The sequence below is a fragment of the Gordonia sp. (in: high G+C Gram-positive bacteria) genome, from assembly GCF_047606305.1.
Classification (GTDB): domain Bacteria; phylum Actinomycetota; class Actinomycetes; order Mycobacteriales; family Mycobacteriaceae; genus Gordonia.
Map to the genome: position 1 here is coordinate 1 of NZ_JASGER010000007.1, position 57006 is coordinate 57006.

Consider the following 57006-nt stretch of genomic DNA (forward strand, 5'->3'; position numbering starts at 1 on the left):
AGCGGTGGCACCGGATCCACAATCAGCCACGTCGCCACAAAGAACGAACAAACCACCGACACCTCCACCCCGGCCGAACAAACCGGCGGCAAGAAAGTCGCCAAGGCCGACAAGTCCAAAGAAGGCGTCGGGGAGGAAGGGTCTGGCAGCGATGAGGGGAATCCCCTCGACCAGGTTTCCTTGGCCGCTCAGGCCGCCTCGCAGGTCACCGCCGGACAGCAGGCCGCGCAGGCTCCGATGGGGGCGGCCCAAGCCGTCGCGGGCGCACTCGGCGGTCTCGGAGGCGGTGCTGCAGGCGGATCCTCCACCAAGAGGGACTCTGCATCCGATGGCGCCAGCTACGGCGCGGGCCCGGCGGCGGGTGGCGCGGGCAAGCCGAAGTCGGGCGACGACAAAGACGACGACGAGAAACGCAAGGACGAGGACAGTGGGCACCAGACTGACGAGGGCCTCGACGACGACAGGAAATCCGCGTGACCTATAGCGACGGATCCCAGCCGCCACCTTGGATGACTGCCCAGTCCGAGCGCTCTGGCGGTGACGTCACCGGCCAGCCCAAAGGTGCGGAGTCGACCCCTCCCTCACCCCATCAGCAGCCTGCACCCCCGGCCGAAGACCCGGCCGATCCGCGCAACGACTTCGACCCGTCAGTCGAGATCCAGACCGACGACGAGCCAGCGGCGCTGAATCCGTTTGCCGGGCTGCAAACCGACCAACCGGCCGCGACTCGTACACCCACCGCGCCCTCGCAACCCGCGGCACCCGAGCAAGCCGTGGCGCCAAGGCCTTCCTCAGCGTCCACCGCGCCGCAGCCGCCAGCCGCACCGGCGCCGCAGCCCTCACCTACGCCAGCGTCCCCGCAGGCCTACCCTCAGCAGGGACACCCGCCGCAGCACCTCCAACAGCAGCCGGGCCTGCTGCCGCAGATGCCGCAGGTGGGCCAGTCGGCCCTGCACCACATCGCCGGTGGGCAGGCGCCGAGACGTCGCCTGCGCGACATGATGCGCACCGCGGCGAACGGCCTCATCTCGTTCGGCGGCACGTCGAATCAGAAGTCGATCAATGAACTCGTCGAGCGTGTCCGCCAGCCCGTCCGCACCGATTTCCGCGTGGCGGTCCTCTCCCTCAAAGGCGGCGTCGGCAAGACGACGGTGACCGTGGGCCTCGGCTCTGCCCTGTCGTCGCTGCGCGGCGACCGCGTCATCGCGATCGACGCGAACCCCGACCTCGGTACGCTGGCCCGGCGCGTACCCACCCAAACGCACTCGACGGTCCGCGATCTGCTGCGCGACCCGAACATCACCCGATACTCCGACGTCCGTCGGCACACGAGCCAGGCGCCTAGCAGACTTGAGGTGTTGGCGTCATCGAGTGACCCCGAGTTGTCCGAGGCCTTCTCGGCCGAAGACTACATCCGGACGGTCGATATCCTTGAGAACCATTACAACCTGATCCTCACCGATTGCGGCACGGGTCTGGTCCACTCGGCAATGAATGGCGTCCTCAAGCTGGCCAACTCACTGGTCCTGGTGACCTCACCCGCCGTCGACGGCGCGCAGAGCGCGATGGTGACCCTCGACTGGCTGGCCGCACACGGCTACGGCCAGCTTGCGCAAGAGTGCATCGTCGTCATCGCGGCCAGCCGCGGGAAAGACACGCCCGTCGACGTCGAGAACCTGGCTGACTGGTTCCGCGGCCGGGTTCGCGCCGTGCAGATCATCCCGTACGACGACCACCTGGCGGTTGGTGGTCACATCGACCTAGACCACATGAACCCCAACACGCGTGCGGCTTACCTGGAGCTCGCGGCGATGCTCATCGACCCGTTCGCCGTACCGGCTTACCCGCAGCAACACATTCCGCCGGGAGCGCACCACTTCTCAAGCTAGGCCGGTGGTGGTTGTTTGCCCCACGCGGGCGGCTCGAGCTTCTCAGTTTCGTGGTGCGCGAACTGCGCGCGCACCGGTGCACCGCCGCGACGGATCAGACGGCCGCGGCCGGGCGGCTCAGCCTGCAGGTAGACCTTCGTGAAGATCTGCCCCTCGGCCCTGTCGCCGGACAGGAGGATCGTCGCCGAGCTATTGTCGCGCAGCGCCGAGATCACTGGGTCGAACATCGCGCGCCCCAGGCCGCCTGCCTTCCGAGCCAGGACGATGTGGAGCCCGATGTCTTTGGCATGCGGGATCAGCTTGACCAGGGGAGAAAGGGGATTCGGACTTGATGTCGATGGCACCAATAGGTCGTAGTCGTCGACCACTACGATCATCTCGGGGCCCTCCCACCACGACCGATCCCGTAGTTGCGCTGGAGTCACATCCGCCCCCGGAAGCCGCTTGGCGAGGAACACCTCCAGCCTTTCGAACATCGGCTTCGCCTGCTCAACGGTCGTAACGTAGGAAGTCAACGGCGGCGACGGTACGAAGTCCAGCATGGTCCGACGTGGATCGACAACTACGATGTTGATGCGCTGCGCAGAACGGCCGACGAGATCTGTCAACACGGTGCGGAGCAGACTGGTGCGTCCCGATTCTCCTTCACCGAAGACGAGGAGATGAGGATCCTCGCCGTACAGCTCGAGCTGCACCGGTGCCAGTCGTGTCTCGTCGACACCCACGACGACCGGGACAGACGGCGTCTCGCCGAGTTGAAGCAGCTCTTCGTAAGTGAGATCGTCCGGCAACATGCGGATAACCGGCGCGACGGGGCCCTCCCATGCCTCGGTGAACCGCTCAATCGCCTGACTGACGTTGTCCCCGCTAACATTGACCACCTGAGCCAACCTCTTCGACGGAGTGACGATCCGCCCCCGCCGGTCCACAGAAATCCGCTGCTGAAGGTCGCGTGACAGCATTGAATCAATCGCGCTGGTCAGGCGATGCTCGATCGTAGTCCCGAGATTGGTGTGCAGATTCATCCGCATGTCGGCAAGGCGGTTGGCGATGATCACAACGTGTATACCGTAGCCCAACCCCCGGATAGCGAGGTCGGTCACCACGGGGACAAGCGCCTCGAAGTCCGAGGCAAACGTCGCCCAACCGTCAACGAGGAGATAGCGGTCAGCCACGTCTATCTCGGGCAGATCGCCGTTGGCGACCATGCGTCGCATCTGGTCGGCCGATGAGATCCTCCGCTTCGTAAAGAGTTCCTCGCGCTGACTCAGCTCGAACGCGGTCTCCGCAACCGCTCGACGAATCTTGTCCGGATCGAAGCGCGTAGCGACGCCACCAACGTGTGGGAGATCCTCCATGTCGCCCAGCGAGGTCGAGGCGGCGTCGACGAGGTACCACGCAACTTCGGCCGGAGTGTGTGTCGCGGCCGAACCCATGATGAGCGCTCGAGCCGTAGTAGTCTTCCCAGTCTGCGGCGCGCCTAGCACCATCACATTCGACGTTGCAGTGTCGACATTGAATAGCCCCTGCCACTGCTCGGCGGGGTCGTCGACAATCCCAATCGGGAAACTCAGCTTAGATCGCGCCTCGATGTCGACCACCTGGAGACCCCGCTCCGGAACCACTTCGAGGTCTCCCAGTGCCTCCTCAAGGCCGAGGTCGTTCGACAGCGGCGGCAACCAGATCTGGTTTACCTTCGTACCGACCGCTTCCATCCTCTCGGCCGCAACGATCAGCGCGATTTTGTCGAAGGGGGACTCCTCCTTCTGCGGCAGACTCGCAGACATCGCTTCCTGATACGACTCCTGCTGCCGCTTCAGCCAGTCGTCCACGACGTTGGCCGACTCGAAGGGCACCGGGATCGCCGGCAGGTCGAAGCTGACCCTCTCGGATGCCGGCTCGTAGCGACCCGACACGTACGCAGCCTTGAACCGCGAATACACGTCTGGGTCGACCTTGAGGTAGCCCGACCCGGGCAGCGCGGGTAGTTCGTGCGCGTCGGTCGTGCCGATGACCGTGCGGGATTCCGCGGCGGAGAAGGTACGCAGACCCAACCGATAGGAAAGGTGCGATTCCAGGCCGCGCAGGCGCCCTTCCTCCAATCGCTGGGAGGCCAGCAACAGGTGCACGCCGATGGATCGGCCGATCCGGCCGATCTGCACGAACAGATCGAGAAACTCAGGCTTCTGGACGAGGATCTCGCCGAACTCGTCGATGATCACTGCGAGGTTTGGCAGCGGATCCATACCGCCACTAACCTCTCGCTTCTCGTTATAGTCGTAGATATTCTTCGCGCCGGCGTCTTGCAGCACTTTCTGTCGGCGCTGCATCTCGCCGTGCACCGCGTCATGCAGGCGGTCGACCAAGCCGTCCTGGTCGCCCAAGTTGTCAACCATGGCCGCGGTGTGCGGCAGAATGTCGAGGCCCGCGAAGGCCGCGCCGCCCTTGTAGTCGACCAACACGAACGCTAACCGCTCGGGCGGGTGGTTGATCGCCTGCGCCAGCACGATGGTGCGCAGCACCTCGGACTTGCCCGACCCCGTCGCACCAATGCACAGGCCGTGCGGGCCATGACCTTCGAGCGCGGACTCCTTCAGGTCGAGGTGGACCTGGCGACCGGCGTTGTCTACGCCGAAGGGCACGCGCAGGAAGTCCTCGATCTTCCGGGGGCGCCACGTCTCGAGCGGATCGAAGGTACCGATGTCCTCAATACCGAGGAGGGCTTCGATTGTGACCGTTGACTCGAGCGGGGCTTCCTGCGCCGACGTCGCCGCTAGCCGTACCGGCGCGAGGTTGTGTGCCAGACGCGCGGCCATCGGCACCGGCACGTCGTCAATCGACCCGCGCGACGCGCCAGTAGCCAGCTGCTTCGGGCGCGGGACGGCACGCTTGACCGCTTGGGGGTCCTCCGGTGGGTTAGGGTCCTCGATGGACACCTGGCCGTCTTCACCGACTGTGATGCGCAACGAGATCTCGCTGGGCTCGTTGATCCGTTCGCGCGTCTGGGTGATCACGCACACCCCGCAACTCTCCGGCGAGCTTCCTGCGGGGAACAGCGCCAATGGCTGTTGCCCGTTCGAGCCGTCGAGGTCCACCACGACTACGATAAATGGCGAGTGCGCCACCCCACTCTTGCTCTGGGCCGCGTCGGCGGCACGCTCGCTTATCACCGCCCCGAGCGTCTGCGCGAGTTCGACGTGCGTGTAGGTGATCCGACGCCGATTCATCGGACCGTCAAAATTCTCCGGGTCCAACACATGCGGAGCGAACTTTATCCAGTCATGCCGCTCGTCGTCGGGTGCCGCACAGAGGTGCACCACTGCGTCCTCCGGCGCATGCAGCGTGATGTATTGGGACAGCGCCGCACGGATCAGGTTGTTGCACTGTTCCACGGGGCCGACGACGGAGATGATACCGCTCAGCTCAACTGTCAGCGGGAGCCCGTCGATCCGTTCGATGAGTGCCCGCGTCCGGGACAGATGCGCCTGGGCGATCTCGTCGAGAACGGCAGCCGGATCGGTGCTCTTTCCGAACTTGACATCGCGGGCCAGCTCACCAGGGCCCGTCCCTATCCGGACGATGCCAAAGTCGGCGTCGCCCCTACGACGCTCATAGAGCCGCGATGGGTCGGCGACGACCGACAGCAGCTCCGTCGGGTTCGGGTGGATCCGCGCCTGGACCTGGCGCTGCAGGTCGATTTCAGGGCGCAGGTCATCCCGCAGTCGGCCGAGAAACTCGAGGAAGTTGCGGCGTTGAAGCTCGGTCCGCTTGCGGGGGCCTGTCTTCGACCGGACAAACATGGTCACGCCCATGATGACCGCCATCGACACCATGGCTAGGCCGGCGATCATGCGGATGGTGTTGCCCGACGACATCATCATCAGCAACATTCCCGAACCCGCGACAACAGGCATTGCGACGCGGAGCATCGCCCCTTCCTGTGGGGACGTCGGAGAGTCGAGCACCGGAACCGGCGGGATTTCCAGAGGTTGCTTGGGCAACGGGTCCACCCGGATCCGGGCGGGACGGTGAACAATTCGCGACGCCATGCTGCGGTGATCCCCCCTTCGAAATGCGATGCACCGCAATTCTAGGCGCATACCGGCCATGCCCGGCGAACTACCCACTGGGGGCGATGAGTCCAACTGCTGAGCAATTCGGCATTATTGATTGCTATGAGTTCGGTATTCGTACGCGTGACGATCGTCGGTCCGTCGAAGCAAGTCGACGTCAGTCTTCCAGCGGAAGAACCCGTCGTGACCTGGCTCGCCAGCCTGATGATCCTCGCCGGGATGAGCCCCGAGTCCAACACCGACATTGGGACGTGGCAACTGTCCGACTCCGCTCGCGGGGTCCTAACGCGCGAATCCACCCTCGCATCCCACGGGATTCTCGACGGCGAGACCCTGTATCTGACCGAAGCGGCGAACGCCCCGGAGGCACCCTTCGTCGACGATGTACTCGCCGCCGTCGAGCACGCCGTCGATGCCGAATATGAGGTCTGGCGCGACGAGACGCGCAACAGAATCGTCGGGTGTGTCCTGCTGGCTGCATTGGCCGCGTCAGTCGGACTGTTCGCGCTCCGCTCACTCAGCTGGTTCGCAGTCGGCGCCGGGGTGGCCATCGGAGTCGCCGCTCTAACCGGCGGCTGGTGGGCCCGTCGTCGCCACGGCGGACAGATTGCGTGGGCAGCCGTTCCGGCGTTCGCGTGGGCGGCGGGCGCCGCCGGTCATCACGCGCAGTCGGGAGCGGGCTGGGCTGCGGCGGTCGCCGGTGGAGCGCTCGGAGTCGTCCTAGCGTCGACAGCTGGCTCCTTGGCCGGCATCGTAACCCGATGGACCGCCGGCATGGTCGCTGGAGTCATGACTGTAGTCGCCCTGGGCGCGACGTTCGGGGCGAGCGAGGTCGGTATCGCGGCATGGGCACTGGCTCCCCTTCTGCTGGCGCTCGGCTACACCCCGACCGCCGCCCTCACTAGCGGGGGGCTCGTCGCACTGGTACGCAGTGCCGATGATGGCACGCTGGCCGGCCGCCAGAACATCCACCACGAGGTCCAATCGTCACGTTTCCGCGTTGACAGCGCGATCGCGACGCTCTCGTTCCTCATCGGACTGGCGATGGTTACCGTCGCACTTGGAGGCATCTGGATCCAAGGTTGCCTGGCGGCGTACGTCTCAGTGGTCCTCGTCGTCCAGAGTCGCACCTACGTCCATGCCCGCCACGTGACGCCCGTGCTCTGCGCGGCGGCCGCCGGGGCGGTTGCGTTCCTCGTGGCGGCACCGGGGTGGGCCCACATCACGACAGATGCCATGATCGCGACCAGTGCGGCGTTGGTCATCGTGGTCGGAGGCCTTGCCCTAGTCATCGGACTCAGTCGACTGGATGATGTGGCCAGCGCACGCGCCGCTCGAGTGCTCGACACACTGGCGATCCCGTTGACCTTGGGAGTCGTGCCGTTGGTCTTCCTCGCGCAGGGCGTCTACCACTACTTCTGGCCGTAATTTCTGAGTTGTGGATCACAAATCGCCCTGCAGTCGTGTTAGCCTTCTAGCGCGTGTTGAACCGAGGTATCAACCGTGAAGTCTATCCAACGGCCGTTTGGACGAACGGTCAGAGTTCGAAGGGGAAGTCGGTATGTCCGCAACACGGATTGAAGACGAGGGATTCCGGAAGCACAGTCAGCAGTTGCTGGACTCGATGTCCTCCCTCCACAGCATCGGCAGCGAGTTCAACAACACTATTGACGGCGCTAGCGGAGCCTGGGAGGGCGACGCAGCTACCAAGTGGAACGGCTTTGGCCAGAAGGTCGGCGAGTCGCACGAACAGATGAAGCGCGCCCTCGACGAGGTCATCCAGAAGATGGAAGGTGTCGCGAAGGCGTCGGCCGCAGGTCAGGCTTCGCAGGCTGACGCTGTCTCCCAAGTGGAGGCATCCGCCGACTGGGTTAGCGCGACGGACTTCGGCGGATAGCGCCGTCTCGACCATTCCAACTTCCAAGGAGTCTTAGATGTACAAGTTTGACGACAACACCGCACAGTCCATGATGGGCGACTTGCAGAACCAGGTGAGCCGTTTCGACGAGCAGCTCGAAAGCTTTCAGAGCGCTGCGGCCGAGTTGAGGGGCCACTGGGAAGGTGAAGAAGCCGACCAGTACGAAGCCCTCTTCGCACGCTTCCAGCGTGGTGCCACTGGCGTCCGCAACGTCTTCGCCGACGTTCACAACGCTCTGTCCGAAGCAGGCGAGGAGAACAACAAACTCCGCGCCGGCATGCGCCAGGCAATGGGCCACTAGCGCGAATCCGAATAGGGCCAGGGCCGGAAGTTGTGACCGAATCGGCCGCAACTTCCGGCAACTAGCCGCTATCTATGCCCGAACGGGCGACAGTCAATTATGAGCCCGAACTGGGCGGAGATGTGGGGGTGGACTGACCTTGACGTCCGGCGTGAATCAAGCACCGGTGCCGGTACCTGCACCCGCACCGGCTCCTCCGTCTGCTCCGTCTCCCGAGTACGGGTCAATTGACAAAGCTCAGCCAGGGGTCGGTTCTAAGCCACAAGAATCGTCCACTCCCACTCAACCTCAGGCGGCAGGCACCCCGACAGGGCCCGTGTCCCAGGCACCGATGATCCCGCACGATGTCCTGCCAAGCGTGCCTGGATCCGGCGGCGGGGGCTCGTGGGGTGATCCCCAACGCCCCGAGGAACCCAAGCCACAACCTGCTGATGGCGGAGGCGGCGGTTCATGGGGCGACACAAGCCCGACTACCTCTAACTCACCTTCCCTATCGGGCGAGGGCACTGTCGGCGTCAAGATCAAAGTCGCAAAGCCGACGAGCTTAGGCGAGGACGGCGGCACGCTTACGCGACAACCAGATGGCTCATGGCAGTCTGGCCCGGCACCGGAATCGGATGACTCCCCGAAAGTCAAGACGAATATCAAGATCGCCGAAGTTCCGATTCATGACCATTCTGCCTACCGCCCGCTCGACGTGCGGCGCACGCAGACGGCGGGGCCGGTAAAGCTTGAGCAAGAGGCCAACGTGGGCGTTGGTAACACCTCAGCGAAAGCAACTCTCTCGTACGAGAACGGGCTCCACGGCGAACTGTCTGCGGAAGCCAGTGCAGTTAAGATCAGCGGCAAACAGAAAACCACTATCGGCCCGGTTAAGTCGGAATCTTCTGCCGAACTCGAAGCGTTCCAAGTAGGGGTAAAGGGGAAATTGGGTGCGGAGGACGGGAATCTGAAGGGCAGCCTCGAAGCCGAGGCAAACGTGGTCAAGACCAAAGTCACTAACAGTCTTGACGTCGGCCCTGCCAATATCAAACAAGAAGTCGAAGCGAAGGTTGGCGCGAACTCTTCCGCGAAGGGGAGTATCGGAAAGGATGGCGCCGATCTCGAGCTTGAAGCATTCGCCGGAGCCGAAGTAACAGGGAAGCTTCATGCTGACGTTGGCGGTGTAGGTGCCGACGCTGGTGGTGCGCTTCGCGCAGGCATTGGTGCGAACGCCAAGGCAACTATCGGGAAGACCGACGATGGTAAGTTCCAGATTGGCGCTAAGCTAGGAGCTACCCTCGGCATCGGCGCGGAAGTCAACTTCAATGTCACGATTGACCCGAAGAAGGTCACAGACACCGCCAAGAGCGCGGCAGAGGGCGCGAAGAAGGTTGGCTCCGCCGCAGTAAACGTAACCAAGAAGGCTGTCAGTAAGCTGAAGTTCTGGTAACCATGAATGCAAAGTCACACACATACGCCCCCCTGCCTACTTTCACATTCGATTCCGTAGGAAATTGGCAAGTGGATGCACCATTGAATCGCGAGAGTGTCGAGTTACTCCACGTCGGACTGGTCAATCCGGATGCACCCCAATCGCGCATCGAAATCCGAGAGTACTACGCCGCCGACACCACGTTAGTCGAGTTAGCGGAGGCTATGCGCGCCCGATTCGTTCCCGACCAAATCTTCGACATTAGCTATAACGAAGAAGTGTCTACGGCGTCCACTTCATTTAGCGTGGGAGAATTCGGCGTCATTCAAACAGTGATGGGTTTCCAAGTTGACCAGAACCTAGTCCTGGCTCTCGAATTCCAATTCACCGCCCCAGGAGAGCAGTTTAACAAGTTCCGTGAGGACTACGTTACGATGCTCGACACTCTCGAACTGGCCAGCTAACGCCGAAGAGGCAGCCCAGAAGCGCCTTAGCACTCTAAGAAAGGGAACCTTGTGGTAGCTATGAGCATCGGAAGCCTGCAGTCTGGAATCGCCACACAGCTCGCCAAGAGCGTCGGCGTCGAACCCGACGAGGTGCGCTGCGAAGGAGGCCTGGACGGCGTCGTCGGGGCTACTCAGACTGGCGCCGTTTCAAAAGGTGGGTCCTGGCTTCCTCTTACAGTACGAGTCACTAACGTCCAGGGTACGGAGATTGATATTGCGGTCTCTGTCGGGCATACCCTCGTCCCAGAGCCACGCCGCCTAGCATGACTCAAAGCTCGAATCCAGATTTCGGCGAGGACAAGCTGGAACCTAACGAATCAGTTAATGCCGTTTTTGAGCGCCTAGTAAGCGACGGGCCCGCCAATGGGGTAACGATAAGTCGACTCTCCCCCGATCAATTCTTACTAACGTTGGGCGACGAAGTCGCCATCGTCACACTAGCCCCGGAGTATCACAGCATCCGAATCGACGGGCCTGAAGTTCTGGCACGCCGCGATATTCAGCCGGGCAGCAAAGCCGCTGGCTTCAACTACAAGGGACAGTTCGATCGGTTTGACAACATTCCGATGACCCTCTTGGCTGGGCGAAGCATAGAGTACAGCGGAACAGTGATCCGCGAGCCGGCAACCGGACGGTTCGAGCCACAACCAGTGTCAGACCTGGGAAGATTCATATACAGCCGCACGGTCACATACGGCTGGCACCAATCCCTCACCAAACAGAATTCTCGAGTCCTCCTAATTGCGGGCAGCATCGCCGCAATCGTAATACCAGCGATGTTTGTCCTGGTGATCGGATTTGTATTGGTCATCTGGTTCATGTATTCGCACTGAGCTGCAGGTTCCCCGGCCGTGGTAGATTGGCTCCGGACAATGTTGAACTACTCGAAGGGCGCACACCCATGCGAAATCTCACGAAGATCGGCGTCGTTGGCATCGCCGGCGTTGCCATGGTACTGACTTCATCCTGCACTGCAAGCACCAACGATTCTGCGACCACCTCGAAGGTCCCCTCCGCGGGGGTGGAGCAGCTCCAGACGAAGGTCAAGGAGTCGATCAGCGAGAAGGTCGGGAAGCAGCCAGATGAGGTCAAGTGCAAAGGCGGGCTTGAGTTCCTCGTCGGCGCAAAGCAGGAGTGTGCGTTGCGAGTCGGACAATCGTGGCTACCCGTTGACGTGACCGCCACTGACACCGAGGGGAACTTCGATGCCCAGGTTGGTAAGGACAAGATTCCTGCACCTACTTGGTGATTCCCTGCCTAGCAGGGGCCGACGCCAGCCCCGCTAGCTGTACCCGGGCAATTGATAGCAGCCTTGCCTGATTAATCGGAAGAGAACCTCTGAGTTGGTGTGGCCTGTCTAAAAGCCACACCAACTCAGAGGTTCTCGTATCTCACGGTGTGTGAAGACCTCGATCGATCGCTTCGCCATCGGAGGGTAAGCGCAGGTCCGGCCGAGCCAACGCCGAGCAGATCAGCTGAGCTCCGCATTTCACCGCCTTCCACAAGCACACCGAATCCGGGTTCTGAGGCAGCCAAGGACCGGTGGAGGGTGCGTTCACTACTCTCCGCGACGGGAGTATCACCTTGCGGGCGTCGCGGCGACGCTCGTGGACTGGCGGCTCAGCCCGGCTGACACCCCGGACACCAGAAGAGGTTGCGGCCCTCCATGACCTCGTGCGCGATGGGCGTGCCACAGACCCGGCACGGCTCCCCCACGCGTCGATAGACGTAGGTCCGCGGGCGGTCGGGGCGATAGGCCGGTGCGCCGTGATCGTCCTCGGGCCGCAGGACATGCATCTGACCGCGCCGCACGCCGATGGGCATGAGCAGCAACAGGTCCTGCCAGAGCGCGTCGAACTCGTCGTCGGTGATCGACGTCCCCGGCCGGTGCGGATCGATGCCCGCGCGGTAGAGCACCTCGGCGCGGTAGACGTTGCCGACGCCGGCGATGACCTTCTGATCCATGAGCAGGGCGCCGATCGGTCGCCTCGACTTCTGGATCGCCGCCTTCGCGCGCGATGGATCGGCATCGGGACGCAGCGGATCGGGACCCAGGCGGGCGATCAGGTCGTCCAGCTCTTCGGGCGTGTACAGCTCGCACGCATTCGGACCCCGCAGGTCGACCGCGGCGGCCGGCCCGACGATCCGCAGCCGCACCTGCCCGACGGGCGGTCCGGGCGGCACCGGCAACTCGTGGAAGGCGCCGTAGATGCCCAGGTGCACGTGCACCAACTGTCGGGGGCCCGAGCGGGGCGTCGAACCGGGCGGCCGGTACTCCTGGACCAGGTGTTTGCCCCACGCCTGCGCGCGGTGGAAGGTCCAGCCGTCGAGCAGGGCGGCTTCGTCGGCGAACCGCCCCTGCGGGCTGCTCAGCGCGACCGGGTGCCCGCCGAACTGCCGTTGTTGGCGCCGGGCGAGTCGGTGGAGGGTGTGGCCCTCAGGCACCGGGCACGGCGGGCGGCACGCCGGTGCGCTCGTACTCGGCGAGGATGTCGATGCGGCGCTGGTGGCGCGGCTCCTCCGACCACGGCGTGGCGATGAAGGCGTCCACGATCGCCAGTGCCTCGGCCTCGGTGTGCATGCGGCCGCCGATACCGATGAGCTGGGCGTTGTTGTGCTGGCGGGCCAGCTCGGCGGTCTCCACGCTCCACGCCAGGGCACACCGTGCGCCCTTGACCTTGTTGGCGGCGATCTGCTCACCGTTGCCGCTGCCGCCCAGGACGATGCCCAGACTGCCGGGGTCGGCGACGGTGCGCGTCGCGGCGGCGATGCAGAACGCCGGATAGTCGTCCTGCGCGTCGTACTCGTGGGCCCCGCAGTCGATGACTTCGTGGCCTCCCGCCGTCAAATGTTCGGCGATTCGGTTCTTCAATTCGAAGCCGGCATGGTCGGCACCAAGGTAGACGCGCATGGCGTCACTATAGTTTGGAGTCGTGGCGCAATCAGAAACGACCCCCGGCCTGTCCTCGCCGATCCCGTCGGTCCCCGGAATCCCGGCCGGACCGGCCCCCGAGACGCAGCAGATCCCGCCCGACGCGCGTTGGCTGCCGCCCGCACGTTTCGCGGGTCCGCCACAGCGACACCCGTGGGAGATCCCCATGCTGGTCCTCGTCATCGCGGTGACCGTGCTCATCTACCTCGGCTTCGTGTTGGCCGTCGCGCTGAGCAACCTGAGCTGGCAGTTCCTGTCGGTACTCCTGGTGCCGCTGCTGCTGGCCTTCGGCCGTGGCCTGAACTACGCCAAGCAGCGCGTGGGCGCGGTGCAGCTGACCCCCACGCAGTTCCCCGAGGTCTACGAGATGGTCGCCGACGCGGCCGCCCGCTACGGACTCGAGTACATCCCCGACGCCTACGTGATGAACGGCAACGGCACGATCAACGCCTTCGCCTCGGGCCACGGGTTCCGCCGCTTCGTCGTCGTGACCAGCGACCTGTTCGAGATCGGCGGCCAGGCCCGTGATCCGGAGGCGCTGCGCTTCGTCATCGGCCACGAGGTCGGCCACATCGCCGCCGGGCACGTGTCCTATTGGCGGCAGCTGGCGTCGTCGATCGCGTTCGCGATCCCGGTACTGGGCACGACCCTCTCGCGCGCCCAGGAGTACACCGCCGACAACTACGGCTACTACACGCGGCCGTCGGGGGTCCCGGGCGTCATCGGGGCGCTGTCGTCGGGCAAGTACCTGCTCTCGGCGATCGACTTCGACCAGTTCGCCGACCGTGCGACGCAGGAGCGCGGACCGTTCGTCCACATCGTCAACCTGCTGTCGACGCACCCCGTGCTGACGTGGCGGGCCGCCGCACTGCGCGACCGCACGCGACCGGGCGCGATCCTGGTCCGGCCGAACACCGTCGTGCGCGGCACCGGCAGCGGCAACGCGGCACCGGTCGTCCCGCCGCCGCCCCATCCGGCCGCGGTGCCCGAGGGTTACCTGCCCAACGGCATGGTCTCGCAGACCAAGCCGTAGTCAGTCGAACTCGGGCTCTTCGGTGCGGGTCCGCTTGAGTTCGAAGAAGTGCGGGTTCGACGCGACGGCGACGACGCCGTCCCACAGCGTGCCGGCGTCCTCGCCGCGCGGGATGCGCGAGAGGACCGGTCCGAAGAACGCCGTGTCGTTGACGTGGATCGTCGGCGTTCCGACGTCGTCCCCGACCTTGTCCATGCCCTCGTGGTGGCTGGTGCGGATGGCCTCGTCGAACTCGGTCGAGTCGGCGGCCTGTGCCAACTCGGCCGGCAGCCCGACGTCGGCGAGCGCGCCCGCGATGATCGCCGCGGGGTCCTTCTCGGCGTTGTCGTGGATGCGGGTGCCCATCGCCGTGTAGAGCGGTGACAGGATCGCCTCCCCCTTCTCGGCCTGCGCCGCCGCCAGCACGCGCACCGGCTTCCACGCGTGCTTGAGGCCCTCACGGTAGGCCTCGGGGATGTCCTTGCCCTCGTTGAGCACGGCCAGGCTCATGATGTGGAAGTTGACGTCGATCGGACGCACCTTCTCCGCCTCGAGGATCCACCGGGAGGTGATCCAGCACCACGGGCACAACGGGTCGAACCAGAAATCAACGCGATTGGTCATGCCATCCGTTGTACTCCCCCGTCCGGCACTCTGCGCCCGCGACCCGACCGTCGTTAGGGTGGTACCCGTGACTGAGCCGAACCTGACCCGCGACCAAGCAGCTGCCCGACGAAGGGTCCTCACCGACGTCGCCTACCGCATCGACCTGGACCTGACCGACGGTGCGGGCAAACCCGGCGAGACGACGTTCCACTCCACCTCGACGATCACCTTCGGCGCACAGCCGGGCACTGAGACCTTCGTCGACCTGGTCGCCCCGAAACTGGTCTCTGCGACCCTCAACGGCAAGGTGCTGTCCGTCGACGGCTACGACGAGGAAGTCGGCCTGGCGCTGCCCGACCTCGCCGAGCGCAACGAACTGGTCGTCGTCGCCGAATGCGCCTACTCCAACACCGGCGAAGGGTTGCACCGCTTCGTCGACCCGACCGACGACGCGGTGTACCTGTACTCACAGTTCGAGACCGCCGACGCCAAGCGCATGTTCGCCTGCTTCGACCAACCCGACGTCAAAGCCGTCTTCGACGTCACGGTGAAAGCCGCCGGCGATTGGGAGGTCGTCTCCAACGGGGCCACCGCGTCGACGACGAAGGGCGACGACGGCAGCGTCACGCACACCTTCGCGACCACGCCGCTGCTCAGCACCTATCTGGTCGCCCTCATCGCCGGACCGTACCGCCGCTGGACCGACAGCTACAGCGACGAACACGGCACGATCGACCTCGGCCTGTTCTGCCGCGCCTCGCTCGCCGAGTTCATGGACGCCGACCGCCTGTTCGCCGAGACCAAGCAGGGGTTTGACTTCTACCACCGCAACTTCGGCATCCCCTACGCCTTCGGCAAGTACGACCAGCTGTTCGTGCCCGAGTTCAACGCGGGCGCGATGGAGAACGCCGGCGCCGTGACCTTCCTGGAGGACTACGTCTTCCGCTCGCGCGTCACCAACTACCTGTACGAGCGCCGCGCCGAGACCGTGCTGCACGAGATGGCCCACATGTGGTTCGGCGACCTGGTGACCATGCGCTGGTGGGACGACCTGTGGCTCAACGAGTCCTTCGCCACCTTCGCGTCGGTGCTGTGCCAGGCCGAGGCCACCGAGTACACGTCCGCCTGGACGACCTTCGCGAACGTCGAGAAGTCGTGGGCCTACCGGCAGGACCAGCTGCCCTCGACGCACCCCGTCGCCGCCGACATCCCCGACATCGCCGCGGTCGAGGTCAACTTCGACGGCATCACCTACGCCAAGGGCGCGTCGGTGCTCAAGCAGCTCGTCGCCTACGTCGGCCTCGAACCCTTCCTGGCCGGCCTGCGCGACTACTTCGCCGCCCACAAGTTCGACAACGCCACCTTCGACGACCTGCTCGCCGCGCTGGAGAAGGCCTCCGGGCGCGACCTGTCCGACTGGGGCGCCCAATGGCTCAAGACCACCGGGATCAACGTCATGCGGCCCGACTTCGAGGTCGACGACGAGGGGCGGTTCACCCGGTTCACCATCGTCCAGGAGGGCGCCGCACCCGGCGCCGGCGAGACCCGCGTGCACCGCATGAAGGTCGGCGTCTACGGCACGGAAGGCGGGAAACTGGTCCGCACGAGCGTCGTCGAGCTCGACGTCGAGGGTGAGCGCACCGACGTCGCCGACCTGGTCGGCGTCGACCGCGGCGACCTCGTGCTGCTCAACGACGATGACCTGACCTACGCGTCGATCCGCCTCGACCCGGCGTCGCTGAAGGTCGCCACCGAGCGGATCGCCGACATCGCCGACTCCATGCCGCGCACCCTGATCTGGTCGGCGGCCTGGGAGATGACCCGCCAGGCCGAGATGACGGCCCGCGACTTCGTCGACCTGGTTTCGCGCGGGATCGCCACCGAGACCGAGATCGGCGTCGTGCAGCGCGTGCTGCTGCAGGCCACCACGGCACTGGACTCCTACGGCGACCCCCAGTGGGCCCGGGACACCGGCTGGCCGGCCTTCGCCGCCCGCCTGCTCGAGCTGGCCCGGGGCGCCGAGCCGGGCTCGGACCACCAACTCGCCTTCCTCAACACACTGCTGGCCGGGGTGACCTTCCCCGACCAGCACACGGTGCTGCAGGGCCTGCTCGCCGGCGACGACCCCGCCTCGCACGGCCTCGCCGGGTTGTCGGTCGACACCGACCTGCGCTGGCGCGTCCTGCGCGCGCTGGCGACGGCCGGCGTCGTCGACACCCCGGAGATCGACGCCGAGCTGCAGCGCGACCCGACGGCCGCCGGCAACCGCAACGCCGAGGCCGCGAAGGCCGCGCGGCCCACCGCACAGGCCAAGGCGGCGGCGTGGCAGGCGGCCATGGTCGACGACTCGCTGCCGAACATCACCGTCCGGTCCATCACCGAGGGCTTCGTGCGCCCCGGTCAGGGCGATCTCCTGGCCCCCTATGCCGAGAAGTACTTCGACACGGTCGCCGACGTGTGGGCGCGGCGCTCGAGCGAGGTCGCCCAGACGGTCGTCATCGGCCTGTACCCGGGGTGGGACATCAGCGACGAGGGGCTGGCGCGCGCCGACGACTTCCTCGCCGGCGACCATCCGCCGGCGTTGCGACGCCTCGTGCTCGAAGGACGCGATTCCGCGGCGCGCGCCCTACGGGCCCAGCGTTTCGACCGCGGCGACTAGGGCGCGCGCATAGACTCCCCCGGTGATGAGCACCGACATCGAGCACCTGCCGCCACCGCCGGACAAACCGACACCGAGCCGCACCCACTGGCTCTACATCCTGGTCATCGTCGGGGTGGTCGCCGGGGTCGTGGTCGGCCTGGTCGCCCCGGGGGTCGGCAAGGACGTCGCCTTCCTGGGGACGATGTTCGTCAACCTGATCAAGATGATGATCGCCCCAGTCATCTTCTGCACGATCGTGCTGGGCATCGGATCGGTGCGCAAAGCCGCCACCGTCGGCAAGGTCGGCGGCCTGGCGTTCGTCTACTTCCTGGTGATGTCGACGGTCGCGCTGGGGTTCGGACTGCTCGTCGGCAACCTCCTGAAGCCGGGCACCGGCCTCGACTTCAAACCCGATCCGAGCAAGGGCGCCGAGCTCGCCGAGAAGGCGCACGAGTCCGGCGGCACCGTCGACTTCCTGCAGGGCATCATCCCGGACACGCTGGTCTCGGCGCTCACCTCCGGCAAGGTGCTGCAGGCGCTGTTCGTGGCGCTGCTCGTCGGGTTCGCGATCCAGGCGCTCGGCAAGGACGGCGAACCGATCCTGAACGCGGTGGGCCACTTCCAGAAGCTCGTCTTCAAAGTGCTGTCGATGGTGCTGTGGACGGCGCCGATCGGCGCATTCGGCGCCATGGCCGGTGTCGTGTCGCAGACGGGGTGGGCGGCCGTCCGCGAGCTGTTCGTCTTCGTCCTGGCCTTCTACGCGACCTGCCTCGTGTTCGTCTTCGTCGTCCTGGGCCTGCTGCTCAGGGCCGTGACGGGGTTCTCCATCTTCCGGCTGGTCCGCTACCTCGCCCGCGAGTACCTGCTGATCCTCGCGACATCCTCGTCCGAACCGGCCCTGCCCTCGCTGATCGCGAAGATGGAGCACATGGGGGTCAGCACCTCGACGGTCGGGATCGTCGTGCCGACCGGCTACTCGTTCAACCTCGACGGCACCGCGATCTACCTGACGATGGCCTCGCTGTTCATCGCCGACGCGGCCGGCGACCCGATGTCGATCGGCGAGCAGCTCGGCCTGCTGCTGTTCATGATCATCGCGTCGAAGGGCGCGGCGGGGGTCACCGGCGCGGGCCTGGCGACACTGGCCGCCGGCCTGCAGGCCCATCGGCCCGACCTGCTCGACGGGGTGGCCGTCGTGGTGGGCGTCGACCGCTTCATGTCCGAGGCGCGGGCGCTGACCAACTTCTCGGGCAACGCCGTCGGCACGCTGCTCGTGGGGACGTGGACGCAGACGATCGACAAGAACCGGGCCACCCGCGTGCTCGACGGGCAGCTGCCCTTCGACCTGGCGAGCGCCGGGTCGACAGCACCCACGGCGCACTGAAAAAGCCCCCCGGCAGGTGGCCGACGTGATTATCACCTCGGCCCCTCACCAGGGGGCGTTTTTCAGTCGAGAATCAGGGTGCGACGGCGGCGGTGGCCATCACGCGGATCGCCGACACGAGGCCGTCGATCAGGTCACCCCGGCGGAACGACGCCGCCGCGGCGGTCACGCCGAGCGCGGCAACCCGGTCGTTGACGCGGCCGGCAACGTCCTTGCCGGACACGATCGCGATGTCCTTCGAGTTCGGCGACACGGCGATGAGGGTGCCGTGGGCGGGCTCGGGGGCCTTCAGCAGGGCCTCGCGCGCGCCGGCGACCGGATCGGAGCCGAGGTCGCCGATGTACACCGAGAAGCGCACGCGCGCCTGCTCGGAGCAATCCTTGAGCGCCTCGTCGAGGCGGAGCAGCTCGTCGGGCGCGAACGGGAGTCCGGGCACCTGCGAGTCGGGGAAACGGACGCCCGAGACGCGGCCGCTGTTGGTGACGACAGTCCCCATCGGCAGGTCGCCGACCGGGGTCGTCGCGACGACATCACCACTTGCCATTTGCGGCACCGCCTTCAGTGTCGGACTTCTCCGCGTGGGCCGGGAGCGCCAGGTTCGGCAGCTCGGTGGCGGAGAAGAGGATCGGAGCGTGGTCCCACTGCTCGTCGAGCGAGTAGCGCTGCGCCGGCTTGTACTTCGTCGACCCGTAGAAGGTCTGGTACGCCAGGGCGAGCACACACAGGATCACCGACGCACACACCAAGATCACCACCGGCAAACCGATGGGGACGATGAGGTCTTCAACCACGTCTGGTCCTCTCTAGATTCGATTAGGGCTGTACCGCTGAATTTATCAGTCGGCGGGCGCGATCCGTAGCGCGGGGAGAACATAGCGGCGGAAATGTCGCCGGAGCGCCCGCGGGTCGTCGGCGTCGATCGTGTTGCCGGGCACGCTGCCCAGGCTGATGAGCACGCGCGCCACCCATTCGGCGGCCTCGTCGACGTCGGTGTCGGGGTGGATCTCGCCGTCGGCGACGGCCGCGACGAGGTATCGGTGCCAGAAGGCGGCCAGGTCCGGGACCAGGCCCGCGACGCCGACGCCGATGGCCGCGGCGAACTCTTCGGGTTCACCGCTGCGCAGCCGCATCAGCGTCGCACCGGGGTCGTCGTAGGCGCGCCGGCCGATCTGGACGCCGGCGACCAGCCTGCTCTCGAAGCCCTCGATCTCTTCGAGCTCGGCGTGGTTGCGCTCCCAGGTCGTCTCGACGAGGCGGATCAGCGCGGCCCCGACCAGTGCGTTCTTGTCCGGGAACAGGCGGTAGAGCCAGGCGCGCGACACCCCGGCCCGCTCGGCGACGGCGCTCATGGTCGTGGCGCGGATCCCCTTCTCTGCCAGCATCTCGTCGGCGACGGTGAGCAGTCGCTCCCTCGTCGTCGTCACGTCGGTGCGGGTCATGTGGCGGAGTCTAGCCACCCGCCGGCGCAATTCGCGCAAAGTTGGTAGACACATTCAACAATCTGTGTACTCTCGCCGCATGAGCAAACCCACCGTGGCGGTGATCGGTGCCGGGATCAGCGGCCTGACCGCGTCGAAAATGCTGACCGACTACGACGTTGCGCACACCGTCTTCGAGGCGTCGGACCGGATCGGCGGCAACTGGGCCTTCGAGAATCCGAACGGCCACTCCAGCGCGTACCGGTCGCTGCACATCGACACCTCCAAGCACCAGCTGTCCTTCAAGGACTTCCCGATGCCCGAGGAGTACCCCGACTTCCCGCACCACACGCAGGTGAAGCAGTACCTCGAGGACTACTGCGACGCCTTCGACCTCAAGCACAACATCGAGTTTCAGAACCGTGTCCTGCACGCGCGGCGACTGCCCGGCGGCGGCTGGGAACTCGACACCGAGAAGACCGGCAAGCGGCGCTTCGACCTGCTCGTCGTCGCCAACGGCCACCACTGGGACCCCCGGTACCCGGACTTCCCCGGGTCGTTCAACGGCATCGAGATGCACGCGCACCACTACGTCGACATCAAGACACCGCACGACTTCACCGGCAAGCGGATCCTGGTCGTCGGGCTGGGCAACAGCGCGGCCGACATCGCCGTCGAACTGTCGTCGAAGTCGCTGCAGAACAAGCTGACGCTCTCGACGCGCTCGGGCGCCTGGATCGTGCCGAAGTACTACGGCTCGACGCCGGCCGACAAGTTCTACCGGACCTCGCCGCACATCCCGCTCAAGTGGCAGCGCAAGGCGATCCAGATGATGATCCCGATGGTCGGGCGGCCCGAGAGCTTCGGCCTGCCCACCCCGAACCACAAGTTCTTCGAGGCGCATCCCACCCAGTCGCTGGAGCTGCCACTGCGGCTGGGATCGGGCGACGTCATCCCCAAGCCCAACATCACCAGGCTCGACGGGGACACCGTCCACTTCGACGACGGAACCTCCGACGACTTCGACATCATCATCTACGCGACCGGGTACAACATCACCTTCCCGTTCTTCGACGAGGACTTCATCAGTGCGCCCGGCAACGTGATCGACCTGTACAAGCGGATGTTCTACCCCGGGATCGACGACCTGCTGTTCCACGGTTTCGCCCAGGCGACGCCGACGCTGTTCCCCTTCGTCGAGTCGCAGGCCCGCCTCGTGGGCGCGTACGCGGTCGGCAACTACCGGCCACCGTCGATCGAGGAGATGCACCGGGTCATCAAGGAGGACATGGAGCTGTACACCGGGCACATGCTCGACCGCCCGCGGCACACCCAGCAGCTCGACTACTTCCTCTACGAGCACAACATGCGCACCAAGGAGCTCCCCGCGGGCCTGCGGCGCGCCCGGCAGCAGGGACCGGTGAGGTGGGCCGGCGTCGGCGAATCCACCGCAACGAAAGCAGAGGCGACCGCATGAGCCCGACGAAGACCGCCGCCACCGACCGCGTCGACGTCGAGTTCGTCAGCGGCGGTGTGCGCTGCGCGGCGTGGTTCTACCCCGCCCCCGGCACCGGACCCGCGCCCGTCGTCGTCATGGCGCACGGCCTGGGCGGCACCAAGGACACCGGCCTGGACCCGTATGCGCGGGCGCTGCGCGACGCCGGGTACGCGGTGTTCGCCTTCGACTACCGCGGCTTCGGCGAATCGGAGGGCCAGCCGCGCCAGCGCGTGTCGATGCGCAACCAGATCGCCGACTACCACGCGGCCTGTGACGCCGCGGCCCGCCAGCCCGGCGTCGACCCGTCACGGATCGTCCTCTGGGGCGTCTCGCAGTCGGGCGGCCACGTCTTCGAAGTCGGCGCCTCGCGCGACGACGTGGCCGCCATCATCGCCGTGGTCCCGATGGTCAGCGGACCGGCGGCGGCCAAGCACGCGCTGCCCCTGCACACCCCGAGCAGCCTGCTGCGATCGACCACCACGGGCTGGCGCAGCTCCGCGCGCCAACTCATGGGCAAGGAGCCGGCGACCATCCCCATCGTCGCCAAGCCCGGCGACTTCGGCGCGCTGACCGCGCCGGGCTACTACGAGGCGTACACCGAACTCGCCGGACCGTCCTGGCGCAACGAGGTCGACGCGACGATCGGCACCGAGATCGCCACGCACCGGCCGGGCAAGTTCGCCAAGCAGATCACCGTGCCGATCCTCGTGCAGATCGCCGACCTGGACCAGGGCGCTCCCCCGCAGGCCGCCGCCAAGGCCGCGTTCAACGCGCGCGCCGAGGTCCGCCACTATCCGTGCGACCACTTCGACGTGTTCGCCGGCGTGGCCGGCAACAACTGGTTCGACAGGTGCGTCGAGCACGAGGTCGCGTTCCTGGGGCACCACGTACAGGTGTGAGGCCTCAGGCGGCCAGGTACTGCTCCCACACCGGGTCGATGTCGGTGACGGTCGCCAGCAGCCGCCAGTGGCGCCCCTTGGGCGCGACCGGCTCGCGGTGCAGCGTCCAGCCGAGCTCGTGCAGCAACCGGTCGGCCTTCCGCCGGTTGCACGGCGCGCAGCAGGCGACACAGTTATCCCAGGTGTTCGCGCCGCCGCGGCTGCGCGGGATCACGTGGTCGATCGTCGTCGCCCGGGAGCCGCAGTACACGCACCGGTTCGCGTCGCGGCGCATCAGCGCGGCGCGGGTCATCGGGATCTGCGCCCGGTAGGGCACGCGCACGAAATGTCGCAGTCGGATCACCGACGGCACCGGTACCGCGAGCTGCTCGGAGTGCGCGATCGCGTGGGCCTCGTCCTCGTGGACGGTTTCGGCCCGGCCGGTGATCGTGAGCACGATGGCCCGCCGCGTCGACACGACGGTGAGCGGCTCATAGGTGGCGTTGAGCAGCAGGACGCGCTGCCGCTGCCATGAGATTCCGATCACGTTCTCCAGAAAACCACGGACCGGGCCGTCGCGCACTCCAATTGTGGCGTGTCGTCGCTGGTACGGCCGGTGAACAACGCCCGACCCCGACGTGGCGCGCCGCGATGTGGACAATGGAGGCGTGCCCAGTTTCTACGACGAGGTCGGTGGCCACGCCACCTTCGAGGCGATCACCAAACGGTTCTACGAGGAGGTCGCGCGCGACGAGGTCCTCCGCCCGATGTACCCCGAAGAGGACCTGGGCCCCGCCGAGCGGCGACTGCGCATGTTCCTCGAGCAGTACTGGGGCGGACCGCACACCTACTCCGACGAGCGCGGCCACCCGCGGCTGCGGATGCGTCACGTGCCGTACCACATCGGCCCCATCGAGCGGGACGCGTGGCTGCGCTGCATGCGGACGGCCATCGCGGAGATCCCCGTCGACGTGCTCGACGACGAGCACCGCTCGGCGATGCTCGACTACATGGACATGGCGGCCAACTCTCTCGTCAACGCGGCCTACTGAAGCGAAGGGATCCCTGCGTCGATGAGCCAGACCCCGAACATCGTGCGGTCCGCGAGGCCGAACGTCGTGCGCCGCGGCGCACCGGCCCCGCGGACCAACACCCAGCTCGACCCGGGTGACGACCGCTGGTGGCGCAACGCCGTCGTCTACCAGATCTATCCGCGCTCCTTCGCCGACTCCGACGGCGACGGCGTGGGCGACCTGGGCGGCATCATCGACAAGATCGGGCACCTGGAGCTGCTCGGCGTCGACGCCATCTGGCTCTCCCCCGTCATGCGCTCGCCGATGGCCGACCACGGCTACGACGTGTCCGACCCGCGCGACATCGACCCGCTGTTCGGCGACCTGGCCGCCCTCGACGAGCTGATCGGCCAGGCGCACGCCCGCGAGATTCGCGTGGCGATGGATCTGGTGCCCAACCACACCAGCGATCGGCACCCGTGGTTCGCCGACGCGCTGGCCGCCGCCCCGGGCGACCCGCAACGGTCGCGCTACTACTTCCGCGACGGTCGCGGACCCGACGGTTCACTGCCGCCCAACAACTGGGTCAGCGTCTTCGGCGGCCCCGCATGGACGCGGGTGACCGAGGCCGACGGGCGCCCCGGTCAGTGGTATCTGCACCTGTTCGCGCCGGAGCAGCCCGATCTGAACTTCGAGAACCCGGAGGTCGTCGCCGACCTCGAGCGGACGCTGCGGTTCTGGCTCGACCGCGGCATCGACGGCTTTCGGATCGACGTCGCGCACGGCCTGGCCAAGGCGCCGGGGCTGCCCGACATGGACCTCGCCTCAGCCCGGGTGCTGCGCCACACCGACTCCGATCCGCGGTTCAACAACCCCCAGGTCCACCCGATCCACCGTCGGATCCGAGCCGTCGTCGACGAGTACCCGGGCGCCTTCACCGTCGGCGAGATCTGGGTCGACGACAACAGCCAGTTCGCCGCCTACCTGCGCCCGGACGAGCTGCACCTCGGCTTCAACTTCCGGCTGGCCATGGCCGCCTTCACCGTCGAGGAGATCCGCGGCGCGATCGACAACTCGCTGGCCGCCGTCGCGGCCGTCGGGGCACCGCCGACGTGGGCACTGTCGAACCACGACGTCTACCGGGAGGCGACGCGGTATGCCCCTGACGACTCGGCGGCCGGCCGCGCGATCGGTGTCGACCGGGCGCGCGCCATGCTGCTCGTCGAGCTGGCCCTGCCCGGCACCGCCTTCATCTACAACGGCGCCGAGCTCGGACTGCCGAACGTCGAGCTGCCCGACGAGGCACTGCAGGACCCGGTGTGGGAGCGCTCGGGCCGTACCGCGCGCGGCCGCGACGGCTGTCGGATCCCGATTCCCTGGGAGGGCGTCGCTCCCCCATTCGGATTCAGCACCAACCCGCACACATGGCTGCCCATGCCGGCCGACTGGTCGGCGCTGACCGTCGAGAAGCAGATGGAGGACGTGTACTCGACGCTGGCGCTCTACCGCGCCGCGATCGACCTGCGCTTTCGCCGCGACGAGTTCTCCGGCGAGACGATCGAGTGGTACGGCGCCCCCGCCGGCTGCCTGGCCTTCCGCCGCTCGCCGGGCCATCTGGTGTGCGTGCTCAACACCGCCGAGGACGCGATCACCCTGCCGCCGGGCGAGGTCCTGCTGGTCAGCCAACCCCTCGTCGACGGCCGGCTGGCGGCGAATGCCGCGGCCTGGCTGGTCCCGCACCGGTAGGGATCATTGCCATTTCCACTTTATTGCTATAAAGTGGAAATAGGAGGTGGATCGTGCCAACGTATGTCGAACGCTTCTGGCACGCCGACGATGCCGGCGGCCTGGCCCGAGCCGACCGCAAGCCGGGCTCCTACCGCGCGTACATCCCCGACGAGCTCGGTGACGCCCTGCCGGGTCTGTCTGCCGAGGCCACCGATGCCGCAGCCGACGCCCTCGCCGTCCTCGCCCGGGCCGACGAGCGGATCGGAGCCGGCGCCGACTATCTCAACTACCTGCTCCTGCACTCGGAGAGCATCTCGTCGTCGTGGATCGAGGGTAAACAGATCAGCCCCAAGCGGCTTGCGGTCGCCGAGGTGCTCAACCACGGAAGCCGGGCCGCCCTCGAGGTCGTCGCAAATGTGCGCGCGACCACCGAGGCGCTCGGCTCGCTCTCGGACCGGTCGCTCCCCATCACCGTCGACGCGATCGTCCGGCTCCAACACCTGATCGAACCGCGCCTGACCGCAGGCGTCCGCACGACCCAGAACTGGGTCGGCGGCCCCGGATGGAGCCCGCTGCGGGCCGACTTCGTCCCGCCTCCGGAATCGGAACTGCCGCGCCTGCTGGCCGACCTCGCCGCCTTCGCGAGCGCGACCGCCGGCAACCCGGTGGTCCGCGCCGCCATCGCGCACGCCCAGTTCGAGACGATCCACCCGTTCATCGACGGCAACGGCCGCACCGGCCGCGCGCTCATCCACCCGATTCTGCGCCGCGCCGACGCCGTCCGCGGCACCCTCATCCCGATCAGCACCGTGTTCGCGGCCGATCCGGACACCTATATCGCCGGACTCACCGCCTTTCGCCGGGGCGACCTCGACTCGTGGGTCCTCGGCTTCTCCCGTGCCGTGGAAACAGCGGCCGGCTACGCCGTTCGCCTCGCCGCCGAGGCCGGCCGCGTCGACGAGCAATGCCTCGAAGACCTCCTCACCCATCGTCGTCGACGCGGCGTGTCCCCCGTGGTGCCCCGATCCGATTCCGTCGTCCTGCGCATTCTGGACGGGCTGGCGGCCAACCCGGTGCTGACCGCCGAACTGGTGGCGCAGCGATTCGGATGCGGATCCACCGCCGCGCACCGCGCGCTCACCGACCTGGCCGACGCGGGGGTACTCGGCCGGTCGAAAGACCCGAAGGGCCGACTGGTCTGCTGGACCGCCGACCGGCACCTCGCCCTGGCCCGACTTACAGAACGGTGACCGAGAACTGATCGCCCCGCCGCTGGTAGACGGCACCGAATCGGGCGTCGAGGCGGATCCAGGTGCCGCCGGCGCGCACGCGCACCGGTTCGTCGTCGGCGATATCGGCCAGGGTCGACGACTCACTGATCGCCTTGCCGTGACGATCCCGGGCGAACCCCATACCGGTGAGCGCGAACAGCGACCGCAGCGCGATACCGACCGAGCCGTCGCCGTCGGACACCTCGAGGACCACCTGGTCGAGCAGCGAGGTAACCGGTCCGTGCCCGCCGCCGACGGGGTCCTTGGCCAGCGCCGCGCCGCGCTGGGCGAGGTCGACGACGGTGCGCAGCGGCACGTCGTCGATCTGCCGGTAGCCGGTCTGCGGCGGCAGCGCCCCGCGCCACGCGCTCTCCAGGCCGAAGCCCGGGTCGATGCTCAGCGTCCCGGTCCCGGCCGCGTCGCCGAGCACGTGGGCGTCGCAGACGACGTCGGCCGGGGTGAGGGTGCCGAACACCGCACGTGTGGCCAACACGTCGAACCCCGTGGTGCCCCACAGCCCGACGAGGCCGTCGGCACGCTGGCGCAACCGGACGACCGCCGCCTCGTCGAGACGGAGCAGTCGACGGCTGAAGGCGGCGACATCACCGGCATCGGCGGCCGAGGCGAGGGTCAGGCGTCGATCGCCCATCTCAGGCCTCGCGGAGGAACTCGCGCAGGTAATCCTTTTCCGCGTCGGTCATGCGCCGCGGCCGTTGGGTCTCGATGTCGAAGGAGGCCAGGTGCGTCGACGCGACGACGGCGGGCTTGGAATCCGGGTCGGCACCGGCCGGGCGCACCTCGTAGCCGACGAAGAAGTCGACCGAGCGCAGCTTCTCGATGAACATGGTGACCTCGATCGGCGACTGGTCGTGGCGCAGCTGCTGCTGGTACTTCACGTTCATCTCGACCACGACGCAGCCCTCGCGCAGCGGGGCCGTGGGACGCTCGTCGTAGAACAGCCACGGGATGCGCGCCTCCTCGAGCAAGGTCACCATCCGTGCGTGGTTGATGTGCTGGAAGACGTCCATGTCCGACCAGCGCACCGGCACCTTGACCACATAGCCGTCCCCGGTCCGCAATCCCTCGTCGGGAATGTCCATCTGTCCGCACCTCTCGTCTCGACTCATCGGTTCCGCCGCCCATTGTCCACGGGCTCAGAACGCGATGCTCCGCAGGGCGCGGGCCGCGACCGACAGCGAGGCGAATCCGACGTCGTCCGATTCGCGGACCTGGGCGATCGTCGTGCGGATGCGCGCGAGCCGCGGGGCGTTGCGCAGCTCCCACTCCGAGAGCTGCGCCTCGGCGTCCTCACCCGGCTCGGCCTGGGCCAGGACGGTCTGCGTCAACGTCCGCAGCACGCCGTGCAGGTCGTCACGGATCGCCAACCGGGCCTGCACCTGCCAGCGGTCGTGTGCCTGAAGGGCCGTGACCGCGGTGAGCAGCTGCTCGACCGTCAGCCGCTCGCACAGCGCCCAGTACATGGCGCCGACCTCGTCGACGTCGCGGTCCGTGATCTCGGCGACGTCGACGATGTCGAGCAGCGCATAGCTGTGCAGGCTGAGCGCGACCCGCGCCGCCAGATCATCCTCGACGCCCTCGTCCGTCAGCCGTCGGGTCCGCTCGTCGACGTCCAGGCGCGAGGCCCGGCCCAACCAGCCGTACAGGCGCGGCTGGAGTTCGGCGACGCGGTCGCGATACCGCGCCACCTCGGCGCCCAGCGCCAACGGCTGCGGACGCACGGCGAGGAACCACCGCGAGGCGCGGAACAGCAGTCGGCGCGAGTAATAACTCATCTCGTCGATGACCGCGGTCGAGGCGCCGGAGCCGACGACCCGCTCCCACAGCGGCAGCAGGTCGTAGACCTCGGTGACCACCGCGAACGCGCGCACCGCGTCGACCGGGCCGATGCCGCTGCCCTCGCCCAACCGGAACACGTGGGAGAGGCCACCGAGGTCGACGACGTCGTTGACGACGCTGGTGACGACGATCTCGCGCCGCAGCCGGTGCCCGTCCAATTCGTCGGGGAACCGCGTCACGACCGTCGACGGGAAGTAGTCGCGCAGCCGGCGGCGGAACACGTCGCTGTCGGGGAGGTCGGAGTCGAGGAGGTCGGACTTGAGGCCGAGTTTCACCAGCGCCATCAGGGTCGCCAACTCCGGTGAGGTGAGCGCCCGCGCCCGGCCCGAGGCCCCCGTCGAGGTGAAGCGCTCGTGCAGCCGGTCGGGGGTCGGCAGGCCCTCGAGCGCGAGGTCGATCCTCCGGCGGTCGGCGAGATCGGCCAGCATCCGCATGTGCGTGTCGACATAGCGTGTCGCCTGGCTGCGCTCGAAGCCCAGTTCGTTGTTCTGCGCGGTGTTGTCGGCCAGCACGGCGGCGGCGATGTCGTCGGTCAGGGAGGCCAGCAGCGCCGCCCGGTCCGACGCGGCCAACGCGCCGGAGGCAAGGGCGTGCTGGAGCAGGATCTTGAGGTTGACCTCGTGATCGGAGCAATCGACGCCGGCCGAGTTGTCCATCGCATCGGTGTTGATCGCAACCTCGTGCAGGTCGGCCTCGATGCGGCCCAGTTCGGTGACACCGAGGTTGCCGCCCTCGCCGACGACCGTCGCGCGCAGTTGATCGGCGTCGACGCGGACGCCGTCGTTCGCCTTGTCGCCCACCTCGGCGTTGCTCTGCGTCGACGCCTTGACGTACGTGCCGATCCCGCCGTTCCACAACAGGTCGACCGGGGCCCGCAACATCGCGCGGATGAGGTCGGGCGGCGCGAGTTCCTCGACGTCCCCGTCGATGCCGAGGGCGGCTCGGACCTGTGGCGTGAGGGGGATCGACTTGCGCTCCCGGCTGTACACGCCGCCACCCGCGCTGATCAGCGAGGCGTCGTAGTCCTCCCACGACGAGTGCGGCAGGGCGAACATCCGCTTGCGCTCCCGGAAGGAGGCCGCCGCGTCGGGGTCGGGGTCGAGGAAGACGTGTCGGTGGTCGAAGGCGCCGATCAGCCGGATGTGCTCGCTGCACAGCATGCCGTTGCCGAACACGTCGCCGCTCATGTCGCCGATGCCGACGACGGTGATGTCCTGGGTCTGCGGATTGATGCCGAGCTCGGCGAAGTGTCGTTGTACGGCGATCCACGCGCCGCGGGCGGTGATGCCCATCTCCTTGTGGTCGTAGCCGACCGAACCACCGGAGGCGAAGGCGTCGCCGAGCCAAAAGCCGTAGTCGGCCGCGACGGCGTTCGCGTCGTCGGACAGCGACGCGGTGCCCTTGTCCGCGGCGACGACCAGGTAGGGGTCGTCGCCGTCGCGCCGGACCACCCCCTCCGGCGTGACGATCTCGCCGGTGGCCGCGTCGAGGTTGTCGGTGACGTCGAGCAGCGCGGCGATGAATTCCCGATAGCGCCCGACGACGGCCTCGCGCGTCGGTTCCCGCCCGTTCTTGACCACGAAGCCGCCCTTGGCGCCGAGCGGGACGATCACGGCGTTCTTGACCGACTGAGCCTTGGCGAGCCCGAGGATCTCGGTGCGGTAGTCCTCGCGCCGGTCTGACCAGCGCAGGCCGCCGCGCGCGACGGTGCCGAAGCGCAGGTGCACCCCCTCCACGCGCGGCGAGTGCACGTAGAGCTCGAAACGCGGCCGCGGGGCCGGGGCCAGGGGAATCTGCTGCGGGGCGAGCTTGAAGACCAACGCGCGGCGGACCCCCGGCGAATAGTCCCGGGTGACGTAGGCGTTGGTCCGCAGCGTGGCGCGCACGGCGGACTGCAGCGCCGAGAGCACCCGATCGGCGTCCAGCCCCAGGACCTTCGCCGCTGCGGCGTCGAGCCGTGCGGACGCGGCCACCCGATGGTCGTCGGCCGCCAGTTCCGGGTCGAAGGTCGCCTCGAACAGTCCGAGGAGGGCGGCGGTGACGTCGCGGTACTGGGCGAGGACGTCGGCGACGTAGGCGGCACGGTAGGCGAAGCCGCATTGGCGCAGATAGCGGTGATAGGCCCGAAGGATCGCGGCCTCGCGCCAGGTGAGACCGGCGCCGAGGACCAGCGCGTTGAACGGGTCGAGTTCGGCGTCGCCGCGCCAGATGGCCTCGAAGGCGTCGATCAGGCGCTCGGTGCGGTGATCGTCCGGGCGATCGGGGTCGGGCTCGTCGGGCAGCGACACGGCGAAGTCGTAAGCCCAGCAGGCCACCCCGTCGGGGCGGTCGATCTGCAGTGCCTGCTCCTCGGACACCCGCACGCCGAGACTGTCGAAGACGGGTAGCAGGTCGGTCAGGTCCGCCGAGTCGCCACACAGGTAGAGCACGACGGTGTCCTCGTCGGGGGCGGTGACCGCGACGTCGCCGGGCGCCATGGACTGCAGCCGCACCAGGTCGTCGTAGGCCCGCGCCGGGTCGCGCAGCTCCTGGTAGGTCGGCGACACCGACGACGCGAAGGCGAGCAGTCCCGCAGTGTGCTCGTCGTCGGCGTCGGCAGGGATGCGGGCGGCGAGACGCTCGTCCCACGTGGCGATCACCTCCGCCAGACGCGCGCGCAACTCCTCCTGGGCGGGCCGACCGGTCGCGTAGGCGGCACCGTCGACGTCGGTGTCGATGTGCATCAGCACGTGCAACAGGGCGCGCGGACCGTCACCGACGTGACCCGCGTATTCGACGTCGGATCCGCCGAGCTCCTCGGTGATCAGTTCCTGCAGTCGTAGACGGGTCGTGGTGCTGTAGCGCTCGCGCGGCAGATAGACCAGCGCCGCGGCGGTCCGGGCCGGTCCGTCGACTCGGATGAAAACGTCCAGCGCGGCGGCCGCCGACGAGTGCAGTAGCGCGCGCAGCCGTCGCGCGAGCTCGTCGGGCGGCGTGGCGAACAGCTCGGCCAGCGGATAGGCCTGCAGGTAGGCGACCATCTCCTCCCCGACGAACGAATCGAGATCGATCTCGGCGCCGTCGAAGACCTCGGCCGCGAGGCGGCGGACGACGGGGACGTCGAAGGCCGACTGGCTCAGTCCGGCCGTGCTGAGCAGCCCGACGAAACGATGGTCCTCGCCGGGCAGGTCGAGGACGATGGGATAGTCGGTCCGCACGACGCCCGTCGGGAGGTAGGTGCGCGCAAGCCGGGCACGCTCGGCGAGATTCTGGGCACGCTCGGCGAGATTCTGGGCACGCTCGGCGGTTCGGTAGATACCCCGCCGGGCGTCGGCACTCGACTCGCCCAGCGGTGTGAAGTTGCCGTCGGCGAGCCAACGCAGAAGCGTCGCGGTCTCGGCATCGTCGACGTCATCGGCCGACGATGCCAACGCGTCCAGCATCGCCGGGTGGTCGGCGTGGATGGCGGTCACCGCGGCCAGCGAGCGCGCGATCCGCCGCTCCAGCCCGTCGCCGGATTCGCCGCCGCCGCGGGCGCGCACGCAGATCCACGACTCGTCGGCGCCGCCGTCGCGTGCCGCCAGGGCGAGCAGTTCACCGTCGGGGCTGCGACGGGCCGACACGATGGGATGGTCGACCGATTCGACGCGCAGGCCGGCGTCGCCGACGGTGGCGAGAACGGCCTCGACGAGCATCGGCATGTCGTCGGTGACGACGTAGACCCGGGTGCGCCCGGCGGCGTGGGAGACGTGGACGACGGGGTCGCCGTCGGTGCGCACCCGGCCCGCCTCGGCGAACTCCCGCAGCTCCGGGACGTCGGGCATCGCGCCGGCGGCACGCAATTGCGCTGCGGCCTCCGAGGAATGCGCCCTCGACGTGGTCACACTGCCGATGCTAGAGCAGATCGCGGACCCGGATCCGCGTCGACACGGTCAGTCGCGGGTGAGCTTGCGGTGCGTGACCCGGTGCGGTCGCGCGGCGTCGGCACCGAGCCGCTCGACCTTGTTGGCCTCGTAGGCCTCGAAGTTCCCCTCGAACCAGAACCACTGGCCCTCGTCGACATTGCCCTCCCACGCCAGGATGTGGGTACAGGTCCGGTCGAGGAACCAACGGTCGTGCGAGATGACGACCGCGCAACCGGGGAACTGCTCGAGTGCGTTCTCCAGCGAGGACAGGGTCTCCACGTCGAGGTCGTTGGTCGGCTCGTCGAGCAGGATCAGGTTGCCGCCCTCTTTCAGGGTCAGCGCGAGGTTCAGTCGGTTGCGTTCACCGCCGGAGAGGACCTCGGCCGGCTTCTGCTGATCGGCACCCTTGAACCCGAAGGCGCTCACGTAGGCGCGCGAGGGCATTTCGTTCTGGCCGACCTCGATGTAGTCCAGGCCGTCGGAGACGACCTCCCACACGGTCTTCTTCGGGTCGATGTTGGCGCGGCCCTGGTCGACGTAGGACAGCTTGACGGTCTCGCCGACCTTCACCGTTCCCGAGTCGGGCTCTTCCAGGCCGACGATCGTCTTGAACAGCGTCGTCTTGCCGACGCCGTTGGGGCCGATGACGCCGACGATGCCGTTGCGCGGCAGGCTGAAGCTCAGATCCTTGATCAGCACGCGGCCGTCGAAACCCTTGTCGAGGTGGTCGACCTCGACGACGATGTCGCCCAGACGCGGCGGCGTCGGGATCTGGATCTCTTCGAAGTCGAGCTTGCGCTGCTTCTCGGCCTCGGCCGCCATCTCCTCGTAGCGGGCCAGGCGCGCCTTGTTCTTGGTCTGGCGGGCCTTGGCACCCGAGCGCACCCAGGCGAGCTCTTCCTTCAGCCGCTTCTGCAGCTTCTGGTCCTTCTTGCCCTGGACCTCCAGGCGCTCGGCCTTCTTCTCCAGATAGGTCGAGTAGTTGCCCTCGTACGGGTGCAGCTTGCCGCGGTCGACCTCACAGATCCACTGCGCGACGTGGTCGAGGAAGTAGCGGTCGTGGGTCACGGCCAGCACGGCGCCCGGGTAGTTCGCCAGGTACTGCTCGAGCCACAGCACCGACTCGGCGTCGAGGTGGTTGGTCGGCTCGTCGAGCAGCAGGAGGTCGGGCTTGCTCAACAGCAGCTTGCACAATGCGACCCGGCGACGCTCACCGCCGGACAGGTGGGTGACGGGCGAGTCGCCGGGCGGGCAGCGCAGCGCGTCCATCGCCTGCTCGAGCTGGCTGTCGAGGTCCCACGCGTCGGCCGCGTCGAGGTCCTCCTGCAGCTTGCCCATCTCCTCCATCAGCTCGTCGGAGTAGTCGGTGGCCATGAGCTCGGCGACCTCGTTGTAGCGCTTGAGCTTGGTCATGACATCGCCCATGCCCTCTTCGACGTTCTCCTTGACCGTCTTCTCCTCGTTGAGCGGCGGCTCCTGCAGCAGGATGCCGACGGTCGCGCCCGGGTCGAGGAAGGCCTCGCCGTTCGACGGCTGGTCGAGCCCGGCCATGATCTTGAGGATCGACGACTTGCCGGCGCCGTTCGGGCCGACGACGCCGATCTTGGCGCCCGGGTAGAACGACATCGTGACGTTGTCGAGGATCACCTTGTCGCCGTGCGCCTTGCGCACGTTCTTCATGGTGTAAATGAATTCGGCCACGGCTTGATCGCCTTTCACCTGCGGTTACGGGGGTCTACGACCGGGTTCGCGCGAAAGGGAACCCGCATTGCCGTCAATCGTATCGGCCGAGTCGCCGACTGCCACATCTGCCCGGTTCCTTCCAGCCGGGGGACGTATGTCCCCACCTGGTCACACGCGCCCCACCGTGACTGACAACGACTGTTTCCCGAATTATTCTCGACGGCATGGCCGCGACGACGATCCCCGCATCCGACCGGCGCCGCCGCCTGCCGATGCCGCTGGTCTACCGCCACCTCGGCGACCGTCGATTCGCCTACACGCTCCCGCGCGCCATCGCGCTACAGATTCTGCAGCCGGCGAACGCCGCGAGCCTGGTCCAGCACGTGCACGGCGGGCTGTGGGCGCACAAGAGCCGCGCGGTCGGCCAGATGGTCTACATGGCCTACAGCAACCGCGACCTGACCGCGGTCATCCGCAACGCCCACGCACACGTGAAGGGCATCGACTCACGCGGCGAGCGCTACCACTCCCTCAACCCGGAGCTGTTCTTCTTCCAGCACGCGACCTACGTCGACACCCTATTCACGTCCATCGACGTCTTCCACGGCGGCCTGTCCCGGGACGAGAAGGAGCAGCTCTACGCGCAATGCCGCCTCTGGTACGGCAAGTACGACATCTCCGACCGGGACCAGCCGACGACCTACGACGGGTTCGTCGAGTACTTCGACGACTACCTCGCGACCCACCTCTCGATGACCCCCGACGCCGCCGCGCTGCGCCAAGAGGTGTTGCACCCGCCGACCTGGTATCCGCGGAAGGTGCCGTCGCCGGCCATCCGCGCGCTGTTGCACCCGCGTGCGGCCGAGTTGCTCGACGTTGAGGTCACCGGCGCCGACCGGGCCGCCCTGCGCGCCTTCGCCGCCGCCGCAAATGCGCGAGCGGGACTGCGGCCACACAGGTACCAACTGATCCCGCCGGCCCGACACGATCCCGACGAGTAGTCGCACGAATCCGGTGGGCGGCGCCCTGTTCGTGGCATGCTCTCGAACATGCTCAGCGCCATCGGGACCACGATTCCCCTCGCCATCGCGATCACGTTCAGCCCGTTTCCGATCGTGGCGGTGATTCTGACGCTCCTCTCGCCGCACCCGGAGCGCTCCGGCAGCGCCTTCGCCGTCGGGTGGCTCGTGGGCTTGACCGCGGTGATGACGATCGTGCTCGTCGCCGCGCGGGTCTTCGGCGCCAGCCAGTCCGGCTCTGACGGAGGCACCGACGCCCATCCGCACCACCTGGCCAACGGCATCGTCCACCTGGTGATCGGCGCGGCCCTGCTCGTGTGGGCCTACCTGCAGTGGCGCCAGCGACCGAAGCCCGGCGAGACGCCCGAGGAACCGCGCTGGCTGACCCTGGTGAACGGGATGGGCCCGGCCAAGTGTGCCGGATTGGGCCTGGTGCTGTCGGCGTTGAACCCCAAAGAGGTGGTAGTCACGATCGCGGCGGCTTACACCCTCGCCCGCACCTCACTGAGCAGCGCGGAACTCGTCGTCCCCGCCGCCGTCTTCGTCCTACTCGCGAGTGCCCTGGTCATCGCCCCGCTGGTCGCGTTCAGCCTGCACCCCGATCGCAGCACCAAAGCGCTGGAGTCGGCCAAGCAGCGCCTGATCGCCAACAACGCACTCATCATGACGATCGTGCTCGCGATCTCCGGCGCGATCATCCTCGGCCGCGGGCTCGAACTCGTCTGACCGCTACGGCGAGAACACCACGAAGGCCAACGCCACCGCGACGATCACGAGGGTGATGATCACCGCCTCCCAGGGCCCGGGCATCTCACCACCGTCGGCGAGCACCTTCTGCACCCGGCGCCAGCGCCAGATCCCGGTGAGCGCGGCGAACCCGCCCACCAACACCAGCGCGGCCCCGATGACCAGTCGCGTGTGCGGGTTGCCGAACGGGTCGATGACGTGAAGCACGGCCACCCCGCCGCCGATCAGTCCGAGGGACGTGCGCAGCCACGCCAACATGGTCCGTTCGGCGGCGAGGGTGAAGCGCGCGTCGACCGTTTCTCGCCGACTCTGCAGATCCGAATCGTTCATACGAGAAGTGTGCAACCAAATCCGCGCGGTGTCAGAACACCGGCGCCTCTTCCCGGTCCGCGGTGCCGGCGATCTCGTCGTCGACGTCGGTGACCTCGGCCGCCGGCCGCTCAGCACTGTCCGTCGAGGCCTGGTCCTGCCCCTCCGATTCCGTGTCGGCCGCGGGCACCGGATCGTTCGGGAAGCCGCAGAACTTCACGATGCAGCGGCTCAAATCCAGTCCCACGGCCTTGGCCGTCATCTCCAGCGACGACCGCCGCTCGTCGCCGACCGTGTACTCCGACGTCCGGACGTTGCCGTGCACGATGATCGGGCGTCCCTTCGCCACCGACGCCGCCACCCCGAGGGCGAGCTTGCGCCAGCAGGACACCGAGAGATACAGCGTCTTGTCGTCCTCCCACTCGCCCGTCTCGGAGTTGAGGCGGCGCGAGTTGCTGGCGACGCGGAAGGAGACGACGTCTCCACCCGCGGTCTTGCGGACGATCGGGTCGGTGATGACCTGGCCGACGACGGTCATGGGTGTTTCGAACATGGTTGGCCTCCCCAGCCGAATTGAGTGGTGTCCTCACTCTCGCTCGACGGGCCGATACCGCCGGGCTCGCAGCGACTCCGGCGACGTCGATCTGGGGATGGCGACCGTCTGTGGACTAGTGGCGGCCGCGGTTGATCTCGGCGAGCATCTCGTTGTACTCGCGCAGCTCCGAGTCGTCGTCGCGCTCGGCGTTGCGGTCGTACCGCCGCGCCTCCTTGTCGTCCTCGCGGTTCCACTGGATGACGAGGGCGACCATCACCAGCACCAGGGGGATCTCTCCCGCGGCCCACGCGATTCCACCGCCGACGCGCTGGTCGGCCGCGAGGTCGATGTGCCACGGCAGCATCAGGCTGCGGTAGTAGGACTCGGCGATGATCCCCGAGGTCATCATCAGCGCGACGCCGAAGAAGGCGTGCAGGGGCAACGCGCCCCACACGACGCCGAGTTTGCCCAGCGGTTTGAGCCGGTACGGGGCGTGGTCGATGCCGATGACGGTCCAGTAGAAGAGGAATCCGGACAGCAGGAAGTGGAAGTTCATCAGCAGGTGGGCGCCGTGGTACTTGACGACCGCGTCGAACAGCCCGCCCAGGTACAGCACGTAGAAGCTGCCGACGAACATGACGACGGCCACCGCCGGATGCCCGAGGACGCGGGCGACCGGACTGCTGACCCCGTATTGGACCCACTCGCGCGGTCCCGGCGGATTGTCGCGGCCGGCGACCGGCAGCGCGCGCAGCGCCAGCGTGATCGGCCCGCCGAGGACCAACAGCACCGGGACCAGCATCGACAGGACCATGTGATTGATCATGTGGAGCGAGAACATCGCCGGCGCATAGCGGCCCAATCCGGACGACGTCGCGAACAGCAGCGCCGCGCACCCGAGCACCCAGGCCACCGTGCGGCCGACCGGCCACGAATCGCCGCGGCGGCGCAGACGCCACACCCCCCTCAGGTAGACGACGCACAGGAGGATCGCGGCGGTGCCGAAGATCAGGTCGAAGCGCCAGTCGACGAGGATCGGCGCAAGCGTCGGCGGCCCCTCGAGTCGGTAGCCGAGCGTCTCCTCCATCGGCGAGATGTTCGGCTTGACGACGCCGTCCGGCGGTGGCGTCTGGGCCAGTGCCACCGCGATGCCGTAGGTGATCGCGAAGACCAGGAGCTCGATGAGCCCGAAGCGCACGAACAGTGAGCGCGGCGCGTCGTCGGATCGGTCCGCCTCCGGACCGGTCCCCTCGAGCACGGCCATGGTGCGGCGCCGGTGCCAGGCCCCCAGCGCGCCGAGGACCAGCAGGGCCACGGCCTTGGCCACGATGATCCACCCGTAAGTGGTGGAGAACAGCTCGTCGAAGGAGCTGACCCGTACCGCGGCGTTGAGCACGCCCGACACCCCGACGACGAGGATCAGCCAGAAGGCGACGCGGGAGAACCGTCGCACGGCCAGCACCCGCCACCGTCCGGCCGCGACCGCGTACGTCACGACCGCGAACAGTCCGCCCATCCACAGGACGGCCGCGACGATGTGCAGGATCAGGGCGTTGGCGGCGATGTCGTGGCTGCCGCCGGCGGCCGAGTGCCCGGCCAGTGCCAGGGGCATGAGTGACAGGAGCCCGAAGGCGAGCGCGCCGAAGGTGTATCCCCAGTGCATCCCGAACCGCGCGAGGACCATCGCGACCAGGGCGAACACGGCGGTGACCGTCCAGGTCCGCGCGTCGGCGACCGTCGAGTAGGCGGTGAAGAAGTCCCCCGACGAGATCAGTTCGGCCACCGACTTGCCGACCAGGTTGGAGACCGACAGGGCGATCATCGCCACCGAGCAGACGATCCAGACGGCGTAGAACCGACCGGCCCAGCGCATCGCGCGGTACCCGCCGATGTCGAGGTGTCGGTCGGGCTGCGGCGGCACGAAGAACGCGGCGAACAGGGCCGATCCGATGGCCAGGGCCGCGACGACATAGCCGACGGCGGTGACGAGCGGGACGCCAAAGGTCGTGAGGGCACCCGGGTCGCGCAGCCCGAGCAGGGCGCGCGCGTTGGGCGCCGACGGGGCGAAGACCGCGACCGCCACTCCCCCGGCCACGGCGGCGAGCACGGCGCCCAGCACGCGGACGACCGACGAGCGGTCGTCCATCTCGTCGCGGGCTGTCATGACCCCAGCCTAGTGAGCGGCGAGAACGGTCCCCGCGCTGGATATACTCACACCGGCCCCCGGGCCGCCAGCCTCCGTAGCTCAGTTGGATAGAGCAAGGGCCTTCTAATCCCTAGGTCGCAGGTTCGATTCCTGCCGGGGGCACCGCACGACCCCTCCCGAGGGGGAACGATCCCTCCCCCGCACGAATGCTCACTGGCTGCCCCGCGCGCGGTGCCACAGAGTGGATGTCGAGCCCGAGAACGGGCCCCACCGAGGACATCCACTCGACCGTCTGGAGCAAACACCGTGAGCACCACCATCACCCCCGTCTCGATCCCCGCCGTCGCGTGGGACATCGCCGCGAACGTCTACTTCCCCGCGAACTTCGACGAGCAGCTGCAGTACCCCGTGATCATCACCGCGCACCCCACCGGCAGCGTCAAGGAGCAGACCGCCGGCAACGTGTACGCCACCGCCCTGGCCGACGAGGGCTTCGTCGCGATCGCCTTCGACGCCAGCTTCCAGGGCGAGTCCGGCGGCGAGCCGCGGTTCACCGAGGACCCCGGCTTCCGTGTCGGCGACTTCAGCTTCGTGGTCGACTACCTGGTCGCCCAGCCGTGGGTCGACGAGAACAAGATCGGCGTCCTGGCCGTCTGCGGCGGCGCGGGCTACGCCGTCGCGGCGACGATGATCGATCGTCGGATCAAGGCGGTGACCACCGTTGCCGGTTCCAACGTTGGCCGCCTGATGCGCGAGGGATTCTCGAACTACGACCCGATCGCCATGCTCGAGGCGGTCGCCGCGCAGCGCACCGCGCAGGCGCGCGGCAAGGCCGAGCAGATCAACGACCTGCTCCCGCCGTCGGTGGACTACGCCACCGAGAACGGCCTGACCGACATCGACGTTCTGGAGGCCACCGAGTACTACAAGACCGACCGCGGTCAGCACGAGCGCGGCTGCACGAGCTTCAACTTCGCCCGTCAGGGTGCGCTCGCGACCTGGGACGCCTACGCCCACGCCGAGACGTTTCTGACGCAGCCGCTGCTCATCGTGATCGGCGACAAGCCGGGCGCCTTCGCCTCCTACCGCCTGGGCATGGAGCTGTACGGCCGCGCCGCGTCCAAGGAGAAGGAATTGCTGGTGCTCGAGGGAGTCTCCCACTATGACCTCTACGACCAGCCCGAGGCGACCGGCCAGGCACTCAAGGCCGCCGTGCCCTTCTTCCGCAAGCACCTCTGACCGCGAGCCGGTAGACGCCCGACGACGGAACCCCGTCGTCGGGCGCTCGGCTGTCCGGGCGTCGCGGAGCTAGTCGACCGCCAGGCGGTAGCCCCGCTTCACGACCGTCGCGATGAGTTCGCGGTCACCCAGGGCCGAGCGCAGACGGCCGATGGCCACCTCGACGGCGTGGGCGTCGGCGTCGGCGACCGGCAGTACGTCGAGGAGTTCGGTGCGTGAGACGACCTCCCCCGGGTTCGCCGCCAGCGCACGCATGAGCGCCAATCCCGACGGTGACACATCGCGTAGCCGCCCGTCGACGACGACGGCGGCGGCGCGAACGCCGACGCGGTGGCCGGCCACGGACAGCTCCGGGCGACGCGCGGGCAGATCGTCGCCGATCAGACGCGCGAGCGCCCCCAGCCGCATGCGTTCGGGGGCGATTGACGGAACACCGGCGACGTCGAGCGGTCCCGCGGTGACGGGGCCTACACAGTACGGCAGGACCGGCCCGCGCAGCGCGGCGATCAACCGGTCGTACCTGCCGATCTCCTTCGCCCGCTCGAACATCGCCGCCACCGCCGGTGCGGACGTCAGGGCGAGCGCGTCGACCCGCGCGGCCGCGACTTCGGCGAGCAGCGCGTCGAAGCGGGATTGGTCGACCGGCGATGTCCACCGATAGACCGGGACGCCGATGACCGTGGCGCCGCGTCGACGCAGATCGGCGAGAAAACCCGGGTTCGGGTCCCACGCCTCGGTGGCTCCGTGCAGTTGGACGGCAACGCGTTGGCCGGACAGATCGTCGGGCAGGTGGGCGAGGACCTCGACGGTGGACTCGGACTTGGGCGACCACTCCTCACGAAGTCCTGCCGCACGCAGCGCTCCGGTCGGCTTCGGGCCGCGGGAGATGATCCGGGTCTTGGCCAATTGGGCCATCAGCGCGGGCGCGAGCCCCCACTCGTCGGCCGCCTCGACCCAGCCGCGGAACCCGATCCCGGTGGTGGCGATCAGGATGTCGGGGGCGGTCTCGAGAATGTCGTCGGTGGCGGCGCGCAGGGCGACGTCGTCGGCGAGCGGGATGATCGACATCGCCGGCGCGCTGACCGTGTGCGCACCGCGACGCTGCAGGAGCATCGCGAACTCGTCGGCCCGTCGGGCCGCGGTGATGGCGATGGTGAACCCGACCAGACCGGCGGCAGTCGTCGTCGAGTCGGTCATGACCTCCACTTTCCCGAGCCGGTGTTGCGCCTTGCGACCCCTCTGGATGTCACCAAGGTAACCAAAACCTCACAGGTGCGAGTATCGCGGTGTGAGATCTTCTCGTCACGGCAGGGACTTTGGTCCACGCGATCGGGTCGGCCCTGCGGGCTAGGTTGGACCTACGACGAGACGTAGGAGGGCAAGGAACATGAGCACGTTCGGAGCAGGACAGGCCCTGGCAGCGGTCCTGGTGTGGTTGGGCATGGTGATCGCCATCTCGTTCATCGAGGCGCCGCTCAAGTTCACCGCCCCCGGAGTCACCCTTGCGATCGGCCTGGGCATCGGTCGGAAGGTGTTCCGCGCCCTCAACTCCGTCGAAGCGATCCTGGGCGTCGTCGCCGTCGTGGGCCTGGTGGAGATGGCCCGCTCAACCGTCGACTACCCCGTCGTCATCACCATTGCCGTCGCCGTCGCCATCGTGTGCCTGCTCGCGCAGGTGGTCGGCGTGCGGCCCGCCCTCACCCGACGCTCCAACGAGGTGCTCGCCGGGGACGGCACCACGGCGCAGGACCGGCGCAGCAACGCGCACCTCTTCTACGTCGGCTTCGAGATCGTGAAGGTCGTCGCGCTCATCATCGCCGGGGCCTGCCTACTCGCCCACGGCTGACCTCGCCCGCACGCGCGAGACGAGCCCGGCGATCGGCCCGGGAATCAGCAGGACCAGCAGCGGCAGGCTGCCCAACGACGGCCACAGGAGGGTCAGGACCAGCGCGACGCCGAGCGCGATGAGCGTGCCGAACCCCGCCCACCCGGCCAGGTTGTGCCGCACGACGTCGTCGTCGACGACGAGCTCGGGGTGGCGCAGCCCGGCACGCGCGATGGCGACGAGCGATCCGATCGCCAACGCGAGCACGAGGATGTAGGCCGTGTCGGCCCACTGCAACCGTTCGTTGGAGATCAGCGCGGTGGCCAGGGGCACCAGCACGATCGACAACAGCCACACGAAGTGCAGGTTGAACATCAGCGGGTTGTAGCTGCGGAAGTTCTCCATGATCGAGTGGTGGTTGCGCCACAGCAACCAGATCACCGCGAAGCTGATGATGAAGCCGAGGAGCTCGGCACTGTGGTCGTCCATCGTCTGCAGGAAGGTCTTGTCGGCCTTCAGGGTGCTGGCGGCGTCGGACAGCGGCAGGACCAGCAGCGTCATCGCGAAGGCCACCACCGCGTCGGAGAAGGCGACCAGTCGGCGCAGCCCGTCCTCGGTGCGCCGCGTGTCAGCGCGACGCTTGGCGGTGTTCGGCATGCGAGAAGCGTAGGGTCCCGCACGTCCTCCTGCTTGGTAGATTCGGCGATATGCCGTACATGGGCCTGTTCCTCCTGGCGATCATGGTGCTCACGTTGATCGACGTGATCCGCACCGACGACGCCCTGGTTCGCGGACTGCCGAAGGTCGCGTGGGTGTTTCTCGTCGTCCTCATCCCGTTGGTCGGGGCGATCGCGTGGGTCGCCGTCGGGCGTCCCGCCGTCGACGACGCGCCGCGCCCCGATCCGCAGGGCGGCGCGTTCCCCGAGTACGACCGCCCCGGTCGGCACGTGGCCGCCGACCCCGAGGCGGACCGCAAGTTCCTCGAGCAGGTGCGCGCCCGCGCCGAGGAGCAGCGCCGCAAGGGCCGCGAGCAGCGCGCCGCCCAGGAGCGGGCCGCCCGCGAACAGACCGAGCCCGAGTCGGAGTAGGGATCGTGCGGGCCGCGGCATGGGAACCGGCGGAGGCGACGACGCCCGACGCCGATCCGCAGCGCCGCGCCACCGACCTGGCACGGTTCCTGTCCGGGCGCCACACGCTCGTGCTGACCGGCGCAGGCCTGTCGACGCCGTCGGGCATCCCCGACTACCGCTCCCCCGGCTCGCCGCCGCGCACGCCGATGACCATCCAGATGTTCCTGTCGTCGCCGGAGTTCCGGCGGCACTACTGGGCGCGCAACCATCTGGGGTGGCGGTACATGGACGCGGCGCGGCCGAACCCCGCACATCGGACGATCGCCGAACTCGAGGCGGCCGGCGCCGTGACCGGGGTGATCACCCAGAACGTCGACATGCTGCACCTCAAGGCCGGTTCGAAGCGGGTGCTGGACCTGCACGGGTCCTACGGCCGGGTGATCTGCCTGGACTGCGGCCATCGGCTTTCCCGCTACGCCCTCGACGACGCGCTGGTGGCGGCCAATCCCGGGTTCCGGGATCGGGTGGCCGGCCGCGGTGCGATCGAGGTCGCGCCGGACGCCGACGTGGTCCTGGAGGACACCGCATCCTTCGTCACCGTCGCCTGCCCCGAGTGCGGCGGCATCCTCAAGCCCGACATCGTCTACTTCGGCGAGAGCGTCGCCCGCGACGTCGTCGACCGGGCCTACACGATGGTCGACGACGCCGATGCACTGCTCGTCGCGGGCAGTTCGTTGACGGTCATGTCGGGCCTGCGCTTCGTGCGGCACGCCGCGAAGACGGGCAAGCCGATCGCGATCCTGAACCGCGGCGCAACGCGCGGCGACGGGCTGGCCGAGCTCAAGATCGACCATCGCTGCGAGGAGATCCTGCCGGCCGCCACCACCTCTATGCACACTGTTGCATAGCAACTGAGTGCACTGCTACCGTGTGCGTATGGCGTTGGAGCACGCGATCATGGTTTCCCTGGCCGAGCGGCCGGGCACCGGCTATGAGATCGCGCAGCAGTTCGACCGGTCGATCGGTCACTTCTGGTCGGCGACGCACCAGCAGGTCTACCGCACGCTGAAGAAGCTCCACGTCGACGGACTCGTCGACTTCGAGCCGGTCGTCCAGGACGGCCGGCCGGACAAGAAGGTCTACCAGCTCTCCGACGCCGGACGGGAAGCCCTGGCCAAGTGGGTGTCGACGCCCACGGCCGTCACCCCTCTGCGCAACGAGCTGGGCGTCAAGATCCGCGGCGCCGAGCACGGCGACCTGGCGTCGATCATCCTGGAACTGGAGCAGTACCGCGACAGCAATCGGCAGCTGCTCGAGTTCTACCGCTCCTCGGCCGCCCAGGACTTCCCGAACCCGGACGCGCTCACCGGCCGCAAACTGCACCAATACCTGGTGCTGCGCGGCGGTATCCGCGCGGCCACCAGCGTCGTCGAATGGTGCGACGAGGTCATCGACGGCCTCGCCAACGAATTGTCAGCCCAGTAATCAGCCCCCCCCCCCCCACCCACCGATTAAGGACCCACAGTGACTTCTCCTACCGCTCCGGTCTCCCCCAACCCTCACTACCCGCGCCTGTTCGAGCCGCTGCAGATCAACGGCATGACGATGCCCAACCGCATCGTCATGGGATCCATGCACACCGGACTCGAGGACCGCGCCTGGGACACCGACAAGCTCGCCGCGTACTACGCCGAACGCGCCCGCGGCGGCGTCGGCCTCATCATCACCGGCGGCTTCGCCACCTCGCGCACCGGCCAGCTCGCGCCCTTCGCCGGCAAGCTCACCAACGGCTCCGACGTGCGCCGACACCGCAAGTTCACCGAGGCGGTCCACGACGAGGGCGGTCGGATCGCCATCCAGCTCATCCACGCGGGCCGCTACGGCTACACCCCGTTCAAGGTCGCGGCGGGCTCCGAGCCGTCGCCGATCCACCCGTTCAAGCATCTGAAGATGACCGAGCAGATCATCTGGCACGTCATCCGCTCCTTCGGCCAGTCGGCCAAGCTGGCCCACAAGGCGGGCTACGACGCCCTTGAGCTGATGGGCGGCGAGGGCTACCTGATCAACCAGTTCCTGTGCCCGCACACCAACGACCGCACCGACAAGTGGGGCGGCTCCACCGAGAACCGTCAGCGCTTCCTCGTCGAGATCATCAAGGAGGTTCGCAAGCAGGTCCCCGCCGACTTCCCGGTGATCCTGCGACAGTCGATCGCGGACTTCGTGAAGAACGGCCAGACCTGGGACGAGATCGCGCTGATGGCCCGCCGGGCGCAGGAACTCGGCGTCGACGCCATCAACACCGACATCGGCTGGCACGAGGCCGGCGTCCCGACGATCGTCACCTCAGTGCCCCGCGGGGCCTTCGTGAAGTTCACCGAGCGCCTGCGCGACGAGGTGTCGATCCCGCTGATCGCCTCCAACCGCATCAACACCCCCGAGTTCGCCGAGGAGGTCCTCGAGCGCGGTCGCGTCGACGCGGTGTCGATGGCCCGTCCGATGCTCGCCGACCCCGACCTGCCGAACAAGGCGAAGGACGGTCGCGCCGACGAGATCAACACCTGCATCGGCTGCAACCAGGCCTGCCTGGACCACGCCTTCGTCGGCAAGAAGGTCTCCTGCCTGCTCAACCCGCGCGCCGGACGCGAGACGACGCTGACGCTCGGACAGACCCGTCGCGCCCGCCATGTGGCGGTCATCGGCGGCGGCCCGGCGGGCTTGTCGGCCGCGGTGTCGGCGGCCCAGCGCGGCCACCGCGTCGAGCTGTTCGAGGCCGGTGACTCGATCGGCGGCCAGTTCTCCATCGCCGCCCGCATCCCGGGCAAGGAGGAGTTCAACGAGACCATCCGCTACTTCACCAAGCAGCTGGAGATCAACAACGTCACCGTCCACCTGGGCAAGCGCGTCACCGCCGAGGCCATCCTCGACGGCAGCGCCAGCTCCGCCACCGGCGAGAAGGCGAAGTTCGACGACGTCATCATCGCGACCGGCGTCACCCCGCGCATCCCCGCCATCCCCGGCATCGACCACCCGATGGTGATGTCCTACGCCGACGCGGTGCTCGGACACCGCGAGATCGGCAAGCGCGTCGCGGTCATCGGCGCCGGCGGCATCGGCTTCGACGTCGCCGAGTTCCTCACCGTCGACGAATCCCCCACCCTGAACCTCAAGGAGTGGGAGCAGGAGTGGGGTGTCTCGGAGGACCTCGACGTCCCCGGGTTCATCACCAAGCCGCGCCCGCTGCCCCCGGTCCGCGAGGTGTTCATGGTGCAGCGCAAGCCCGGCCGCCAGGGCAAGACCCTCGGCAAGACCACCGGCTGGGTGCACCGTGCCAGCGTGAAGATGAAGCACGTCGAGCAGATCTCCGGCGCGACCTACGACCTCATCGACGACGAGGGCCTGCACATCACCGTCCACGACAAGGACGGCAACGAGACCGGCAAGCGCGTGCTGGAGGTCGACAACATCGTGGTGTGCGCGGGCCAGGAATCGGTGCGCGACCTGGTGGATCCGCTCACCGTCGCCGGCATCACGACCCACGTGATCGGCGGCGCCGACCTGGCCTCCGAACTGGACGCCAAGCGGGCCATCCGCCAGGGCACCGAGGTCGCCGCGGGCCTGCCCTGATCGGCACCCGCGGCCCGACTACGATTGGGCCATGGGTATTCCACAACCGTCCCCGCAGGCGCGTGCGGTCGTCACCGGCGCGTCGTCGGGCATCGGCATGGCGCTGGCGCGCGAGGTCGCCGCCCGCGGTCACAGCCTGATCGTCGTCGCCCGCCGTGGTGAGATCCTCGAGGAGTTGTCCGCGCAGCTGCGCGAGCAGCACGGCGTGGCGGTCGAGGTGCGAGCGGTCGACCTTTCCGATCCGACGGCGACGACGGTGCTGTGCGCCGAGCTCGCCGGCCGCGAGGTGTCGATCCTGGCCAACAACGCCGGGATCGCGACCTTCGGCCGGCTGGTCGACCTCGACCCCGAGTACGAGCGCGCCCAGGTGCGTCTGAACGTCAACGCCGTGCACGACCTCACGCTGGCGGTGCTGCCGCAGATGGTCGAGCGCGGCGCCGGCGGCATCCTGATGGTCGGTTCGGCCGCCGGCAACATGCCCATCCCCAACAACGCGACCTATGCCGCGAGCAAGGCCTTCGTCAACACGTTCAGCGAGTCGCTGCGCGGCGAGGTCGCCGACCACGGCGTCCACGTGACCCTGCTGGCCCCGGGCCCGGTGCGCGACGAGACGCCGACCGCCGATGCGGCCACCAATGTCGACGCGAATGTGCCCGGCTTCCTCTGGCACAACACCGACAAGGTCGCAAAGATGAGCCTGGACGCGCTGGCGCGCAACAAGATGCGCGTCGTGCCCGGTGTGCTGTCGAAGGCGATGTCGGTGGCCGGCGGATATTCGCCGCGGAAGATCACCGCACCCATCGTCGGCAACTTCTACCGCAAGCTCGGCGACTAGGGTTATCGACGTGCAAGACAAACTCGTGTGGATCGACTGCGAGATGACCGGTCTGAACACCGCCGACGACAAGCTCATCGAGATCGCGGCACTGGTCACCGACGGCGACCTGAACATCCTCGGCGACGGCGTGGACATCGTGATCCACGCCGACGACGAGGCATTGGCGGGCATGCCCGACGTCGTGACCAAGATGCATGCCGACTCCGGGCTGACCGAGGAGGTCCGCGCGTCGACGGTCACTCTCGAAGAGGCCGAGCAGCAGGTCCTGGACTACATCCGCCAGCACGTGAACTCGTCGGGCCAGGTACCGCTGGCGGGCAACTCGATCGCCACCGACCGTGCCTTCATCGCACGGGACATGCCCAAGCTCAACGCGTATCTGCACTACCGGATGGTCGACGTCAGCTCGATCAAGGAGCTGTGTCGACGCTGGTACCCGAAGATCTACTTCGGCCAGCCGCCCAAGGGCCTCACGCATCGGGCGCTCGCCGACATCCGCGAGTCCATCCAGGAGCTGCGCTACTACCGGGCAGCCGCCTTCATCCCCGAGCCGGGCCCCGACACCGACGCGATCACCGCGATCGTCGACGGCCTCGGCCCCGCCTAGCGCCGGTCCACCTGCGCAGACGCGCTTGCGGGAACCGATTGGTTTTCCCCGAGGTTGACCCGCTAGAGTATGACTCTGGTTCTGGCCGACGGCGATCCCGCCGACCAGCACCGATGGTGGCTGTAGTTCAGCTGGTAGAGCACCAGGTTGTGATCCTGGAAGTCGCGGGTTCGAGCCCCGTCAGCCACCCCGAACATCGGCGCCCGATCTGCACGCAGGTCGGGCGCCGATTCTGTTGCCGTCAGGCTGCGAGCGCCCCGGCGACCACGTCGATCACCGCCGCCTCCTCGGCACGGTCGGCTGCCGGCCACAGCAGCAGGTCGAGGACCGACCGGACGGCCACCGACGCCTTGGCGGTATCCCCGGCGGAGTCGCCGAGCAGTTGGCCGGCAATCGCGAGGACCGTCGGCGACCCGACCACCGAGGCCGCCGTCCCGGCCACGTGTCGCGGATCGAGGAACTGCCGGGCGATACCGTCCGAGCGCACCCGCTCCAGCGCCATGCCCATCACCGCGGCGATGCGGTCCTTGCCGTCGAGCCCCTCGGCCGCCGCCGCGACCGTCGCCACCATCTCCGAAGCACGACGACTCAACACCGCTTCGACGATCGCACTCTTCCCACCGACGTGTCGGTAGACCGTCGCACGCGAGCAGTGGGCGCGACGGGCGAGCTCGTTGACGTCCATACCGTCGACGCCGCGGGCGGCCATCAGGTCCGACGCCAGGGTGTAGAGCCGCTCGCGCGCCTGGTCCTCGCGGCTGTCGCCGACGAGCCAATCCTTCGCCATGCCCCCATTCTGCGATGCGAAGGCTCCAAAATCTCACGATGAGATGGATTACCTCTCCGTCTCACCCAGGGCCGCAGGTCGCACGGGTGCGCTGAGACGCCCGGTCCCCGTGCGAGGCCCTGCTCCGATGTCGACTTCCGTCGTTGGCGCGCAGCAGGGCGGTTCATCACCGACGCTGGTCGCATGAACACCGATACCGTGCCCGCGATCGGCATCGAATCGGCCTACGCCGACCACCCGCTGCGGGACGCCCTGCGCAGCCGCGACGCGCGCGCCGTCATCGCCGCGGTGAGGGCGCTGGACTGGAAGGCCATCTGGCTAGTTTTCGTCGTCTGCGTCGCGGTCAGCATGGTCGTCGCCGCGATGGCCGCGCTCAACACCGCGCTTCCCGCCATCGCCAAGGACGACCAGATCAGGCCCAACGTTTCTCAGCTGACGTGGATCATCGACGGCTACACGCTGGTCCTCGCGGCGCTGCTGCTCCCGGCCGGCGCCATCGGCGATCGGCTCGGCCGGCGCGGGGTGATGATCGCGGGTCTCGTCGGCTTCGGCGCCGCCTCGCTGCTCGGCGTCTTCGCCGACTCGGCCGTCGAGTTGATCGCCACCCGGGCCCTGGCCGGCGCGGCTGCGGCGTTCATCATGCCGACCACACTGTCGCTGATCACCTCGAACCTCCCCGAACGCCAGCGGCCGCTGGCCATCAGCGTGTGGTCGGCGATCGCCGCCAGCGGGGCGATCGGCGGGTTCTTCGTCAGCGGGTTCCTGCTCAAGTACTTCCACTGGCACGCGATCCTCACGACCTTCGCCGTCGCCGCCGCGGTCACCGCGGTGCTCTGCCTGAGCGTCGGGACGTCGAAGGACTCCGCCCCCGACCCGTTCGACTGGATCGGTTCGACGACGTCGATCGCCGCCATCTTCGCCCTGGTCTTCGGCCTGCTGGAAGCACCGCAACGCGGGTGGACCGATGCCCTGGTGATCGGATCGCTGATCGCCGGCGTCGTCCTCGCGGTCGCCTTCTGCCTCATCGAGCGTCGGATCCGGCATCCCCTGCTCGACGTCTCGCTCTTCGCGAACCGGGCATTCGGCGCCGGCTCCCTGTCGGTGACGCTGCAGTTCTTCGCCGCTTTCGCCGCCTTCTTCCTGATCATCCAGCAGCTGCAGTTCATCTTCGGCTACACGCCGCTGGCCGCGGCGGTCGCCATGTTCCCGATGCTCATCGCCTCCGGGGTGTTCTCGCTGCTGGGCAACTGGGTGGCCGTGCGCTTCCACTCGCTGCGCTTCGTCGTGGCCGCGGGCGTGTTCCTCGCGGGCCTGGGCATCCTGCTCATCGGCGTGGTCGACTACCACGACTACTGGGTGCTCGCGATCTTCATGGCCATCGCCGCCACCGGCATCGGTCTGGCCGCCGCTCCGTCGACGACGGCCATCATGCAGAACACCCCGCTCGACGATCAGGGCGTCGGGTCCGCCGTCAACGACACCGCGCGCGAACTCGGTGCCGCTATCGGCGTCGCCCTCGCCGGATCCATCCTGGCCGCCGGATACAAGAGCCGTATCGCGGCGACGGCGGACGCTGCCCAGCATGCGCTCGCCAATCCGGCGACGGGCGGCAGCCCGGAGAAGGCCGCGCAGGCGGCCGAGGCGATCCGACGCAACATCGGCGGGGCGACCGACGTCGTCAAGGAACTGGGCAGCCTGCCCGCGCAGGCGCAGCCGATCCGCGACCAGATCCTCACCGGCGCGCAGGAGGCGTTCAACCAGCCGCTGCACACGGCCAGCCTGATCCTCGGGGTGATCCTGATCGTCGGGTCGGTGTTCCTGGTGTGGTTCGCCCCGCGTCGCATGGTCGCGCCGACGGACGATGGCGGGCACTCGGCGGCGCAGTAGTGTTGCGGGCGTGGATCTGAACGGACGACGCGTGCTGGTCACCGGCGCCTCCAGCGGCATCGGCCGCGCCGTCGCCGTCGAGCTCGCCCATCGCGGCGCCCGGGTGGCGGTCGCCGCGCGCAGCACCGACAAACTGCGGGAACTCGCCGACGAGATCGGTGCGAGCGTCCACACCGTCGACCTGTCGGTGCGCGGCGCGGCCGCGGCGCTCGCCGCCGACGTCGGGCCGGTCGACATCCTGGTCAACAACGCCGGCGCCGGACTCGCCGCACCCGTCACGACCGTCGGCGACGACGACGATGCGCGAGCCGCCTTCGAATTGAACTACTGGAGCCCGGTGGCCCTGATGACCGCGCTGCGGCCGCCGATGATCGTCAACGTGACCTCCCTGGCCTACGTCACGCCGTGGCCGCTGTCGGGCGGCTACGCGGCGGCGAAGGCGGCGCTGTCGGTCGCCACGGAGACGGCGCGGATGGAATTGCCCGACACCCACGTGATCGAGGTGATCCCCGGCCCCGTCGACACCCCGGTCCAGGCGGAGGTCCGGTTGATCCCCGGTAGCGCCCGCGTCCTGGACCGGCTCCCGATGGGCAGCGCGGAGAAGCTGGCGAAGCGGATCGCGACGGCGATCGAGCGCGAGCGCACCCGGGTCGTGTTTCCCCGCCTCTACTACCCCGCGTTGGCGCTGCCGACCATCGGTCGTCGCATCCTGCGGTTCCTGGCTCGGGGCGTCACCACCGACGACACCGTCTTCCGCACCGGATCCCACGGCGACCCGGCGTCGCAGGCCGCCCGCGACTCGTGGCGTCCGCGCAAGTCCTGATGCTCGCGCTCCCCGATTGTCGTCGCGCGGCCTCGATCGACGACGCGCGATCACAACGAGGGAGCGGGACTAGGGTTGGCCCATGCTGACTGTTGTCATCGCCTTCACGATGAACGTCCTGGTCGCCGTCGCGAAGACCATCGCGGCCGTCCTCACCGGCTCGGCATCGATGATGGCCGAGGCCGCCCACTCGTGGGCCGACGCGGGCAACGAGGTCTTCCTCCTGCAGGCCGAGCGCCGCGGTGCGCGCGGGCGCGACCGTGCACACCCGTTCGGCTACGGCCGGGAGACGTACGTCTGGTCGATGATCGCCGCCTTCGGCCTGTTCACCGTCGGTGCCGTCGTCTCGATCATGCACGGGATCAACGCGCTCTCGGACAAGGAGGCCGGCTCGGACTACCTCGTGGGCTACATCGTGCTCGCGATCTCCGCGATCCTGGAGGGGATCTCCTTCACCCAGACCATCCGGCAGGCCCGGGAAGGCGGCCGACGTCTGTCGATGCACCCGCTGCGATTCGTCAGCCGCACCTCGGACGCGACGTTGCGGGCCGTCTTCGCCGAGGACGCCGCAGCACTGATCGGCCTCGCGATCGCGGCGGTCGGCATGGCCCTGCACCAGATCACCGGCGATGGGCGGTGGGACGCCATCGGGTCGATCCTCGTCGGCTGTCTGCTCGGCTTCGTCGCGATGTTCCTGATCCGCCGGAACCGCGAGTTCCTCGTCGGGCAGGTCGCGCCGCCCCAGATCCGCGACGAGGTCCTGCGCGCGCTGCTCACGCGGGCCGACATCGACCGGGTCACCTACCTGCACATGGAGTTCGTCGGGCCCGCGCAGTTCTACCTCGTCGCCGCGGTCGACCTCGTCGGCGACCTCGCCGAGCACGACCTGGCGCCCCGGCTGCGGCAGATCGAGTCCGAGATCGAAGAGGACGACACGATCGTCGAGGCGGTGCTCACGCTGTCGACCGTCGACGAGGCCTCCCTCGCCCACGCGGACGAGGGTCCGATCACGCTGTAGCGGTCGCCGGGAACGACTATCTGGCGGTCGCGCCGGCCGGTGGCGAGGGCACCTCCACAAGCGGGTAGACCCCGTTCTCGTCGTGTACCTCGGTACCGACGACCGGGGGGTTGAAGACGCACAGCATCCGCAGTTCGGTCTCCGCGGCGACGGTGTGCCGCTCGTGGCCGTCGAGCAGGTACATCGTGCCGGGTGCCAGGACGTGAACCTGCCCGGTCTCACGGTCGGTGAGCAGACCGCGCCCCTCGACGAGCCAGACCGCCTCGACGTGGTTCGCGTAGTGGAACTCGTTGACCGACCCGGCCTTGATCGTCGTCTCGTGGAAGGAGAATCCGACGCCGTCGCCGCCCAGGACGATGCGTTTGGACCGCCAGTTGCCCTTCGGGTCGGCCACGTCGCGCTCGGTGCCGGTGATCTCCTCGGTGGTTCGGACGATCATGCGAGGACCTCCTCGACCGCCTGCGCCAGCACCGCCAGACCCACCTCGAGATCGTCGGTGCCGATCGTCAGCGGTGGCAGCAGCTTGACCACTTCGTCGGACGGGCCGGACGTCTCGGCGAGCAGGCCCGCCTCGAACGCGGCGGCGCAGACCTTCGCCGCGTCGGGCGCGTTCTCGAAGACGAGTCCGCGCACCATTCCGCGGCCGCGGTGCGACAGACCCGAGTGCTTCTCGCACAGCTCGGTGAACGCCGTGGCGATGCGGTCGCCCTTGGCGACCACACTGCGGGCGAGCTCGTCGTCGGACCAGTATTCGCGCAGCGCGGCGGCACCGGTGATGAACGCCGGGTTGTTGCCGCGGAAGGTGCCGTTGTGCTCCCCGGGCCCCCACACATCCAGATCCGGGCGGATCAGGGTGAGCGCCAGCGGCATGCCGTAGCCGCCGATCGACTTCGACAGCGTGACGATGTCGGGCACGATGCCCGCCTCTTCGAAGGAGAAGAACGTGCCGGTGCGGCCGCAGCCCATCTGGACGTCGTCGACGATGAGCAGGATGTCGCGCCGGCGGCACAGCTCGGCGAGCGCGCGCAGCCATTCGACGCGGGCGACGTTGACGCCGCCCTCGCCCTGCACCGTCTCGACGATGACCGCGGCCGGGCGGTTGAGCCCGCTGCCGGAGTCGTCCAGGACGCGCTCGAACCATTGGAAGTCGTCGGTGGCGCCGCCGAAGTAGTTGTCGAACGGCATCGGGGTGGCGTGGACCAGCGGGATGCCGGCGCCGGCGCGCTTCATCGAGTTGCCGGTGACGGACAGCGATCCGAGGGTCATCCCGTGGAAGGCGTTGGTGAAGCTGATGATCGACTCGCGGCCGGTGACCTTGCGCGCGAGCTTGAGCGCGGATTCGACGGCGTTGGTGCCGGTCGGGCCGGGGAACTGGATCTTGTAGTCCAGGCCGCGCGGCTCGAGGATCAGCTCGTGGAAGGTGCGCAAGAACTCGCCCTTGGCCTCGGTGTACATGTCCAGGCTGTGGGTGATCCCGTCCTGGGCGAGGTACTCCATCAGCGGCCCCTTGAGGGCGGGGTTGTTGTGGCCGTAGTTGAGTGCCCCGGCTCCGGCGAAGAAGTCCAGGTAGCGCTTGCCGTCGACGTCGGTGAGCCAGACGCCCTTGGCGCGGCTGAACACGGTCGGCCAGTTGCGGCAGTAGCTGCGGACTTCTGATTCGTGGTCGGTGAAGACCTCGGTGGGAATGGGTTGCGACAGGAGTTGCATCGATATCCTCGTTTCGTTTCGTATCATTTCTGGTTTCGTACGGGGTCGTGCGTGATGCGTCAGGGGGCCAGGACGTAGAGATCCTCGTCTTCGTGGCCGTCGCCGAGTTCCCGGGCGGCGAACAGTGGGCGGCGGGTGACGGTCAGGCCGCGCCGCTGCGCGACCGAGGCGAAGAGGCGCTGGGAGGCCTCGTTGTCGGGGCTGATGGTCGTGTGCAGGACGTGGACGCCGAGGACGGCGACGAGGTCGAGCAAGTGGTGGAGCATGCCGGCGGCGATCCCCCGGCCACGGAACTCCTCGTCGACGCCGACCTGCCAGACCATCAGGACCGACGGATCGTCGGGTCGCCGGTAGCCGGTGATGAATCCGGCGATCCTCCCGCCGACCTCGGCCACCACGGACGTCGACGAGAAGTCGTGGCACCACAGCACGTAGGCGTAGACGGAGTTGACGTCCAGGACGCCGGTGTCGGCGGCCAACCGGTGGATTCGAGCACCGTCGGAGGTCCGCGGTTGCCGGAAGGCAACCGGGCCGGACGTATTTGTGGTCGCGCTCGTCTGGGACAGCCTCATACCTGCCCCGACCGTAAGCAGGGCCCGCGGTGAAAATCGACCGCCCGGCGGAATCGACGTCGGGAAACCCGGTCTTGGCACTGCTCATCGACCGTTTGTGACTTGGGTCACAATGTCCGATTCGAGGCCTTTCGGGGGCTCAGCCGACCTTGCGGTACTTCTTGTGCATCGCCTGCTTCGAGACGCCCAACAGCAAGCCGATCTCGGCCCACGACAGGCCTGCCTGGCGAGCCCGCCGCACCGCCACCTCTTCGGCGCGGGACACGTCGCGTCGCATCGCGGCCACGCGGGTCAGCTCCTCGATCGGGCTGTCGCCGTCGCCGGTTCCCACTGCGGTTCGCATGACTCCAGGGTGCACCCGATCGACCCAAACGTCAACATTAGTTGACGGAAATTCGCATTGGTGCAGGTCAGTACACGCGGGCGCGCATGAGGCTGACGTTGTACGTCGACCATTGGCTCAGCGTGAAGTAGAGATCGTTGCCCGCGGACCACGGGTGGATGAACCCGCCGTAGAGCTGGGCGCGCTGGCCGGAGTTGACCAGTTGGACGGGCGCCGACCACGTGCCCTGCGGCGTGCGCGAGGTGCGGAGCATGATCGCGCCCTGCGCCACGTCGAGGTAGGTCATCTCCCACTTCTTCTTGTCCGCGTTGTACCGGACCGAGATCTCGCCGGTCGGGCCGCCGAAGAGCACCGACGCCGCATTCGCGTCGCGCGAGGGGATCCAGCGACCGTCGCGCCAGTACTGGTAGGCCGTCTTGTTCAGCACGTCGTCCTTGCGGACCCGCGCCAGGCCGACCGAGCCGAGCCGCGAGTTCGGGGTGCCGAACATGTAGACGTAGTCGCCCTCGGGGACCATCGCCGAGACCTGGAACTGGGAGACGCCGAAGACGTTGTCCCACCGCAGGTGCGGCGCCCGGGTCCACGTCGACCCCTCGTCGTCGGAGTAGGCCAATCCGCCGTAGTTCGTCAGCCAGGTGCCCGGGATGTCGCCCCAGCTGTTGACCGACATGTACGTCATGAACTGGCGGTCGCCGATCGCGAAACCCGACGTCGGGATCGTGGTCTGCTCGTAGTACTTGACGCCGCGCGAGTCGACGACCTGCGCCGCGTGACACCGCTTGTCCTGGACCATCGTGTCGATCGACATGCCGTCGCCGAGCTTGCGATCCGAGCTGAAACCGACGACGTTGCTGCGCCAGTCGCCCCCGTTCGCACCCGGCGGCCGGAAGCCCTTGCCGAAGGTGTCGCCGAAGGCGACGGCGATCTTGCCTGGACCGGCCTCCCACATGATGCCCAGATCGGTTCCGTTGATCTGCCAGCGCTTGTCGGTGCGGCTCGTCGAGCCCTTCCCCGTCATCGTCGACACCCACCGCACCGAGCGGACCCGTGGCGCGCGCGGCGCCGGGGCAGCCGGCGCGGCGTCGGCACCCGGGTTCACCCGGGCCGGCGGGGGCGGAGTCTTGGGCGGGTTCGGGTTCGGCACCGCGTACGGGATCGGGATCGCCCGAAGCTTGAAGGTGATCTTCGGGAACGCCAGACTCGCGCTGCCCAGCGACCCGGTGTCGCCCGTCGTCGGCTTCTTCGGATCGGTGATGTCCGGGCAGGGGTCGACGCAGCGCTTGTCCTTCGACGGAGGCTGCTGGGACGGGATGCGGATCGGCCGCTTGTACGGACCGGGCTCCAGCATCGGCATCAGCTTCAGATACGGCGGGTCGATCCGGATCTCCGGTTGGACCGGCGGTCCGCCGCGACCGGGCTTCGGCGGGAGGTCGTTGACGCAGCCCGAGCTGGGGAGGCGCCGAGCCGCCGCCTCGGGGGCCGGCCCCAGCGCCGTGCCGATCAGCGCAGCCGACACCGCGAGCAGCACATAGCGCCGACCTGCGTTACCCATGGGGTGAAAGACTACCGTGTCCGATTGGCGGCATTCGGCAGCGGAGGCGAGCCGAAACACAACTGTGACGGCCCCTCCCCCGCAACCGGCCCGCTAGAGCGAACGCGCGATGATTTCCTTCATGATCTCGTTCGTGCCGGCATAGATCTTCTGCACGCGGTTGTCGGCCCACATCTTGGCGATCGGGTACTCGTTCATGTAGCCGTAGCCGCCGAACAGCTGCAGGCACTCGTCGGCGACGACCTGCGAGCGGTCGCTGGTCCACCACTTCGCCATCGCCACGGTCGGGATGTCGAGCTCGCCCTTGATGTGCTTCTGGATGCAGTCGTCGACGAAGACGCGGCCGATCGTCGCCTCGGTGGCGCATTCGGCGAGCTTGAACTTGGTGTTCTGGAAGCCGAAGACGGGGCGGCCGAAGGCCTCGCGCTCCTTGGTGTACTTCACCGTCGCGT

55 protein-coding genes and 2 tRNA genes (1 of these 57 only partly in view) are annotated in these 57006 nt (G+C 68.0%); 33 read left to right on the forward strand and 24 right to left on the reverse strand.

The genetic code is table 11. The features are described from left to right. Both QM634_RS00845 and QM634_RS00850 read left to right on the forward strand, forming a co-directional pair. Positions 1 to 477: hypothetical protein (locus QM634_RS00845; protein ID WP_415040884.1), on the forward strand; the 477-nt coding region annotated here is incomplete at its 5' end. Beyond that, complete coding sequence (locus tag QM634_RS00850) at positions 474 to 1889, forward strand: AAA family ATPase (protein ID WP_415040885.1); 1416 nt, start codon at positions 474 to 476, stop codon at positions 1887 to 1889. The genes QM634_RS00845 and QM634_RS00850, both read left to right, overlap by 4 nt. On the opposite strand, the gene eccCa is transcribed toward QM634_RS00850, so the two are convergent. Continuing rightward, positions 1886 to 5998, reverse strand: a complete 4113-nt coding sequence (gene eccCa / locus QM634_RS00855) for a type VII secretion protein EccCa (protein ID WP_415040886.1) — start codon at positions 5996 to 5998, stop codon at positions 1886 to 1888. The two genes, QM634_RS00850 and eccCa, sit on opposite strands and share 4 nt — an antisense overlap. A gap of 66 nt (positions 5999 to 6064) precedes the next feature. On the opposite strand from eccCa, the gene QM634_RS00860 reads away from it, so the two are divergent. The 8 genes from QM634_RS00860 to QM634_RS00895 all read left to right on the forward strand — a co-directional run bounded on the left by QM634_RS00860 (position 6065) and on the right by QM634_RS00895 (position 11350). After that, positions 6065 to 7390, forward strand: coding sequence for an EsaB/YukD family protein (locus tag QM634_RS00860; RefSeq protein WP_415040887.1), 1326 nt, complete (start codon positions 6065 to 6067; stop codon positions 7388 to 7390). A 133-nt stretch (positions 7391 to 7523) separates the two neighbouring features. After that, the gene (locus QM634_RS00865) at positions 7524 to 7859 is read left to right on the forward strand and encodes a WXG100 family type VII secretion target (protein WP_415040888.1); all 336 of its coding nucleotides are present in this window, start codon (positions 7524 to 7526) and stop codon (positions 7857 to 7859) included. 37 nt (positions 7860 to 7896) lie between these two features. Further along, the gene (locus tag QM634_RS00870) at positions 7897 to 8181 is read left to right on the forward strand and encodes a WXG100 family type VII secretion target (RefSeq protein ID WP_415040889.1); all 285 of its coding nucleotides are present in this window, start codon (positions 7897 to 7899) and stop codon (positions 8179 to 8181) included. A gap of 331 nt (positions 8182 to 8512) precedes the next feature. After that, positions 8513 to 9613, forward strand: coding sequence for a hypothetical protein (locus tag QM634_RS00875; RefSeq protein WP_415040890.1), 1101 nt, complete (start codon positions 8513 to 8515; stop codon positions 9611 to 9613). Between the two features lie 71 nt (positions 9614 to 9684). Further along, entirely contained in the window at positions 9685 to 10059 is a 375-nt protein-coding gene (locus QM634_RS00880) for a hypothetical protein (protein ID WP_415040891.1), read from the forward strand. A gap of 60 nt (positions 10060 to 10119) precedes the next feature. Next, positions 10120 to 10368 (forward strand): DUF4333 domain-containing protein, encoded by a 249-nt coding sequence (locus tag QM634_RS00885; protein WP_415040892.1) that lies wholly within the window; start codon positions 10120 to 10122, stop codon positions 10366 to 10368. Further along, positions 10365 to 10934, forward strand: a complete 570-nt coding sequence (locus QM634_RS00890) for a hypothetical protein (RefSeq protein ID WP_415040893.1) — start codon at positions 10365 to 10367, stop codon at positions 10932 to 10934. The genes QM634_RS00885 and QM634_RS00890 overlap by 4 nt, the downstream gene beginning before the upstream one ends. 68 nt (positions 10935 to 11002) lie before the next feature. After that, positions 11003 to 11350, forward strand: a complete 348-nt coding sequence (locus QM634_RS00895) for a DUF4333 domain-containing protein (protein ID WP_415040894.1) — start codon at positions 11003 to 11005, stop codon at positions 11348 to 11350. 371 nt (positions 11351 to 11721) lie between these two features. Here the strand turns inward: QM634_RS00895 and QM634_RS00900 are convergent, their stop codons facing one another. Then, positions 11722 to 12546 (reverse strand): Fpg/Nei family DNA glycosylase, encoded by an 825-nt coding sequence (locus tag QM634_RS00900; RefSeq protein WP_415040895.1) that lies wholly within the window; start codon positions 12544 to 12546, stop codon positions 11722 to 11724. Next, positions 12539 to 13012 carry a ribose-5-phosphate isomerase gene (locus tag QM634_RS00905; RefSeq protein WP_415040896.1) on the reverse strand — a complete coding sequence of 158 codons (474 nt, stop codon included), beginning with the start codon at positions 13010 to 13012 and terminating at the stop codon, positions 12539 to 12541. Before QM634_RS00905 ends, QM634_RS00900 begins: the two co-directional genes overlap by 8 nt. 22 nt (positions 13013 to 13034) lie before the next feature. Between QM634_RS00905 and QM634_RS00910 the strand changes: the two genes are divergently transcribed. After that, positions 13035 to 14066: a M48 family metallopeptidase gene (locus QM634_RS00910; protein WP_415040897.1), complete on the forward strand. Its 1032-nt coding sequence runs from the start codon at positions 13035 to 13037 to the stop codon at positions 14064 to 14066. On the opposite strand, the gene QM634_RS00915 is transcribed toward QM634_RS00910, so the two are convergent. Continuing rightward, positions 14067 to 14669, reverse strand: a complete 603-nt coding sequence (locus QM634_RS00915) for a DsbA family oxidoreductase (RefSeq protein ID WP_415040898.1) — start codon at positions 14667 to 14669, stop codon at positions 14067 to 14069. Positions 14670 to 14736: 67 nt separating this feature from the next. On the opposite strand from QM634_RS00915, the gene pepN reads away from it, so the two are divergent. Together pepN and QM634_RS00925 are read left to right on the forward strand one after the other, a co-directional pair. Beyond that, positions 14737 to 17310 carry an aminopeptidase N gene (pepN, locus tag QM634_RS00920; protein ID WP_415040899.1) on the forward strand — a complete coding sequence of 858 codons (2574 nt, stop codon included), beginning with the start codon at positions 14737 to 14739 and terminating at the stop codon, positions 17308 to 17310. Positions 17311 to 17335: 25 nt separating this feature from the next. Continuing rightward, complete coding sequence (locus QM634_RS00925) at positions 17336 to 18676, forward strand: cation:dicarboxylate symporter family transporter (RefSeq protein WP_415040900.1); 1341 nt, start codon at positions 17336 to 17338, stop codon at positions 18674 to 18676. A 73-nt stretch (positions 18677 to 18749) separates the two neighbouring features. Here QM634_RS00925 and QM634_RS00930 read toward each other — a convergent pair whose 3' ends face one another. From QM634_RS00930 to QM634_RS00940, 3 genes are read right to left on the reverse strand one after another with little or no spacing between them, the layout of a single operon-like run. Continuing rightward, a complete protein-coding gene (locus tag QM634_RS00930; RefSeq protein ID WP_415040901.1) occupies positions 18750 to 19220 on the reverse strand; it encodes a DUF5130 family protein in 471 nt (156 codons plus the stop codon). Beyond that, positions 19207 to 19467 carry a hypothetical protein gene (locus tag QM634_RS00935; protein ID WP_415040902.1) on the reverse strand — a complete coding sequence of 87 codons (261 nt, stop codon included), beginning with the start codon at positions 19465 to 19467 and terminating at the stop codon, positions 19207 to 19209. The genes QM634_RS00930 and QM634_RS00935 overlap by 14 nt, the downstream gene beginning before the upstream one ends. Before the next feature lie 45 nt (positions 19468 to 19512). After that, complete coding sequence (locus QM634_RS00940) at positions 19513 to 20115, reverse strand: TetR/AcrR family transcriptional regulator (RefSeq protein WP_415040903.1); 603 nt, start codon at positions 20113 to 20115, stop codon at positions 19513 to 19515. A 79-nt stretch (positions 20116 to 20194) separates the two neighbouring features. On the opposite strand from QM634_RS00940, the gene QM634_RS00945 reads away from it, so the two are divergent. Together QM634_RS00945 and QM634_RS00950 are read left to right on the forward strand one after the other, a co-directional pair. Further along, a complete protein-coding gene (locus QM634_RS00945) occupies positions 20195 to 21571 on the forward strand; it encodes a flavin-containing monooxygenase (RefSeq protein WP_415040904.1) in 1377 nt (458 codons plus the stop codon). Beyond that, the gene (locus QM634_RS00950; protein WP_415040905.1) at positions 21568 to 22491 is read left to right on the forward strand and encodes an alpha/beta hydrolase; all 924 of its coding nucleotides are present in this window, start codon (positions 21568 to 21570) and stop codon (positions 22489 to 22491) included. The genes QM634_RS00945 and QM634_RS00950 overlap by 4 nt, the downstream gene beginning before the upstream one ends. A gap of 4 nt (positions 22492 to 22495) precedes the next feature. Here the strand turns inward: QM634_RS00950 and QM634_RS00955 are convergent, their stop codons facing one another. After that, positions 22496 to 23053: an HNH endonuclease gene (locus QM634_RS00955; RefSeq protein WP_415040906.1), complete on the reverse strand. Its 558-nt coding sequence runs from the start codon at positions 23051 to 23053 to the stop codon at positions 22496 to 22498. 85 nt (positions 23054 to 23138) lie between these two features. Between QM634_RS00955 and QM634_RS00960 the strand changes: the two genes are divergently transcribed. From QM634_RS00960 to QM634_RS00970, 3 genes are read left to right on the forward strand one after another with little or no spacing between them, the layout of a single operon-like run. After that, complete coding sequence (locus tag QM634_RS00960) at positions 23139 to 23522, forward strand: globin (protein ID WP_415040907.1); 384 nt, start codon at positions 23139 to 23141, stop codon at positions 23520 to 23522. A 21-nt stretch (positions 23523 to 23543) separates the two neighbouring features. Beyond that, a complete protein-coding gene (locus QM634_RS00965) occupies positions 23544 to 25229 on the forward strand; it encodes a glycoside hydrolase family 13 protein (RefSeq protein WP_415040908.1) in 1686 nt (561 codons plus the stop codon). 53 nt (positions 25230 to 25282) lie between these two features. Further along, positions 25283 to 26461, forward strand: a complete 1179-nt coding sequence (locus QM634_RS00970; RefSeq protein ID WP_415040909.1) for a Fic family protein — start codon at positions 25283 to 25285, stop codon at positions 26459 to 26461. Here QM634_RS00970 and QM634_RS00975 read toward each other — a convergent pair. The 4 genes from QM634_RS00975 to ettA are packed head-to-tail and all read right to left on the reverse strand — an operon-like array spanning position 26448 to position 33924. Beyond that, entirely contained in the window at positions 26448 to 27131 is a 684-nt protein-coding gene (locus QM634_RS00975) for a hypothetical protein (RefSeq protein ID WP_415040910.1), read from the reverse strand. The two genes, QM634_RS00970 and QM634_RS00975, sit on opposite strands and share 14 nt — an antisense overlap. Position 27132: 1 nt before the next feature. Continuing rightward, entirely contained in the window at positions 27133 to 27582 is a 450-nt protein-coding gene (locus QM634_RS00980; RefSeq protein WP_415040911.1) for an acyl-CoA thioesterase, read from the reverse strand. Between the two features lie 54 nt (positions 27583 to 27636). Beyond that, positions 27637 to 32202 carry an NAD-glutamate dehydrogenase domain-containing protein gene (locus QM634_RS00985; RefSeq protein WP_415040912.1) on the reverse strand — a complete coding sequence of 1522 codons (4566 nt, stop codon included), beginning with the start codon at positions 32200 to 32202 and terminating at the stop codon, positions 27637 to 27639. A gap of 48 nt (positions 32203 to 32250) precedes the next feature. Next, a complete protein-coding gene (gene ettA, locus QM634_RS00990) occupies positions 32251 to 33924 on the reverse strand; it encodes an energy-dependent translational throttle protein EttA (protein ID WP_415040913.1) in 1674 nt (557 codons plus the stop codon). 206 nt (positions 33925 to 34130) lie between these two features. Between ettA and QM634_RS00995 the strand changes: the two genes are divergently transcribed. Continuing rightward, entirely contained in the window at positions 34131 to 34907 is a 777-nt protein-coding gene (locus tag QM634_RS00995; RefSeq protein WP_415040914.1) for an oxygenase MpaB family protein, read from the forward strand. A gap of 48 nt (positions 34908 to 34955) precedes the next feature. Then, positions 34956 to 35651 (forward strand): GAP family protein, encoded by a 696-nt coding sequence (locus QM634_RS01000; protein ID WP_415040915.1) that lies wholly within the window; start codon positions 34956 to 34958, stop codon positions 35649 to 35651. A gap of 3 nt (positions 35652 to 35654) precedes the next feature. Here QM634_RS01000 and QM634_RS01005 read toward each other — a convergent pair whose 3' ends face one another. The 3 genes from QM634_RS01005 to QM634_RS01015 all read right to left on the reverse strand — a co-directional run bounded on the left by QM634_RS01005 (position 35655) and on the right by QM634_RS01015 (position 38680). Further along, positions 35655 to 36002, reverse strand: a complete 348-nt coding sequence (locus QM634_RS01005; protein WP_415040916.1) for a YidH family protein — start codon at positions 36000 to 36002, stop codon at positions 35655 to 35657. 31 nt (positions 36003 to 36033) lie between these two features. Then, positions 36034 to 36534: a single-stranded DNA-binding protein gene (locus tag QM634_RS01010; protein WP_415040917.1), complete on the reverse strand. Its 501-nt coding sequence runs from the start codon at positions 36532 to 36534 to the stop codon at positions 36034 to 36036. Positions 36535 to 36649: 115 nt separating this feature from the next. Beyond that, positions 36650 to 38680, reverse strand: a complete 2031-nt coding sequence (locus QM634_RS01015; RefSeq protein WP_415040918.1) for a cytochrome c oxidase assembly protein — start codon at positions 38678 to 38680, stop codon at positions 36650 to 36652. Between the two features lie 70 nt (positions 38681 to 38750). On the opposite strand from QM634_RS01015, the gene QM634_RS01020 reads away from it, so the two are divergent. Next, positions 38751 to 38824, forward strand: a tRNA-Arg gene (locus tag QM634_RS01020). A gap of 144 nt (positions 38825 to 38968) precedes the next feature. After that, positions 38969 to 39901 carry an alpha/beta hydrolase gene (locus tag QM634_RS01025; RefSeq protein WP_415040919.1) on the forward strand — a complete coding sequence of 311 codons (933 nt, stop codon included), beginning with the start codon at positions 38969 to 38971 and terminating at the stop codon, positions 39899 to 39901. A 69-nt stretch (positions 39902 to 39970) separates the two neighbouring features. Here QM634_RS01025 and QM634_RS01030 read toward each other — a convergent pair whose 3' ends face one another. Then, the gene (locus QM634_RS01030) at positions 39971 to 41098 is read right to left on the reverse strand and encodes a uroporphyrinogen-III synthase (protein ID WP_415040920.1); all 1128 of its coding nucleotides are present in this window, start codon (positions 41096 to 41098) and stop codon (positions 39971 to 39973) included. Between the two features lie 190 nt (positions 41099 to 41288). Here QM634_RS01030 and QM634_RS01035 point away from each other — a divergent pair, with 190 nt between their 5' ends. Next, on the forward strand, positions 41289 to 41747 hold the full coding sequence (locus tag QM634_RS01035) for a hypothetical protein (protein ID WP_415040921.1): 459 nt from the start codon (positions 41289 to 41291) through the stop codon (positions 41745 to 41747). Here the strand turns inward: QM634_RS01035 and QM634_RS01040 are convergent. Further along, positions 41730 to 42383: a TMEM175 family protein gene (locus QM634_RS01040; RefSeq protein WP_415040922.1), complete on the reverse strand. Its 654-nt coding sequence runs from the start codon at positions 42381 to 42383 to the stop codon at positions 41730 to 41732. The genes QM634_RS01035 and QM634_RS01040 overlap by 18 nt on opposite strands. 50 nt (positions 42384 to 42433) lie before the next feature. Here QM634_RS01040 and QM634_RS01045 point away from each other — a divergent pair, with 50 nt between their 5' ends. The 7 genes from QM634_RS01045 to QM634_RS01075 all read left to right on the forward strand — a co-directional run bounded on the left by QM634_RS01045 (position 42434) and on the right by QM634_RS01075 (position 48054). After that, positions 42434 to 42814 carry a PLD nuclease N-terminal domain-containing protein gene (locus QM634_RS01045; RefSeq protein ID WP_415040923.1) on the forward strand — a complete coding sequence of 127 codons (381 nt, stop codon included), beginning with the start codon at positions 42434 to 42436 and terminating at the stop codon, positions 42812 to 42814. 2 nt (positions 42815 to 42816) lie between these two features. After that, complete coding sequence (locus QM634_RS01050) at positions 42817 to 43704, forward strand: Sir2 family NAD-dependent protein deacetylase (protein ID WP_415040944.1); 888 nt, start codon at positions 42817 to 42819, stop codon at positions 43702 to 43704. 28 nt (positions 43705 to 43732) lie between these two features. Next, the gene (locus QM634_RS01055; protein WP_415040924.1) at positions 43733 to 44281 is read left to right on the forward strand and encodes a PadR family transcriptional regulator; all 549 of its coding nucleotides are present in this window, start codon (positions 43733 to 43735) and stop codon (positions 44279 to 44281) included. Positions 44282 to 44320: 39 nt separating this feature from the next. Then, entirely contained in the window at positions 44321 to 46420 is a 2100-nt protein-coding gene (locus QM634_RS01060) for an FAD-dependent oxidoreductase (RefSeq protein ID WP_415040925.1), read from the forward strand. 31 nt (positions 46421 to 46451) lie between these two features. Beyond that, complete coding sequence (gene cmrA / locus QM634_RS01065; protein WP_415040926.1) at positions 46452 to 47255, forward strand: mycolate reductase; 804 nt, start codon at positions 46452 to 46454, stop codon at positions 47253 to 47255. Positions 47256 to 47265: 10 nt separating this feature from the next. After that, positions 47266 to 47865 carry an oligoribonuclease gene (gene orn, locus QM634_RS01070; RefSeq protein WP_415040927.1) on the forward strand — a complete coding sequence of 200 codons (600 nt, stop codon included), beginning with the start codon at positions 47266 to 47268 and terminating at the stop codon, positions 47863 to 47865. 116 nt (positions 47866 to 47981) lie between these two features. Then, a tRNA-His gene (locus QM634_RS01075) sits at positions 47982 to 48054 on the forward strand. A 52-nt stretch (positions 48055 to 48106) separates the two neighbouring features. Here the strand turns inward: QM634_RS01075 and QM634_RS01080 are convergent. Then, positions 48107 to 48652 carry a TetR/AcrR family transcriptional regulator gene (locus QM634_RS01080; RefSeq protein ID WP_415040928.1) on the reverse strand — a complete coding sequence of 182 codons (546 nt, stop codon included), beginning with the start codon at positions 48650 to 48652 and terminating at the stop codon, positions 48107 to 48109. 183 nt (positions 48653 to 48835) lie between these two features. Between QM634_RS01080 and QM634_RS01085 the strand changes: the two genes are divergently transcribed. The 3 genes from QM634_RS01085 to QM634_RS01095 all read left to right on the forward strand — a co-directional run bounded on the left by QM634_RS01085 (position 48836) and on the right by QM634_RS01095 (position 52380). Continuing rightward, positions 48836 to 50539, forward strand: coding sequence for an MFS transporter (locus tag QM634_RS01085; protein WP_415040929.1), 1704 nt, complete (start codon positions 48836 to 48838; stop codon positions 50537 to 50539). 10 nt (positions 50540 to 50549) lie between these two features. Next, positions 50550 to 51362 (forward strand): SDR family NAD(P)-dependent oxidoreductase, encoded by an 813-nt coding sequence (locus QM634_RS01090; protein WP_415040930.1) that lies wholly within the window; start codon positions 50550 to 50552, stop codon positions 51360 to 51362. Positions 51363 to 51444: 82 nt separating this feature from the next. Further along, positions 51445 to 52380, forward strand: coding sequence for a cation diffusion facilitator family transporter (locus QM634_RS01095; protein WP_415040931.1), 936 nt, complete (start codon positions 51445 to 51447; stop codon positions 52378 to 52380). 16 nt (positions 52381 to 52396) lie between these two features. Here QM634_RS01095 and QM634_RS01100 read toward each other — a convergent pair whose 3' ends face one another. The 6 genes from QM634_RS01100 to QM634_RS01125 form a co-directional block, all read right to left on the reverse strand. Then, positions 52397 to 52819 (reverse strand): ectoine synthase, encoded by a 423-nt coding sequence (locus tag QM634_RS01100; protein WP_415040932.1) that lies wholly within the window; start codon positions 52817 to 52819, stop codon positions 52397 to 52399. After that, complete coding sequence (gene ectB, locus QM634_RS01105; RefSeq protein WP_415040933.1) at positions 52816 to 54087, reverse strand: diaminobutyrate--2-oxoglutarate transaminase; 1272 nt, start codon at positions 54085 to 54087, stop codon at positions 52816 to 52818. The genes QM634_RS01100 and ectB overlap by 4 nt, the downstream gene beginning before the upstream one ends. 59 nt (positions 54088 to 54146) lie before the next feature. Continuing rightward, complete coding sequence (gene ectA / locus QM634_RS01110) at positions 54147 to 54659, reverse strand: diaminobutyrate acetyltransferase (RefSeq protein WP_415040934.1); 513 nt, start codon at positions 54657 to 54659, stop codon at positions 54147 to 54149. A 139-nt stretch (positions 54660 to 54798) separates the two neighbouring features. Then, on the reverse strand, positions 54799 to 55002 hold the full coding sequence (locus QM634_RS01115; RefSeq protein ID WP_415040935.1) for a hypothetical protein: 204 nt from the start codon (positions 55000 to 55002) through the stop codon (positions 54799 to 54801). 67 nt (positions 55003 to 55069) lie between these two features. Continuing rightward, positions 55070 to 56554, reverse strand: coding sequence for a DUF4185 domain-containing protein (locus QM634_RS01120; RefSeq protein WP_415040936.1), 1485 nt, complete (start codon positions 56552 to 56554; stop codon positions 55070 to 55072). A gap of 93 nt (positions 56555 to 56647) precedes the next feature. Next, a protein-coding gene (locus QM634_RS01125) for an acyl-CoA dehydrogenase family protein (protein WP_415040937.1) crosses the window boundary here: on the reverse strand, positions 56648 to 57006 show its final stretch. The gene runs 784 nt beyond the window's last position; 359 of the gene's 1143 nt are visible here — the last part of the coding sequence; its start codon lies off the right edge, out of view; its stop codon occupies positions 56648 to 56650.

Excerpts from the sequence above, each read along its gene's own strand:
- eccCa (WP_415040886.1), bottom strand. The coding sequence starts at position 5,998 with ATGGCCGGTATGCGCCTAGAATTGCGGTGCATCGCATTTCGAAGGGGG.
- QM634_RS00860 (WP_415040887.1), top strand. The coding sequence starts at position 6,065 with ATGAGTTCGGTATTCGTACGCGTGACGATCGTCGGTCCGTCGAAGCAA.
- QM634_RS00865 (WP_415040888.1), top strand. The coding sequence starts at position 7,524 with ATGTCCGCAACACGGATTGAAGACGAGGGATTCCGGAAGCACAGTCAG.
- QM634_RS00870 (WP_415040889.1), top strand. The coding sequence starts at position 7,897 with ATGTACAAGTTTGACGACAACACCGCACAGTCCATGATGGGCGACTTG.
- QM634_RS00875 (WP_415040890.1), top strand. The coding sequence starts at position 8,513 with ATGATCCCGCACGATGTCCTGCCAAGCGTGCCTGGATCCGGCGGCGGG.
- QM634_RS00885 (WP_415040892.1), top strand. The coding sequence starts at position 10,120 with ATGAGCATCGGAAGCCTGCAGTCTGGAATCGCCACACAGCTCGCCAAG.
- QM634_RS00890 (WP_415040893.1), top strand. The coding sequence starts at position 10,365 with ATGACTCAAAGCTCGAATCCAGATTTCGGCGAGGACAAGCTGGAACCT.
- QM634_RS00895 (WP_415040894.1), top strand. The coding sequence starts at position 11,003 with ATGCGAAATCTCACGAAGATCGGCGTCGTTGGCATCGCCGGCGTTGCC.
- QM634_RS00905 (WP_415040896.1), bottom strand. The coding sequence starts at position 13,012 with ATGCGCGTCTACCTTGGTGCCGACCATGCCGGCTTCGAATTGAAGAAC.
- QM634_RS00915 (WP_415040898.1), bottom strand. The coding sequence starts at position 14,669 with ATGACCAATCGCGTTGATTTCTGGTTCGACCCGTTGTGCCCGTGGTGC.
- QM634_RS00925 (WP_415040900.1), top strand. The coding sequence starts at position 17,336 with ATGAGCACCGACATCGAGCACCTGCCGCCACCGCCGGACAAACCGACA.
- QM634_RS00930 (WP_415040901.1), bottom strand. The coding sequence starts at position 19,220 with ATGGCAAGTGGTGATGTCGTCGCGACGACCCCGGTCGGCGACCTGCCG.
- QM634_RS00940 (WP_415040903.1), bottom strand. The coding sequence starts at position 20,115 with ATGACCCGCACCGACGTGACGACGACGAGGGAGCGACTGCTCACCGTC.
- QM634_RS00945 (WP_415040904.1), top strand. The coding sequence starts at position 20,195 with ATGAGCAAACCCACCGTGGCGGTGATCGGTGCCGGGATCAGCGGCCTG.
- QM634_RS00950 (WP_415040905.1), top strand. The coding sequence starts at position 21,568 with ATGAGCCCGACGAAGACCGCCGCCACCGACCGCGTCGACGTCGAGTTC.
- QM634_RS00965 (WP_415040908.1), top strand. The coding sequence starts at position 23,544 with ATGAGCCAGACCCCGAACATCGTGCGGTCCGCGAGGCCGAACGTCGTG.
- QM634_RS00975 (WP_415040910.1), bottom strand. The coding sequence starts at position 27,131 with ATGGGCGATCGACGCCTGACCCTCGCCTCGGCCGCCGATGCCGGTGAT.
- QM634_RS00980 (WP_415040911.1), bottom strand. The coding sequence starts at position 27,582 with ATGGACATTCCCGACGAGGGATTGCGGACCGGGGACGGCTATGTGGTC.
- QM634_RS00995 (WP_415040914.1), top strand. The coding sequence starts at position 34,131 with ATGGCCGCGACGACGATCCCCGCATCCGACCGGCGCCGCCGCCTGCCG.
- QM634_RS01000 (WP_415040915.1), top strand. The coding sequence starts at position 34,956 with ATGCTCAGCGCCATCGGGACCACGATTCCCCTCGCCATCGCGATCACG.
- QM634_RS01005 (WP_415040916.1), bottom strand. The coding sequence starts at position 36,002 with ATGAACGATTCGGATCTGCAGAGTCGGCGAGAAACGGTCGACGCGCGC.
- QM634_RS01010 (WP_415040917.1), bottom strand. The coding sequence starts at position 36,534 with ATGTTCGAAACACCCATGACCGTCGTCGGCCAGGTCATCACCGACCCG.
- QM634_RS01015 (WP_415040918.1), bottom strand. The coding sequence starts at position 38,680 with ATGACAGCCCGCGACGAGATGGACGACCGCTCGTCGGTCGTCCGCGTG.
- QM634_RS01030 (WP_415040920.1), bottom strand. The coding sequence starts at position 41,098 with ATGACCGACTCGACGACGACTGCCGCCGGTCTGGTCGGGTTCACCATC.
- QM634_RS01035 (WP_415040921.1), top strand. The coding sequence starts at position 41,289 with ATGAGCACGTTCGGAGCAGGACAGGCCCTGGCAGCGGTCCTGGTGTGG.
- QM634_RS01040 (WP_415040922.1), bottom strand. The coding sequence starts at position 42,383 with ATGCCGAACACCGCCAAGCGTCGCGCTGACACGCGGCGCACCGAGGAC.
- QM634_RS01045 (WP_415040923.1), top strand. The coding sequence starts at position 42,434 with ATGCCGTACATGGGCCTGTTCCTCCTGGCGATCATGGTGCTCACGTTG.
- QM634_RS01055 (WP_415040924.1), top strand. The coding sequence starts at position 43,733 with ATGGCGTTGGAGCACGCGATCATGGTTTCCCTGGCCGAGCGGCCGGGC.
- cmrA (WP_415040926.1), top strand. The coding sequence starts at position 46,452 with ATGGGTATTCCACAACCGTCCCCGCAGGCGCGTGCGGTCGTCACCGGC.
- QM634_RS01080 (WP_415040928.1), bottom strand. The coding sequence starts at position 48,652 with ATGGCGAAGGATTGGCTCGTCGGCGACAGCCGCGAGGACCAGGCGCGC.
- QM634_RS01085 (WP_415040929.1), top strand. The coding sequence starts at position 48,836 with ATGAACACCGATACCGTGCCCGCGATCGGCATCGAATCGGCCTACGCC.
- QM634_RS01095 (WP_415040931.1), top strand. The coding sequence starts at position 51,445 with ATGCTGACTGTTGTCATCGCCTTCACGATGAACGTCCTGGTCGCCGTC.
- QM634_RS01100 (WP_415040932.1), bottom strand. The coding sequence starts at position 52,819 with ATGATCGTCCGAACCACCGAGGAGATCACCGGCACCGAGCGCGACGTG.
- ectB (WP_415040933.1), bottom strand. The coding sequence starts at position 54,087 with ATGCAACTCCTGTCGCAACCCATTCCCACCGAGGTCTTCACCGACCAC.
- ectA (WP_415040934.1), bottom strand. The coding sequence starts at position 54,659 with ATGAGGCTGTCCCAGACGAGCGCGACCACAAATACGTCCGGCCCGGTT.
- QM634_RS01115 (WP_415040935.1), bottom strand. The coding sequence starts at position 55,002 with ATGCGAACCGCAGTGGGAACCGGCGACGGCGACAGCCCGATCGAGGAG.
- QM634_RS01120 (WP_415040936.1), bottom strand. The coding sequence starts at position 56,554 with ATGGGTAACGCAGGTCGGCGCTATGTGCTGCTCGCGGTGTCGGCTGCG.